We start from the raw sequence: 57,671 nt of genomic DNA on the forward strand, positions 1-57,671 counted from the left end.
GTCGCTTACTATTAATTTCCGCGTAATTACTTTGTTCATAATGATTCGCCAAAACCTTGCTCGATTCTGCACTGATCAGATGCTTGTCTAAATTGCTCATGTTAATTTTTTTTTAACAAATATAATTTTTAAAATGATACAAACATCAGGTGAAAACACCCAAAAGTAATATCTTTGTAGAAATAACCACTTTGCCGGACATTTTCACTTAATTTGGATGGGATACATCCGCATTTCGTTCGAGCTCAGAAAGAACCCTATCCTCCTTCATATGGAAAACACTAAAGAAATAGAACAAAATTATCAACACCTCGTGGAGTCTTTACCGCAAAACGTGGAACTCGTTGCGGTTTCCAAAACACATCCGGTGGAAATGATCCGCGCGGTTTATGATTTGGGGCAAAAAGTTTTTGCCGAAAACAAAGTGCAGGAAATCGTCGAAAAATATCCCCTACTCCCAAAGGACATCCGGTGGGATTTGATTGGGCATCTTCAAAGGAATAAGGTAAAACATATTATAGACTTTATAGGCACCATTCAAAGCGTAGATTCGGAAAAACTACTGATGGAAATTGACAGACAGGCCAAAAATTGCAACCGAAAGGTAAACGTGCTGCTTCAAATCAAAATTGCGGAAGAAGAATCCAAATACGGACTTGAACTTTATGAAGCCAAAGAAATTTTTGAAGACTGGCTTAATGGAAAATTTCCAAATATTGAAATTACAGGATTGATGGGAATGGCTACCTTCACCGAAAACGAAACCCAAATCAGAAAAGAGTTTACGTACCTGAAACAAATCTTTGACCAGCTATCGCTAAAGAAGAAGCTCACAACTTTATCCATGGGAATGAGCGGCGATTATCAGCTCGCCATAGAATGCGGCGCAACTTCTGTAAGGATAGGTTCGGCAATATTTGGTCACAGAGCCTACAATTTATAATGAAATTTAGGTATAATTATTGATACATGCTTTGCGATTAATATTCCACCATTTACTAATTCTATAAAATCTATTTGATGCAAAAAATTTTGATTGTCGAAGATGAAAAAGCCATTTCGGGAGTTCTTGTCAGTATTCTTTCAGACGAACTCTCCAACTACGAATTCATTGTCGCCGAAGATGGTTTGGAGGCTTATAAACTCTTGGAAAAAGAAGATTTCGCATTGGTAATTTCAGATATTAAGATGCCGAAACTTTCCGGCGCCGAACTCTTGAAACAGGCACTTCAGCTAAAACCGGACACTACTTTCGTGATGATTTCAGGACACGCAGACATCGACACTGCGGTGGATTGCCTTAAAAATGGAGCTTATGACTTTATCTCTAAACCGATCGATATCAACCGTTTGATTACCAGTGTGAGAAACGCGTTAGACAAAGGTAGTCTTCAGAAAACCAATCAGCATTTAAAAAGTGAGAATACGACTTTAAAAAAGAAAGTCAACAAAAAATACCAAATGATCGGCGAGTCGGCAGCTCTGAAAAAAATTCAGGAAATGATCGAAAAAGTAGCACCATCTGATGCCAGAGTTTTGATTACCGGTCCAAACGGAGCAGGCAAAGAATTGGTGGCACACGCCATCCATGCGCAAAGCGACCGCAGCAAAGGTCCGATGATTGAAGTCAACTGCGCCGCAATTCCTTCAGAACTAATTGAATCCGAATTATTTGGACACGTGAAAGGAAGTTTTACCGGTGCGATCAAAGATAAACAGGGAAAATTTGAATTGGCCAATAACGGCACCATTTTTCTGGATGAAATCGGCGACATGTCACTGATTGCCCAAGCAAAAGTTCTCCGCGCACTTCAGGAAAGCAAGGTTTCACCAGTTGGAAGTGACAAAGAAATTAAGGTAGATGTTCGTGTCTTGGCAGCAACAAACAAGGATATGGCGAAAGAAATCCAAGCTGGAAAATTCCGCGAAGACCTTTACCACAGGCTTTCTGTGATTGAAATTTACGTTCCGCCACTGGATGAACGAAAAGAAGACATTAAAATGCTGATCGACCATTTCGCGAAAACCATTGCCGACGAACATGGAACAGCGCCAAAACAGTTTGACGACAAAGCAGTAAAAGCGCTTGAAGATTTTAGCTGGACCGGAAATATCCGCGAACTTAGAAATGTGGTGGAGCGGTTGGTCATCTTGGGCGCAAATCCGGTAACTGCGGAAGATGTTGCAAGTTTCGTGAGAAAATAATTATCATTAAAATCAATAAACTAGGAAAAGTTTGCAGTATTTTTGCTGCAAATTTTTTTATTTGAATTCATGGCATTTCTAAACGCTCAATACACCAAATCCTGTTTAAAATTGGCACTTCCGGTAATGCTCACGCAAGTCGGGCAAGTTTCTGTCAACCTGTTCGATAATATCATCGTGGGGAAATTACTTGGTGCGCAGGCTTTAGCATCTGTTTCATTGGGAAACGCTGTGTTCTTCTCAATTTTCGTGTTTGCTTTGGGATTTTCCTTTGCGATTCCACCTTTGGTTTCTGAAGCACATTCGCAGCAAAAGCATGAAACCATCAATGCTGTATTCCGTCATGGTTTTGTCATCAATCTTGGAATAGGATTATTGCTGATGCTGGTTCTTTATATGGCTCTTCCTCTGCTTTACCACATGGATCAGCCAAAAGAAATAATACCCGATACCATTGGTTTTTTGGGAATCATGACCTTGAGTATTCTTCCGTTCATGGTTTTTCAGACCTTTCGTGAAGTTTCAGAAGGCCTTTCCTACACCATTGGTGTTACAAAAGCTACAATCATCGCCAATGTGATCAACGTGGTCTTAAATTACGTGTTCATCAAGGGAATGTTTGGGATTGATCCCATGGGTGTTCGCGGCTCCGCTTTGGCAAGTTTGATCGCTAGAATTGTCATGATGGTTTTCCTGTATTTTGTATTGCTAAAGGAAGCAAAGACCAGAAGATATCTAAAAGATTTTTCGCTTAAAATCTCTGAGTTCTCAAAATCGATGTTTGACAAAATGTTGAAACTTGGTTTTCCCACTGCTCTGCAAATGTTTTTCGAAGTCACCGCTTTTGCCGGAGCTGCATTTATTTGCGGACTGGTTTCGTCTCGCGACATTGCATCTCACCAGATTGCGCTTTCCATGGCGTCTTTCACCTTTAACCTCTGCATCGGTTTCAGTGTGGCATCCACGGTGATGATCGGCCGAAAACTTGGCGAGCAAAATTATGTGGGACTTAAGGAAGTAGGAATCAATAATCTGAAAATTGTACTGATATTTATGCTGTTTTGCGGTGCTTTGTTCATTTTCGGGCGACATATTTTGCCTACTTTCTTCACCAAAAAAGAAGATGTTGACGTGATCGTCTTGGCATCAAAACTATTGATCATTGCGGCTCTCTTTCAGCTTTCAGATGGAATCCAGGTGGTCACTTTGGGCAGCCTCCGTGGAATCCAAGACGTGAAAATCCCTTCTATCATCACCTTTGTCGCATATTGGCTGATATCGATTCCTTTAGGTTATTTTCTGACCGTACCTTTGAAAATGGGGGCTTTCGGGATGTGGATTGCACTTGGATTGGGATTGACGGTTTCGGCCATTTTGCTAGTTAACCGATTCCTGAAACTTTCTCAAAAGAAAATTGAAATTGCAGACCGGATTTAAATACATTAGAATTGAAGCTGGTCAATCTTTAAAAAAAAGATTTAAGCATTGCTAAAGTGCGAACTGCACTATAAAATTCCTTTCCTGAAGATTAATTGACAAAGTAGTAGAAAGTTCTCTTTAGCCAATCATATAGCCCTCAGATTGCTTTTAGGAGCATGCCTACTTTTATTATAACTAAAAATCCCTGAAAGAAAACTTTCAGGGATTTATTAAATTAAAATTTCTAATCTAAGCTTCCGGTTCCGGATGATCCAAATGGAACTGCTCCGGATAAAGTGCTTTCAATCTCTCAATTTCTGCCGCTTCATCTTCGGCATCGTGCTCGTGGCGTTTCACATATTTTCTTCTGGCGTTGATTTTTCGTTTCGAAACAATGTAGAACATTACTGGAACAATAATCAAGGTGAGGAAAGTAGCGAATGAAAGACCAAAAATAATCGTCCATGCGAGTGGTCCCCAAAACGCTACGTTGTCACCGCCAAGCGAAAAATGCGGATTGAGCTCGGTCAGGAACGATGCCACATCGAAATTCAGTCCGATCGCCAATGGAATCAGTCCTAAAATCGCAGTGGTCGCAGTGAGAAGAACCGGTCTCAAACGTTCTTTTCCGGATTGCACGATGATTTCTTTCACTTCTTCAAGTTCCAGATCGTCATGGGTTTCCACACCTTTCTCGTGAACTTTTTCATCAAGTTTCAAGACGAAGAAGTCCATCAACACGATTCCGTTTTTCACTACCACACCCGCAAGTGAGATAATTCCCATCATGGTCATCAAGATTACGAAATCCATTCCGAAAATCGACAATCCTAGAAAAACTCCAGCAAAACTCAGCAAAATAGTGGTCATGATAATCAGCGTTTTCGAAAGCGAGTTGAACTGGAACACGATAATCGAAGTCACCAATGCCATCGCCAAAAACAACGCGAACAGTAGAAAGTTCATGTTTTTTCCCTGCTCTTCCTGTTCACCACCGAACCGGTAGGTAATATCTTGCGGAGTCTGGTAATTCTTCAGTGAGGTCTGAATTTTCTGTACGATTTCGTTGGCATTATATCCTTTTAAGACTCCGGAATAAATCATGATGGTTCTGGTATTGTCTTTCCTTTTAATCTTGTTAAAGGTATTTTCTTCTTTGGTTTTCGCAAAAGTAGAAATCGGCACCTGAACCACTCCATGAGGACCCGTCAACACGATTGGCTGACTGAAAAGAAGATTAAGGTTTCTTCTTTGATCCTCCTGCATTCTTACCGCGATGTCATAATCTTCTTTCAAGTCTTTGAAAGTTGAAATATTTTGACCAAAAAGAGCCCTCCTGATGGAAATTCCGGTATAAGCTGTGGAGATACCGAGGTTTCCTGCAGTTTCACGGTCGATGTCGATGATCATTTCAGGGCTTTCCTTGTTGATATCTGATTGTAACTTTTCAATTCCAGAAATCCCCTGTTCATTGATAAACTTGATCATTTTTTTGGATTCACCCAGAAGTTCGTCATAATCATCACCTTTCAGTTCAATCGAAATCGGGAATCCTACTGGAGGACCGTTCGCATCTTTTTCCACGGTATAGATAAATCCAGGAATGTTTGGAATCGCCTTCCGGATTTGCTCCATTACATCTGCGGTGTTCACCCCTCTTCTTTTTGCAAATTCCACATAAGTCACCACAATCTTTGATTTAAAAGGCGTATCTGCTTGTGAACCGGCATCTACTTGCGGATTGATCGCTCCTTTTCCTACAGTGGTCACCATGGATTCCACCAGATAATTCTTACCCGTATTCTCGTCTTTATATTGATTTAAGACATTCAGAATCTTTCCTTCTACCTGTTTTGTGGCGTGATTTGTTTTTCCGATATCCGTTCCTTGCGGATATTCCATATAAACTATGGTTTGTCTTGGAATATTTTCCGGAAAGAACAAGACTTTCGAGCGACCGATTCCCATCATCGCTCCATAAAGCAGAAAAGAGAAAATCAGTATTCCCACCACCAGGAAGAACGCATTTCTTGGTTTTTTGCCGACCAAAAGTTTTTCGATAAACTTCTGATATTTCTCTGCCAGTCTCGGGAAAAAGGTGAATTGAAAATGTTCGATTTTATCGTGGAAGAAACCTTTGTATAACCAAATCGCCAGAATTCCCAGCACCGAAACGGTCACAACTCCCAAAAAGTATTTTATTCCCGTAACCAGTCTTAATATTCCAAAAACAACGATCAAAATCCCGAAGATCATCGTGTATTTTTTCGCCTGTTTACTGGTAATGTTCCTATTTTCCAAACTCATGGATCCGGCCGTCATGGAAGCATTGATGACCAATGCCACAAAAAGTGAAGCCATCAAAGTGACCGAAATGGTAATTGGGAAATACTTCATAAACTGTCCCATAATTCCAGGCCACAATAGCATTGGAAGAAAGGCAAAAACCGTTGTCAAAGTAGAGGTAATTACCGGGAAGGCAATTTCACCGATCCCAAATTTCGAGGCCAATCTTCTCGGAAGTCCCTTCTCCATATTGGCGTAGACATTGTCCACCACCACGATTCCATCATCCACCAACATTCCGAGTCCCATTACCATTGCAAAAAGCACCATCGTATTTAATGTGATTCCCGCATTTTGAAGGATTGCGAACGCGATCAACATGGATAATGGAATGGCAGTACCTACAAAGAGGGCGTTTTTCATTCCCATCGAAAAACTCAAAACTCCCATTACCAAAAGAATCCCGATCAAAATGTGGTTTGCCAATTCATTTACCTGGTGTTCCACCGCCGAAGATTGGTCGGAAGTAAGCGTGATTTCCACATCTTTTGGGAGATAGGTTTCCTTCGCTTTTTCAATTTTCTCTTTCGCTTGGTCAATCGCAGAAATCATGTTGGTTCCCGCCCTTTTTTTCAGGTTGATCATCACCACATCTTTTCCGGATTCCCTGGCGTAAGTTGTTTTTTCTTTTTCCTGGAAACTTACTTTCGCGATATCCCTGATTCTCACTCCGGGTTTCACCATAAACGACTCAATATCCGAAGGTTTTGAGATCTGCCCTTTGATACGGACATTTTCCCGGTTACCGACGGTAATCAGGTTTCCTCCGGAAATGGTGATATTTTCATTCTTAATGGCGTTAATGACCTGGTCAAAGCTCACGCCGGCCGCATTCATTTTAAAAATATCTACCGCTATTTCCACTTCATTATTATCAACACCTAGAATCGTGGCTTCCTTCACTTCAGGGATATTTTCAAGATCATCTTTAATCAATCTCGCAAATTGCCTTAAATTGTATTTTGGGTAATCTCCTTTCACATTGATGTTCAGAATCGGGAACTCCTCAGAAATATTCAGGTCGAAAACGCTCGGTTCCACTTTAGACCCATTATCCAGATTCGGCCATTCCTGGTCGCCTTTAGCTTCGTCGGTTTTGTCCTTGATTCTTTGTTTTGCTTCTGCAATCTTTACTTTTGGATCAAATTCCACGGTGATCAAACTGTAATCCTGAAAAGAGTTGGAAGTTACCTTCGTAATTCCCGAAACGTTTTTGTACTTGTCTTCCAGTTTCTTGGTGATCATTTTTTCCACATCTTCCGCAGAATTCCCGGGATAGATTGAAGAAATGTAAATATTGTTTTGAACCACCTCCGGAAAACTTTCGCGCGGCATGGAAAAAAACGAATAAATTCCCAGAATCACGATGATAAAAGTCAATACATAAACCGTAGTTCTGTTATCTACCGCCCAACTCGAAATAAACGATTCCTTATGATGGTGTGTATTTTCGCTCATAATTTTGCTTTAATTCAAATTAATGTTTAATGATTATTGGGCAAGTTTAACTTTTTGGCCGTTGGTCAGGTTTTTGGAACCGTCTGTGATGAGTTGGTCTCCCCCATTTAATCCGCTGGTTACTTCAACCATATTCGATGATTTTTCACCCAGATTCACATAAACTTTTTTTGCCACCGCATTATTACCGTTAATGTTGGTCGCCACGAAAACATAACTTTTGTAGGCAGCGTCGTCATAAACATAATTTTGAGGAATCTGGATGGCGCTCGGATTTACATAAGATTCAATGCTTACTTGCGCTAAAAGATTCGGTTTCACGATTCCGCCGTAACTTGAAACAGGAATCTCGATTTTGAAAGTTCTGGTTGCAGGATCAATGTAGTTTCCTACCAATCTGATTTTAGAAGTGATCTTCTGGTTAATGGTCGGCAAGAAAACCTTCACCGGCGTTCCCACTCTGATTTTTGCCAAATAATTTTCCGGAACATTCGCTTCAATCCTCATCATACCGAGTGAAATCAACTTCACGATATTTGATCCCGGAGAAACAACCTGTCCGTTTTGAGTCACCACTTCATCAATCACACCGCTGAAAGGTGCAACAATTGCCGTTTTCGCGAGGTTTGCTTTGATGGCATCCGCCGCTTTTTGAGTGGCAGAAACTTGATTCTGTGCCGCCGCAATCTGGCTTTGAATAGCTTCATAATTGGTCTTTGCCTGCAAATATTGGAACTCTGAACCGATTTTTTGCTTCCAAAGGGCTTCTTGTTTTTCGTAAGCTATTTTTGCCAAATTGGCGTTCGCTTTGATTTGTTGCAGCTGCGCATTTGCCGCCGAAACCTGGATTAATGCCTGTTTGTGTTGGTCGTTCAAACCACCGTCTGCAACTCTACCAATCACTTGACCTTTGCTCACGTTTTGTCCTTTTTTCACGTACAGACTCAGCAATCCCGAAAAGTTTGGCTGCACCATGACATCCTGATCAGTGGTCACACTTCCTTGGATATCAAAATGCTGCACGAAATTCGTCAGTTCCAATTTTTGAAGAGAAACTACTCCATTCGCAGTTGGCGTGGCACCCAATGATGTAAGTTTGGTATCAATGTTTGCCATCACTTGATTGATACTATCGAGTTTGAATTTTTGTCTTTCCTTGTATTTTTGAAGACCTTCCACATCTTTGTTTTTAATCAATGCTTCAAGTTTGGCATCCTTCACGGTGGTTTCCTTTTTACAGGCTACAAAAGTGGAAAGTACTACTATTGGGAGTAAGAATTTTTTCATAATGTTTATTTTTTGTATCAGTTTTTTGATTATAATTTTCCTAGAGCCTCGTCAAGTTTTGTTTTGGCTTGAATCAGATTTAAGGCAGATTGGTAGTACTGCGCTTGCGAATTATACAGCTGTGTCTCTGCCTGCTGCAGATCGAAACTAGAGCCCATTCCTTCTTTGAACTTAATTTGCTGCTTATTGTAGATGCTGGAAGAAAGCGCGATTAACTCCTGCGCATTTTTGTAAGAATTATAAGCGTTGTCATAATCCACAGAAGCTGAATAGGCTTTGTTTTTCAATGTTTTTTCCATGTCTTCCAAATCCAACTGGGATTTTTTCAAGTCAAGTTTGGCTTGCTCCGTCTGCCAATGGCGCTGAAGTCCACTAAAAATAGGGACGTCAAGCTGCAATCCCAAAATCGTGGAATTGAACCATCTGTTGTTGGTTTCAAAAATTTTGAACTGATTACTCCCGGTGTTATAGGCGGTATTCGCAAATCCGGAAAGACTTGGCAACGCGTAGGATTTCTGCAATTTGAGTTTCAACTCATTAATTTTCAGCTGATTTTGTTTTAAGCGATAATCCACATGATTATTCAAGTCCAATTGATTATTAAGATCAACCAGTCCTTCATTTTTCTGAATTAATTCATCCAGGGACGAACTCAGCGAAATATTTTGATCCAGCGGATATCCCATCAAATATTTCAATGCCATTACCAATTTTTCTCGGTCCCGCTTCAAATTTTGTTGATTGGCTAAAAGACTTTTGTAGCTGTATTCCTGCTGTTCCACGTTTTGAAACTCGACAAGACCTAATTTGTAGGTTTCTCTAGTATCATTCAGTGCTTTTTCCGCAACTTTTCTGTTTTCTTCAAGAGTTTTCAAGTTTTCATCTACCACCAAAACCGCAGTGTAAGACATCAAAATTCCTTCTTTTATTGAAATCTGCGTCTTTTCTTCCGCTAAAGCCATCGTTTCTTTATATGCTTTTGAAGATTGCAATCCAACCAAATAGGAACCGTTGAAAATCAATTGCGTCAAAGTCAAACCCGCATTGGCATTGTGTTTCAATCCCATGGGAAACTCTGTCACCGTTCCCGGAGCAGCCTCACTACCCGGAAACTGACTCGCATCGATGAGCGTCACCGGAATTTTGAGGTAATAATTATATTTTGCCTGACCACTAATTTGGGGTAAACCAATTCCAATAGTTTCCTTTACCTTTTGGTCCGCAATCGTTCGGTCAATTTTTGCCTTTTGCACCGAAACATTATGGTCAATTGCATATTGCCAAGATTCGTCAATGGTAAAAGACTGCTGTCCGAAAGCCAGCGACGAAATTGCCGTGACTGCGAAGAATTGAATAACTTTCTTCATTGTTAACTGTTTATTTTTTTTAATATTTCTTTTCCTTTTTCGGTGGTAATGGCGTGCATATACATCATTAAAGCTTCCTCCTGGAATTCATTGTATTCTACCTCCTCTTCCGTAAAAAATGGCGTGCTGTCATATGAAAGCATCGTTTGGAAAATGATTTTTGCGTAAAGCTCCGCATTAAAGCCTTCGCGATAAAAACCCTGTTTTCTACCCTTCTCAATATTACCGACCAACATTTGAGAGAATTTTGCCGAGAAATCCAACATATGTTTGTTAAAAATTGCCGGATAATATTTCGCCAGTTGTCTGATAAAAACAGAATTATTGGAATTGATGGCGTCTTCAATCTCTTTGTCCCTGCAAAACATTCGCTCCACTGCATTGTCCACTTTTTGGTCCTGCACCTTCATCCTTCTTACAATTTCTTCAAGTTTGAATGCCAAGACATCCTCAATCAATTCTTCTTTATTTCTGTACATTTGATAAAGCGTCTTTTTGGAAATACCAAATTCGCCCGCCACATCGTCCATTGTCACTGTTTTCGCACTATTCTCCAAAAACAATCTTGTGGCCTTTTGTAAAAAAACTTGATCTGCCATGATAATTATTACGGGTGCAAATATACGAACGGAAACTAAAAAACCAAAAAAGTCTCCAAGTTTTTCTGTTAAGTTTCGTTCACTTTTAAATTGAATAACGATTCTATTTGCATTTTACTTTAATGACTTAACATGTTCTTTAGAAAAGCATTAACTTTGAAGAAACCGAATAAATAATCCCATGAAATTATCACTATCACAAATCTTGTATGTGTTTTTGGTCTTTGTGGCATCTTCATGTGCAACCCAAAAAAATGAGTCCGAACAAAAGAATTTCCAGCAAGCAGTCGCCAAAGCGCATTCCAGATTGGAAGCTTTGGTCAAAAAAGATGTCCCTTCTGTAAATGTATTGATGAAAACGCCAAAAGGCGAATTTTTCTACAGTTCAGTGGGGAAAAGCGGCAAACAGGTAGGCAAAAATGACTGGTTCAGAATTGCAAGCAACACCAAAAATTTCACCGCAACCGCCATTGTAAAAATGATGCAAGATGGCTGGCTCAACATCGACGATAAAATCACGCAAAACATTCCCGGAACGAACATCCCCTATACTTCTGATGAACCTGAACTGCAGTTCCCCCATCGTGACCTGATTACCATCAAAGAATTGCTGCAGCATAATGCGGGAGTTTATGACCTTTCGAATGACACCTCGCAATTTAATGTTGACGGTAAAACTTATACGGACGATATTTTAGAGAAAGATCCGCTTCACAGGATTACTACGGAAGAATGCCTGAAGGTTTTAAAGGAAAAAAATCTAACTTACGGCCTCCCAAATACGGTTTACCATTATTCTAATGTGGGTTACTATATTTTGGGCGACATTATTTCAAAAGTGTATTCCGTGAAATCAGGTACCAAAAAATCCTATGCCGATTACCTCCATGATTACATTACCGGTCCCAACTCGAAAGTTCCATTGAAAGTGAGATTTGTGGATTCCCCAATTGAACAAACCTTACCCGATCCGCAAGTCGTAGGAAATATCCACTTCAATGGTGAATCCTATCCGGTAGAAAAAGAAAATATTTCCGGAAATGTAGCCGGAGGAAACGGAATTGGCAGCATGGAGGATCTTTCAAAATATGTGAGCACGCTGTTTTCCGGAAAGAATGTGCTGAATCAAAAATCCATCGAATTGCTGACTAAGAGTTACGGCGCGAAACAGGACAAAGAAAAATATGCATTGGGAACGGTAACTTTTCCAGGATTGGGTTATGGTCATCACGGAACGCTCGCAGGCTGTATGTCGGAAATGATGTATGATCCAGAAACCGATATCTCCGTCGTCATTTTGATTCCGTTTTATGATATCAGCAATATGGATATTTTGATCCAAAGCCACGATATGATGAAAACTGTGGCTATGGAAGCAAGAAAATCCGTGGGATATTAAAAAAAAGCCGTCTTTCACAAGTTGCAAGACGGCTTCTTAGTATTCTATTCAAAAGTTTTTTAGAAAATTTCTCTTCCGGAAAAATGGAATTGAGCTTCGATCAAAGCATTTTCATCAGAATCAGATCCGTGAACCGCATTTTCTCCCACACTTCTTGCAAACATTTTTCTAATGGTTCCCTCCGCTGCATCAGCTGGATTGGTAGCACCAATCAAGGTTCTGAAATCTTCCACCGCATTGTCTTTTTCCAGCACTGCAGCCACGATTGGTCCAGAACTCATGAACTCCACCAATTCCCCGTAAAAAGGTCTTGCCGCGTGAACTTCGTAGAATTTCTTGGCATCGGCAACGGTAAGTTGAGTTAATTTTAATGCTTTGAATTTGAAACCTGCTTCAGCAATTTTCCCCAAAATAGCACCAATGTGACCATCTGCAACCGCATCCGGCTTGATCATGGTGAATGTAATTTTTCCTGACATATATCTTGTTTTATTTGGTTGCAAAATTAAGAAAAAGATTCCTATATTTGCAGAGGAAATTCTATTCAAGAGAGCCAATTTTTTTTGGCACGAAAATTGTAATTTAATTTTCGATTCTCATGTTTAATTTGAGTTTTCATGGTTATTAGTTTTTACCCAGCTTCGGCTGGGTTTTTTATTTGGCTGAATTTTCTTCTGCCTCTTCCATGAGTTTTAGATAAGTAAAGTAACGAGATTCCTCTATTTCGCCGGATTCCAGGCTTTCCAGAACCGCACATTTAGGTTCGTTGATGTGCATACAATTATGGAATTTGCAGTTTCTCCCGATGTTGAAAATTTCTGGAAAATAATGTTGGATTTCCTCCTTTTCCACATCGATCATTGCAAATTCGCGAACTCCCGGTGTATCGATCACACTTCCGCCGAAATTCCAAAAATGCATCTGCGCAAAAGTGGTGGTGTGTTTTCCCTTAAGATGGGTTTCTGAAATTTCTGAAGTCTTTAGATTCAATTCTGGTTGTAAGGCATTGACCAAAGTAGATTTGCCACTGCCGGAATGACCGAAAAAAACCGAAACTTTATTTTTGAGAATATCTTGCATCAAATCCAGATTCAGCCGGGAATAGGAAGAAATCTCCATAGTTTCGTAGCCAATTTCCTGGTAAAGCGATTCAATGTTTCCAACAATTTCCTTTTCTTCAGCACTTAAAACATCCATCTTGTTGAACAAAATCAGAGGTTTGATGCTATAAGCTTCGCAACACGCAAGAAAACGGTCCAAGAATCCAAGTGAAGTTTCAGGATGTTTCAGGGTAAATAGAAAACACGCAACATCAATATTGGACGCAATGATGTGAGATTCCTTTGAAAGATTCACCGACTTGCGGATCAGGTAATTTTTCCTAGGCTCGATCTTGGTAATCCACGCGACATCGTCTTGTTCTAAAGAAAATTCCACATGATCACCCACTGCGAGCGGATTGGTAAGTCGGGTTTTAATCAGTTTAAATTTCCCACGGATTCTGGCCTCAAAAAACCTTCCGGTTTCAGATTCCAAAACCTGGTACCAACTGCCGGTGGATTTTGTGATAAGACCTTTCAAAGATTCAAATTATTAATTAATGTTGATGACAGATCATTTTTCAATAGGTCGCTAAACTTTATTTTGAACCTCCACAGACTCTTCGTGAATAGCTTTGAAAACTTTCTCGATAAACTCTGCTGATAATCCTATCTCTCCCGCTTTTTGCACGGCATATTCCGTAATGATTTTCCATCTTTCCGGTTGGAAGATCGCAATATTGTTGGCTTTTTTTAAGGTTCCAATCTTTTCTGAAAGCTTCATTCTCTGGGCCAAAATATCAATCAGTTGCGAATCCAGATCAGAAATCAAAGTTCTATGCCTTCCCATTTCATCATCAAAACCTGAAATATCAAGATTTCTAAGCTTCAGGTTTTTAATCAGTGCTGCAAGAACTTCTGGTGTGATTTGCTGCGATGCATCGCTCCAAGCTTCATCCGGATTACAGTGGGTTTCAATCATTGCGCCGTCATACCCCACATTCAGCGCTTCCTGGGCAATACCCGCCAATCCCGTCCTGTTTCCGCAGATATGGGATGGATCCACAATCAGTGGGATTTTTGGAAATTGGTTCTTAAAGTCCAAGGCAATCTGCCAGTTCGGAACATTCCGGTATTTTGTTTTCTGATAAGTTGAAAAACCACGATGAATCACCCCAAGATTTTTCACCTCTTGTCCCACCAATCTTTCCAAAGCACCGATCCACAAAGCCAGATCCGGATTTACAGGATTTTTGACCAGAACCGTTTTATCGGTACCTTTCAGCGCTTCGGCAATTTCCTGAACCGTAAAGGGATTCACGGTTGATCGTGCACCAATCCACAAAATATCCACGTCCGCTTTCAGCGCGGCTTCCACATGATGTGCGTTTGCAACTTCGGTGGCAATTTTGAATCCGTATTCTTCTCTGACTTTCTTCAGCCAGTTCAAACCGATCACTCCTACTCCTTCAAAACCGTTGGGTTTGGTTCTGGGTTTCCAGATTCCTGCACGAAAAATCGGCACATTGGCTCCACTTCTTCTTATTCTTTCGGCAGTTTCCAACATCTGCATTTCGCTTTCGGCACTGCATGGACCGGCGATTATTAATGGTTTCTGGAATTCCTTGATCCAGCTGTTTTCTAATTCTTGTAAATTCATTTATCTCAAAGTCAAAAAAATCGTTTTTGACCACCATTTAATTAAGGTCAAATTTTAAAAGGTCATCCAAATCACGCAAAACAGGATTTATCGCCGCAAATTTATCAAAAATCATTCTCTTGGTGACAACTTCCTTTTTCATGGAAACATCTTTAGTGAACTCCAGTTTGATATTGAAATGATTCACCTTCCGCATAAATTTTCCAAAAAAATCTTCCCGGATCTTTTCGAATTCACTCTTAGCGGATCCAGACGGATAAATGATTTCTACCGTGTTTTCATCCAATTTCTTCAGTTGGAAGGAGTTGATCGCATTGTAGATAATCACTTCTTTTTCCCTCAGTTCCTGCAAAAAGTTCCCCCAGGAATCTTTCAAATCCGTTTCTGTGAAATGATTGCTCGGCAATACCACTTTTTCGGCCTCCTCCGTATCTTCTTCTTCCACATTGGAACGTTGCAATGTTGCTTCAATACTGAATTTTGAAAGTGATTTTTCTTTCGCAATGGGTTTGGAAACAGTTTTTGAAATGGGGTTTTCCGGTAGATTTTTTACCGCAATCTCCGGACGGGGTTCTTCCGAAACAACTGATTTTTGAACAGTTCCGGAAAAGCTGCTAAGAAGCGGTGCTAATATCAGGAATTTTTTTTTTTAGCATCTGCGCCGTTCGCCGTCAATGAACAAAGTTGCATCAAGGCAATTTCCACCGTCAATCGAGGATTTTTGGAGTTTTTATAATTAATGTCGGCGTGATTGCAAATCTCAATCGCATCAATCAGTTGCTGCGGATTCCACTTCTTTGCTTGTTCAGCGTATTTTGTCTTGGTCTTATCACCAACTTCGATCAAACTCAATGTGTTTGGATTTTGAGCCATCATCAAATCCCGGAAATGGCTACCCAAACCGGCAATGAATTGATGCGGATCGAAACCCTTTTTCACGATTTCATTAAATGCAAAAAGGGAGTCTGAAATTTTGTCTTCCTGAGCCAAATCCACCATATTCAGATACTGGTCATAATCCAGAATATTCAGCACTTCCGCTGCTTTTGCCAGTGTAATATTTTTTTGGGTGAAGGTGGAAAGCCGGTCAAAAATCGAGAGTGCATCCCGAAGTGCACCATCGGCTTTTTGGGCAATCAGATACAGCGCGTCATCTTCATATTTCACACCTTCTTTTTCGGCAATCCTTCGCAGATGTTCCTGGATATCTTCAATCGTGATTCTTTTGAAATCATAGATTTGACAACGGGACAAAATTGTCGGTATAATCTTGTGTTTTTCCGTGGTAGCCAAAATGAAAATCGCGTGGGAAGGCGGTTCTTCCAGTGTCTTCAGAAATGCGTTAAATGCTGAAGGAGACAACATGTGAACCTCATCGATAATATAGATTTTATATTTCCCGACTTGAGGCGCAAAACGAACCTGGTCAGTCAATTCGCGAATATCATCTACTGAATTGTTGGAAGCGGCATCGAGCTCAAAAATATTGTAGGCAAAACCATCTTCGGAAGTGGACCCGTCTCGCTCATTGATTTTTCTGGCGAGAATTCTGGCGCACGTAGTTTTACCGACTCCTCTTGGTCCGCAGAAAAGTAGTGCCTGAGCGAGCTGGTTTTCGGCAATCGCATGTTCTAGCGTGTCTGTAATGTGTGACTGACCCACCACAGTTTCAAACTCTTGCGGACGGTATTTTCTTGCTGAAACCACGAAATTTTCCATTGGTCAAAAGTAGGGAAATATTTATGAAAATAAAAGGGAGGGATTTGTTTTTGGAATGATTTTTTCAAAGGTACCTATCATCAACTTTTTTCCATTTTTTTCAGGGCAAAGTACTAAGGAAATATTTTACATAAAGCCCGATACTTTTCTGCAACGATGCGATTCATGTCGAGATATTCCAAACGCTTTTTCTTGCAAAAACACTATCGTGCACTACTACATTTTCCCTTCTTCCAATATCTCCTTATTCTGATATTCTTGCACCAAATCAATCGCATTGGAAACCACATCGGAAAGCGCTGTGATGAAGGTTCCTTCTTCCGCCATGCTGATCGCGTGTTTCAATGCCTCGATTTCTTTCGGGATGATTTCGTAATTTACAGGACTGCCCGATTCCTGGAGCCCGGAAATAATTAGTCCGTTGATTTCCTCTTCCGTTCTTCCCCGCAGATGTTTTTCGTTTCTGATGATGATATGGTCAAACATTCTTCCTGCGATTTTTCCACATTCAAAAATGTCCTCGTCTCTTCGGTCTCCCACTCCGGCAATGATGCCGATTTTTTTGGTGGCTTCCACATTTTTCAGATAATCTTCAATCGCCTCATAACCAGCAGGATTATGTGCGAAATCAATTAAAACCTTGAAATTCTTAAATTTAAAAATATTCAACCTGCCCGGTGTCAGTTGTGCACTGGGAATGAAAGTTCGAAGCGAGTTAGCGATATCCTCTATTTCAAAACCGTGGAGATAAGTTGCCAAACTCGCCGCCAAAACATTGGCAATCATAAACTTCGCTTTACCTTCCATCGTAATGGGAATGCTGGTCGCTTTCGCGATGCGGATTTTCCAATCTCCCTTTTTAATGGTGATAAAACCTTCTTCATAAACGCAGGTGATTTTTCCTTCTTTCGCAAATTTTTTGATATGCGGATTATTCTCGTCTAAACTGAAGATGGCCACTTTCGAATCGATTTCCGGCATCAGTCGCATTGAATATTCGTCATCGGCGTTCATCACGCTCCAACCGTCTTTCTTCACCGAATCCAAAACCACCCGTTTTACCCGGGTCAAATCTTTCAAATTATGGATGTCATTTAATCCCAAATGGTCTTCCTTGATATTGGTCAAAACACCGATGTCACAATAAGAGAACCCTAATCCTGAACGAAGAATCCCGCCTCTCGCGGTTTCCAAAACGGCAAATTCCACGGTAGGATCTTTAAGGATAAACTCCGCCGAAATGGGTCCGGTTGTGTCCCCTTTCGTGAGCATGGTATTTTGGATGTAAATTCCGTCTGAAGTGGTGAAACCCACTCTATAACCGTTGTTCTTAACGATATGTGCAATCAGTCTGGTCGTAGTAGTTTTTCCGTTGGTTCCGGTAACCGCTATGATCGGAATCCGCACCGGTTTTCCCGGCGGATAAAGCATATCGACGACGGGTGCGGCAACGTTTCTTGGCAATCCTTCGCTTGGTGCGAGATGCATTCGGAAACCCGGAGCTGCGTTTACTTCCAGAATGGCTCCGCCACTTTCTTTTAAAGGCTGGGTAAGATTTTCCGCCATGATATCGACTCCGCAAACATCAAGTCCGATGATTTTTGAGATTCTTTCACACATCGTCACATTTTCCGGGTGCACCATATCGGTCACGTCGATGGATGTTCCTCCGGTAGAAAGGTTGGCCGTAGATTTCAGGTAAACAATCTCTCCTTTTTGCGGAATGGTTTCAAGGGTGTATCCCAATTTTTCTAAAAGTTCGTTCGTATCTTTATCGACAAGGATTTCCGTCAAAACATTTTCGTGGCCGTATCCCCTTCTTGGGTCAAGATTTTCTTTGTCGATGAGTTGCCGGATGTTATTTTCACCATCGCCCACCACATTTGCCGGAACTCTTCTTGCAGCGGCAACCATTTTGTGGTTAATGACCAAAACCCGGAAATCATAACCGGTGATATACCTTTCCACAATCACTTTTCTGGAAACGGTTTGCGCATGTTGAAGTCCGATCCTTGCTGTTTCCCAATCATTTACATTGATGGTTTGTCCGCGACCATGATTTCCATCCAGAGGTTTCAAGACAATCGGATAACCAATTCGCCTGATCACCCGTTCCAAATCTTCTTCGTCCACCACCAGATCTCCTATTGGAACGGGAATTGCGGCATCGTCCAGCATTTTTTTGGTGAGTTCTTTATTACAAGCAATATCCACGGCGATTGAACTCGTGTTGCCGGTGATGGTCGCTTGAAATCGCTGCTGATTTTTGCCATAACCCAATTGAACCAAGGAATTTTTACCCAAACGAATCCACGGAATATTTCTGGCAACCGCTTCTTCCACAATACTTCCGGTAGAGGGACCCAACCTTACCTCTTCTCTGATTTCCCTTAACTTTTGAATACAATTTTCTAAATCGTATTTTTTATTTTCCACCAAACAGCGGGCGATCTCCACAGCTTGTTCAGCGGTGTAAATCCCACAGTTTTCTTCGATATAGGAAAAGACCACATTATAAATTCCCGGCGATTTCGTTTCGCGGGTTCTTCCAAAACCAGTGTCCATTCCAGCCAAAGTTTGAATTTCGAGTGCAATATGTTCGATCACATGTCCCATCCAGGTTCCCATATCCACACGCTGAAAGAATCCGCCCTCAACTCCTTCCGAACAGCGATGGCTGTATAATGACGGAATCAAATCTTCCAGCCTTTCCCTGAATCCCGGGATTTTGTTGGTCGGCAATTCTTCCAGTTCTTCTAAATCCAAACGCATTTGGATCAATTTCTTTCTTCTGATGCTCCAGATATTTGGACCTCTCAATACTTGTATTTTTTCGATTTTCATGGGGAAACTGGTCTTTATTTAAAAGTTTATTTTTCGAACATAATTCCAAAGATAATGGAAAAGCTTAAAAATTAGAAATAAATAATCAAAAAAAATCACCATTAATTCAATCGAATTGAAAATCAGATGAATTTTCTCTAAACTCAACATATTCACCAATGCGGGTTTTCTGAGTGGATAATTTTTTTAAATTTGCAAGATATGACACCTTCAGGAAAATTAGTAATCATCGGTGGTGCCGTGAACAAGGGCAGTTTTACGGAAACCGATTACGACAGCAATATCGAAAAGAATCTCAATTTTTTTGAGAAGGGAATTCTCAGAAAAATCATCAACGAGTCCCGTTTCAAAGAGGATTCTGTTTTCGAAATCATTACCACGGCATCTCAGATTCCTCAAATCGTGGGTCCGGAATACAAAAAAGCGTTTGAGTTTCTGGGAGCAAAAAATGTAAACATTCTCGATATTCAAAACCGTGAACAGGCGAATTCGGATCCCATCGTAGCCAGGGCAAATGCAGCAGATGTGGTGTTGCTAACTGGAGGCGACCAACTTCGGTTAACCTCAATTCTGGGTGGAACACGTTTTCATGACGCTATTTTATTGAAATATCAAGAGCAAGATTTCATATATGCCGGAACTTCAGCAGGCGCTGCAGCCTCATCGGAAAACATGATTTATCAAGGTTCCAGCAGCGAAGCACTTTTAAAAGGTGAAATCAAAACCACACAAGGTTTGGGATTCATTGAAAATGTGATTGTGGATACCCATTTTGTTCAAAGAGGAAGAATTGGACGACTGTTTCAGGCGGTAGTCAACAATCCGCGTACATTGGGAATCGGTTTGGGTGAGGATACGGGACTTTTTATCAAAGATGAAACGATGACCGCAATCGGATCCGGACTGGTTATTTTGGTGGACGGAAGATTTATTAAAGACACCAATCTTACCAAGATTGAATTAGGACAACCGATTTCCATCGATAATCTGACGGTTCACGTGATGTCCCAAAATGATGAATTTAACCTGAAAACCAAGGAACTCAAAATTATGAATTCCCAGTATCACCCGATGGTTTGATGAAGTACATTTCTTCGAGTGAATCGCGTCGCAGTGAATTTTCCTTCGCGATGCAATTTAACAAGATTCTACCTGCCGACAGACAGGCCTCAAACAAATTCAAACAACACGAAACCTTAAACCAAAATGAGCTGTCTCCTTATCCACGGTGGATTTTTTTCCGAAAGTGACCAAAGTCACGATACGAAAATCGCCAAGCAAAATGCATTGAAAGAAATCGCCAAAAAGTCCTTTGAATTTTTGAAAAACAATTCCGCGGAAGAAACGGTGGTATTTGCTGTTTCCCTTTTGGAAGACGACGAACTGTTCAATGCCGGAACCGGTTCTCAAATTCAAAGCGACGGAAAAATCAGGATGAGCGCGTCTTTGATGAATGGCGAAACCCAGAAATTTTCGGGCGTGATCAATATTGAAAATGTGCGGCACCCCATTGAAGTCGCCCAAATTTTAATGAAAGAAGACGACCGGGTTTTAGGTGGAAATGGCGCAAAAAAATACGCAACAGAAAACGGTTTCGAAGATTTCTCCACTGAAATTCCTCAAAGAAGGAAAGAGTACGAAGAAAAACTGAAAAATGGAGGAAAAGGAACAGTGGGCTGCGTTGCGTTGGACAAAGACGGAAATCTAGCAGCTGCAACTTCTACCGGCGGAAAAGGTTTTGAATTGGCAGGGAGAATTTCCGATTCCGCTACGGTTGCCGGAAATTATGCCAATTCTTTTTGTGCCGTAAGCTGTACCGGAGTTGGTGAAGATATTGTGAGCAATGCCACTGCCGCAAAAATCGTGACCCGAGTTACCGACGGAATGACCATAAAAAATGCTTTTGAAAAAACTTTTTCTGAATTAGCCGAAATCGACGGTTTTGCTGGTGCAATCGGTGTTGACAAAAACGGAAACATGTTTCACCAAGAATCTTACCCGAAAATGGTTTTTGCAAGTTTTGATGGGGAAAGGATGACGGTTTTCGAATAAATTTCGCGTACCATTTAAATTTCTCCTGATAAATAATTCTGTATGATTTTCGGAATCATGGGCCAAAATCTCACCGACCGATAAAATGTGCAATGCAGATTTTCATAAAAAAACAGCCACTCCAAAAGTAGCGGCTGTTTCATAATGACTACGAAAATTTACTTTTCTTCTATCGCTGCCTGTGCTGCAGCCAATCTCGCAATCGGAACCCGGAATGGCGAGCAACTCACGTAATTCAATCCGAGTTTGTGGCAGAATTTTACGGATTCCGGATCCCCGCCGTGTTCGCCGCAAATTCCCACTTTTAGTTTTGGTTTTACGGAACGTCCTTTTTCCACACCGATTTTCACCAATTCCCCAACTCCTGTTTGGTCGATGGAAACGAAAGGATCTTCCGGCAACAGTTTCAAGTCCAGATATTTTGGAAGGAAACCGCCGATATCGTCTCTTGAGAAACCGAACGACATCTGTGTCAAGTCATTAGTTCCGAAACTGAAGAAATCAGCAACCTGCGCCATGGAATCCCCTTTCAAAGCGGCTCTTGGAGTTTCGATCATTGTTCCATAGAGGTAAGGAATATTTTTCACACCCAATTTTTCAAGGACTTCACTATATACACTGTCCACGATATTTTTTTGGTGAGTTAACTCGTGGCGACCCATTACTACAGGAATCATGATTTCAGGATAGGCTTTTTTGCCTTCTTTTTGAAGTTCACCTGCTGCCTCCAATATCGCGCGAACCTGCATTTCTGTAATTTCAGGATAAGAAACTCCGAGTCGAACTCCGCGGTGTCCCAACATTGGGTTGTTTTCATGAAGCGCGAGAATTCTTCGATTCAGGACGCTCATCCTTACGCCTAATTCTTTCGCCAATTCCTGTAATTTCTCTTTATCGTGAGGAACAAATTCATGCAAAGGTGGGTCAAGCAAACGGATGGTTACTGGATTTCCATCCATCACCTCCAAAGTCGCCTTGATGTCTTTTTTCACAAATTTAAATAACTCATGCAGTGCTTCTTTTCTTTCATCCACGGTGGTACTCATGATCATTTTTCTGAGTAGGAATAAAGGCTTTTCGCTTCCTTCACCGTAGAACATGTGCTCGGTTCTGAATAAGCCGATTCCTTCTGCACCGAAATAAGTTGCCTGTTTGGCATCTTTTGGAGTGTCGGCATTGGTTCTTACCCCCAGTTTTTTGGCTTTGTCAACTAATTTCATGAGGGTTTTGTACGACTCATTTTTATTCAAATCAGAATTGGTAAGTTGCAAAACGCCTTCATAAACCACACCTTTTGTTCCGTTCATGGTCAACCATTCTCCCTCGTGAATTTTTTTGCCGGAATTGGTTACGAAATATTTTTCTTTTTCGTGAATTTCAATATCGGAGCAACCCACGATGCAGCATTTTCCCCAACCTCTGGCAACGAGTGCTGCGTGAGAAGTCATGCCCCCTTTTGTGGTAAGGATCGCTTGAGATCTATGCATTCCATCCACATCTTCCGGTGAAGTTTCTTCGCGGACCAAAATCACTTTTTCGCCTTTCAATCCCCATTCTACCGCATCTTCAGAAGAGAAAACCACTCTACCTACTGCTCCACCTGGACCTGCAGGAAGACCTTTGGCAACCGGTTTGTATTTCTTTTCTTCTTCAGGATCGATCATTGGCAAAAGCAGTTCTACCAATTGGTTTGGAGCAACCCTCATCACTGCGGTATCTGCATCGATGAGTTTTTCTTTGAACATGTCGGCCGCCATTTTCACAGCGGCAACACCGTTTCGTTTACCTACTCTGCATTGCAACATAAAGAGTTTTCCTTTCTCAATGGTGAACTCAATGTCCTGCATGTCTTTGTAGTGGGCTTCCAAGCGTTTTTGGTACTCATCCAGTTCTTTGAATTGTTTCGGCATGAATTTTTCCAAAGTCAACAGATTTTTCGAATGGTCGTTTTTTGAAGTTTCATTGATAGGAGCCGGTGTTCTGATTCCAGCTACCACGTCTTCTCCCTGTGCATTAATCAGGTATTCGCCATAGAAATGGTTGTCTCCGTTACCGGGATTCCTGGTGAAGGCAACTCCGGTACAGGAATCTTCACCCATATTTCCGAACACCATTGCCTGAACATTTACTGCGGTTCCCCATTCATCTGGAATTCTTTCAATTCTTCGGTATTCGATCGCACGCTTCCCGTTCCAGGATGCGAACACGGCACCGATTCCGCCCATCAGCTGATCCCAAGGATTTTCCGGGAATTCTACTTTCAGATGTTTTTTGGTCAAAGCCTTAAATTCTTTCACCAACTTTTTCAGGTCATCCGCAGAAAGTTCGGTATCCAGATGTACTCCTTTCTCTTTTTTTACTTCCTCCAAGCGTTCATCCATCAATTTACGGATTCCTTTTCCTTTTGCAGGTTCCATTCCGCCTGCTTTTTCGATCACCACATCGGCATACATCATTACCAATCTTCTGTAGGCATCATAAGCAAATCTCTCGTCGCCGGATTTCGCGATGAGTCCTTTTACTGTTTCATCGTTCAAACCAATATTCAAAACGGTATCCATCATTCCCGGCATGGATCTTCTGGCGCCGGAACGAACTGACATCAGCAACGGATCCTTAACGTCACCGAATTTTTTGCCCATCAGCTGCTCCACTTCAGCAAGAGCGGATTTTATTTGTTTTTCTAAATCTTTCGGATAAGTCTTTTTGTGGTCATAGAAATAAGTACACACTTCCGTGGTTACCGTAAATCCAGGAGGAACCGGAAGTTTCAGGTCTTTGTGTCCCGCCATTTCTGCGAGATTTGCTCCTTTTCCACCGAGCAGGTTCTTCATTGATTCATTACCCTCTGCTTTTCCTCCACCGAAGGAATAGACATACTTTTCTGTTTTTTTTGCAGCTGCTCTCGCTGCAGCAGGTTTCGCTTTTAACATTGTAGTCATTATAGATAATTTTAATTATTTCGTATCAAATCACATGTAAATTTACGGTGATTTGAATGAATCCACGCTTATTTTGAAAATGACAATTGTCAATATTGAGAAAAGTCAGTTGGAACTTAAAATAGCGATCAGAAAGTTCCTAGATATCGACTGCGGATTCTGCGAAGAACTATTTTGTTTACAATCTGCATCCGCTTTAGAAAATATCTCTTTAGAATATACCGGAGAAAAAACTGAAGTAAGAACTGACCACAAATATTGGACTGAAAATTTTTCCGACGGAAGCTATTCAAAATTGTTTTATCACTGGATTGACAAAACCAAGTTCGAATTGGAATTCATTGAATGCAATAATCATGCGAGGAAAAATTTCAGCAAGAAGGGGGATAAGTATATTTATGAAATAATAAATAAGGAAGGGGATTTTTATTGGATACTATGTGAGATTCCGGGACAATCCGAAATTCTAAAATTCAAATTATTTATAGATCAATGGATTTCTAGTCGCAACCGTTTCCCGACCCTATAGTCTGCCCACTTCAAAGGAAGTCGATAAAATTCAACCTCTGTCATTATTTGATTTCGCCCAGACGGCAGACTTTAATGCGTATTTTGTCATCTGTGATCATATCGACGACAAAAATTGTTCGATTCAATCTAAATCATGGAATGAAATATTCGTAACTTAGTTTTTCGAAATTGCATAATTGAGTATTAATAATTTGAAAAATTATGGACACCAATCAAATCAAATCGTTTAATAAAAACACAGAAAGCTTTGTAGAGGCCATGCTGCCGGAATTGGAGAACATTTACAAAGACATCCATCAAAATCCCGAACTATCCATGCAGGAAGTTCGCACCGCGAAAATAGCCGCGGATTACCTGGAGAAATATCATTTTGAAGTAACCACCAACGTCGGAGCACACGGTGTGGTAGGTGTGATGAAAAATGGCGAAGGTCCCGTGGTAATGCTTCGTGCGGATATGGATGCACTTCCCGTAACTGAAAATACCGGACTGCCCTATGCAAGCACCAAAGTGGGCAGAGATGAAGACGGAGTTGAAGTGGGCATTTCACATGTTTGCGGGCACGATATCCATGTGACCTGGCTCATGGGTCTTTCGAGGCTGTTTTCAGAATACAAGGACCAATGGAAAGGAACTTTGATGGTCGTTTTCCAGCCCGGTGAAGAAGTCGGCAGAGGTGCGCAGAGTATGATTGATGACGGAATGATGGAGCGATTTCCAAAACCCGACATTATTCTGGGACAACACGTCATGGTGGGTGAAGCCGGTACGGTGGGCTACAGAAGCGGGGCGATACTTTCGGCGGGCAACAGCATTAAGGTAAAACTATTTGGAAAAGGTGCTCACGGATCTTCTCCCCAAACCTCAGTAGATCCTGTGATTATGGCGGCATCTACAGCAATTCGTCTCCAGACCATTATTTCAAGAGAGATCGCACCAAGTGAAAATGCGGTATTGACCATTGGCGCATTGCAAGCCGGAACGAAAGAAAACATTATCCCAGATGACGCGACCCTCAAGTTAAATATCCGAACCTTTAACGATGGGGTGAAAGACCATATCCTTTCTGCAGTAAAACGAATCTGCTGTGCCGAATGCAGCGCCTCGAACGCTCCACAGGATCCGGAATTTACAGAGCTGGACAGCTACCCACTCACTGAAAACGATGCGGCCGCAACCGAAAAAGTTGCAGAAGCTTTCCATGCGCAATTCGGAGAGAATGCCCATGAAACCATGCCTGCATCCGCCAGCGAGGATTTTAGCATATTTGGAAGAAACTGGAAAGTTCCTTATGTATTTTGGTTTGTGGGCGGTACCGATCCGAAAACATTTCGAGATGCTGTGGAAAAAAATCAGCTGAATTCCATTCCAAGTAATCACTCCCCAAAATTTGCACCCGTTATTCACCCTACTCTAAAAACCGGATTACAGGCGATGGCGACCGCGGCTTTGGCTTGGCTCGAATGATTGCCGAGAAATAGAAAAACTTACAATTAAATTAAAAAAACAATACCATGCATCCTTACCTTCCAGTCTTAATTGACGACATCAAAGCGGCACAACTACACGAATCGAATATTCCGCAAAAAATTACCATTGCCACATTCGCGGAAGAAATGGAACGGTTTGCTAATAGTGAAGTTGAAAAGCCCCTTTCCTACTACACCGGACTGCAGATCGAGAATTTTCCTCCGCCGGAAATTTTTTCGGAGGAAGACATGAAAATTACGCTAGAGGCGTTCGATGAAATGTTGGAAACTTGGAATGCCGGAATTGATTATCCCGAAAGTATGCCAGTGGAAAAAAGGTATGCGTTTTTAAGGAAAAACGTTCTGGAAAATGATTTCACACCCATGAATGCTGGATTTGTAATTTATGATTTTTGCGCTGGTTGTGCACCAGAATGTGAGTGGGAAGAATACTGCAACTGCTTGAAATAATGTAATATGGTTAAAAACAAGCATGATGGCTTAGATGAGGTTCAGGCTGAAGATTTGCCGTTTTGAAATCGTTTGTTAAAATTTTTAAAGCAGATTCTCGGTTCTACTTTAAATCGATAAAAGCGTAACGTGTAATACAATTAATGTTCACAAAAAAATGCACTTTTTGAAGTGCATTTTTTAATATTTATCTACATATAGTTAATATTCAAACAAAACACTTCCCCAAGTAAATCCACTGCCAAAAGCAGATAGCAAAACCAAATCTCCGCGATTTACTTTTCCTTGCTGAATTGCCTCACTCAACGCAATTGGGATGGAAGCGGCGGTAGTATTTCCATATTTTTGGATATTGTTGAACACTTTTTCATCAGGAAGCCCGAATCGTTGCTGAACGAATTGCGCAATCCTCAAATTCGCCTGGTGTGGAATGAAAAGGTCTAAATCTTCGGTGGTTTTTCCGGCTGATTTTAAGGCTTCCATCATGGTTTCGGGGAATCTGGTTACTGCGTGCTTGAAAACAAAGTTTCCGTTCATGATCGGGTAAACTTCGGCATCGGTCACGTTTTCCGGTTCCAGTCGCATTCTGTCGCTCCAACCATATTTTGAACCGGGGAATTTGGTGCAGAGTTCGTCCGCATATTTCCCTTCTGAGTGCATATTTACCGCGAGGATGTCACCCGCGTTTTCAACTTCGGTTGCGGAAAGAACCACCGCTCCTGCTCCATCACCGAAAATCACAGAAACACCTCTTCCAGCATCAGAAAAATCAAGTCCGAAAGAATGAACTTCAGCTCCGATGACCAGGATGTTTTTGTACATATTTGACTTAATGAAAGCATTCGCTACACTCATCGCATAAACAAATCCCGAACATTGATTTCTGACATCCAATGCGCCGATTGTTTCGCAACCGAGCATTTCCTGAACCAAAACGCCGCATCCCGGGAAAAAATAATCGGGAGAAAGGGTGGCGAAGACAATATAGTCAATATCTTTAGCGGTTAATCCTGCATTTTTAATGGCGATTTCTGCTGCCTTAAAACCAAGGTAAGCTGTGGTTTCCTCAGAATCATTTCTATTTTTTCGGTGGTGACGCTCCTTAATCCCTGTCCTTTCGGTAATCCATTCGTCATTGGTCGTCATGAGCTTTGATAAATCGTCATTAGTAACCACATTTTCAGGCACATAATGTCCGATTCCCTTTATAATGCTTTTAGTCATAATAAATTTAAAAATTTGCGCAAAGATACTTCATATTTGAAACATAGAAAAAATAGCGGATTCCAACGGAAAATATTATTTAAATTTGCTTTATGGCAATAGAAATCATTTTCCGAAACCCACACTGCGAATGGATCGACGTGGAAGCTCCCACTGAAGACGATCTGAATTTCCTGCATGAAAGGTATGAAATCAACCAGTTGATTCTGGAGGATACCATTGATCCAAATCACCTCCCGAAATTTGAAGAGGACGGAAATGTGAAGTTTTTCCTGATGCGTGAAAATACCGAACTGGAAAGGCAAAATCTAAACACGATCAGTGATATCAGTACCAAATTGGGCATTTTCCTAATGAACGGACTGATCATCACCACACATCGGATGAAGAACCGCAGCATTTACGAGATGAAAAAGGAAATTTTTCTTCCCGAAAACAAGGATTCCCATCCGGAAGAAATCGCCCTGAAATTGGCTTTAAAGGTGATGAAATCGTTTGACGACGAGTCCCAAAACCTTCTGGAAACCATGGACAATATGGAAAATGAAATCTTCCTGAAAAAAACGAATGACTCTGTGCAAATCCGGCGACTTTACAAATTAAAACGAAAATCCGGTCTCAATACCAGAATTCTGAATATTTCCTCAGCTTGGGTCGATAAATTCAGGGTTTTGAATTTAAAGGAAGCAGAAATAACTGACCTGATTGACAAACACAAGGACGTAATCGCCGATTTCGAACACCTCAATGCGCAAATCACCAACTTGATTTCCATGTTCCTTGCCATGAGCGACCAACGTGCAAACCAAGTGATGAAGGTACTTTCGATTTATGCCATGTACTTTTTTCCATTGACATTCATTGCGGGAATCTATGGAATGAATTTCGACAATATGCCCGAACTGCATCATCCTCTCGCCTATTTCACGATTCTTGGTGTAATGGGGCTGATTGCCATTTTGACTTTCTTTTATGTGAGGAAGAAAAAATGGTGATTTCAAAGTAAAAGCGGCCTCAGAAAATTTCCTCAAACCGCTTTTATGAAAACTAACCTTTGCAATTCGTTAATGCATCGCCTCACCTACATCGATGACTTCCCTTCCTTTCCTTTCCTTCACAAACAATACAAAAGGAATACAGATGAGAAACAAAATTCCCAAATAAAGGAAAACATCCATATAAGAAAGAACGGTTGCCTGTTTCAGCACTGATAAATCCAATAATTTGTAGGCGGATTGCAGCGCCGCATCCGGTGTCAAACCTTTCGCCTGAAAACTTGCTGTCAATCCGGCGATCCTTTGCTGAACATTAAAATCGTTCATATTAAGGTGGGCGTCTAAAGTCGCACGGTGAAGAACAGTTCGATTTGCAATAAAAGTGGTGATCGCCGCAATTCCGAACGAACCTCCCAATTGCCGCATCATTCCCGTGAACGCCGCTCCCTGACCAATTTCCTGGCCTTTCAAAGTGGAAAGAGCCAATGATGTAATCGGGATGAAAAGCAGTCCTAATCCGGCTCCGCGAACAATCAGCATCCAAAAGAAATCTGATTTTCCGGTATCCGGCGTGAGAATCTTATAGCCCCAAAAGCTATAAATAAAAAAGATCAAAAGTCCGAGCGAAACCAAAATCTGCTGTTTTGCACCACGTGTCAGTAATCTTCCGATAATCGGCATCATAAACGCGGTAGTCAACGCTGCAGGAATCATCAATGCTCCGGCTTGCAATGCGGTCCATCCCAAAATACTTTGCGTATAAAGCGGAATGATGAAAGTGGATCCATACAATCCGAAACCGAGAATGAAGGACATCACCGTTCCGATCCTTAAGTTTCCATTTTTCAAAACCCTCAATTCCACGATGGGATATCTGAATGTGAGTTCCCGCCAAAGGAAAAGAATAAATCCGATGATTGCTGTGGCGGTAAGGAAAATAATCACGTTGCTATCGAACCAGTCTTCTTCGTGACCTTTTTCCAGGATATATTGCAGTGAACCCACAAAAATAGCCAGCAAACCGATTCCGAGCCAATCCACGTCTTTCACTTTCCGTTTTTCGGAGAATTTTGGACTTCTCACAAATTGCAAAGTCATCAAAGTGGCCGCAATTCCAATCGGAATATTGATGTAAAAAATATAAGGCCAGGAATAATTATCCACAATGTAGCCTCCTAAAGGCGGACCTAAAGTCGGGCCAATAATTACACCGAGTCCGTAAATCGCTTGCGCCATACTTCTTTTCTCAATGGGGTAAGATTCGGTGATAATGGTTTGCGAAGTCACCAAAAGTGCTCCACCACCGATTCCCTGCATCAATCTGAAGAAAACGAGTTCCCAGATATTGGTCGCGTTTCCGCAGAGAAAAGAAAATATCGTAAAAATAATAATCGAAGCCGCGAAGTAATTTCTCCTTCCAAATTGCTGGGAAAGCCAGCTCGTCATGGGAACGATAATCACGTTTCCAATGGCATATGCCGTGATCACCCAACCCACTTCCGAAAGTGTGGCCCCGAGATTTCCCTTCATTTCATTGAGCGCAACATTCACAATCGTGGAGTCCACGATTTCGAGCAACGCACAAAGAATGGCAGTGATGGTGATGATGACGCGTCTTGCGCCGTATTCGACTAAAGAATCCTGCATGGATTGAATTAGAATTAAAAATTAATAATGAAATAATGATTTTCCGGACTTTCCGCTATTCTAATTCCACAGTGGTCTGCACATTCATTCCCGCCCGTAGTTTTTTCGAAATTTCAGGATTCAGTTTCACGAAATCAATTCTTACCGGAAGTCTTTGAACCACTTTCACGAAGTTTCCGGAGGCATTGTCTGGTGGCAAAATCGAAAAAGAGGAACCAGTTGCCGGGGAAAAAGAAGTCACCACACCATGGAAGATCTGCCCCGGAAAGGCGTCTATTTTAATTTCCACTTTTTGCCCTTCCACCATTTTTGAAAGCTGGGTTTCCTTGAAATTGGCGATAACCCATTTATCGTTATCGCGAACCAAACTGAACAATTGAGAGCCTTCCTGCAAAAATTGCCCTTTCTGGATCGGAACTTTGGAAACAAAACCATCCGCCGGAGCTAGAATCACCGTGTAAGATAAATTGAGTTTTGCGTTCTCCACATCCACTTCTCTTTGTTTCACCACCGCATTGGCAACGCCAATTTGTTCGGAACTTGCAGCGGTTTGGGACTGCACGATTCCTGTTTGCTGGGAAACCTGATTTTTTTGGTCAATCAACACCTGCAATTGTCGGTCGGCAGATTGTTTAGCAGCCAAAGCGGTTTCATACTGTTGTTGGGTGATTGTGTGGTCTTTCACCAGGTTTGCATATCTGTTCAAATCCTGGGTTGTTCTCCATACGTTTACTTTTGCGGCTTCAATTTGTGCGTTGGCTGTCGCAATCGCCGCATTGGTGGTGTTGATATTTTGAGCGGCCGCATTCGTTGATGCAGTTGCCGTTCTTACATTGCTTCTTGCTGTTCCCAAAGCCGCAATCGCCGATTCCAAATTCATTTTCTGGTCGCGATTATCCAGGACGATTAGCGTGTCGCCTTTCTTCACGAATTGGTGGTCTTTCACTTTCACCTCGCTCACATACCCTGAAATTTTAGAAATAACGGGAGACATATTGGACGCAATTTGCGCATCGTCTGTTTCCTCATGAGTTTTTCCATAGGAATAAGTTCGGTATCCAAAAAATCCGCCAATCAGCAAAACCGCTGCAAGCACAATTGGGAAAATAGGTGATTTTTTCTTTTTAGTTTCTGGAAAAAGTTCTGGTTCAGTATTCATTTTGAATTTTTGTTTAAATGTTGAAGGTTGCCTTTTTCGGCAAATGGATCTCAATTTCGCGATGGATTGGAGGCGGTCTGAAAGTGTCAGAAAATTTAGTTTTTATTTTCTGCACCATCATTCCACTCCATCATTTTAGTCACAATCCTACCGTTTGCAATAATTTTCTATAGGCTAAAGCTGCATCCGCTTTTGCATTAATGACATTCACGTTGGCCGAAACTTGCGCGGCATCTGCATCCAAAAGTTCGGTGATGGTCGCTAAACCGTTTTCATATTTGTTTTTGGTCACTCTGTAATTTTCGTTGGCTTGCGCAGCAGCTTTTTCATAAACAGCAATTTTCTTTTTCGCATACTCGGAATTTTGATAGTCGCGATTGATATCGAGTTTTATCTGGTCATTCAACAAATCGTTGGTCGCTTCCAATTGTTTTTCTCTGGATTGTGCCTTCAATAATGCTGAGTTTTTTTTCCACAGATTGTCGAGGTTGTACTGAATTCCCAATCCAATATTTGCAGCATTGGTTACAGTCAAAATTTTCGGCACCTCTGCCGCGATATATCCTCCGGTCAAAGCAATTGTGGGTAAATTTTCTGCTTTTGCGGCTTTCGTCACCAGTTCGGCGGCTTTTCTTTGATAAGCCAAAGCCTGCAAATCCTTTCTGTTGGAAATTGCCTGATTCATATAATATGAAACGGGCTGATTTTCTGTAAGTTCCGAGATGTAATTTTGATCGATTTCAATTTCGGTAGTTTCGGGAAGGCCCAAAAGCAAATCCATATTGACCGTCGCAATGTTGAAATTATTGTGCGCTTCAAGCAATTGCAATTCGATATTGGAAGTCTGAAGATTGGCTTTCAAGCGGTCGTTTCTTGCAATGATTCCGTTGTTTTCTAGTTTCTGGAATGATTCGTCCCGTTTTTGAGAGGCAGTGAGATTTTCTTCCAAAACCTTAATGGCCTGATTCGCTTTGAACAGGTTGTTATAAGCTTGCGACACATTAAAAGCGATCGCGACTTTATCGTTTTCAGCGCTTAGTTTTGATGCTTCCACCAAATATTCCGCGGATTGGATTCCGTATTTGATTTTTCCTCCCGCATAAAGCGGCATAGAAGCAGAAATCTGACCCAGAAAGGCCGAGTTTGCTTTTGGTCCGTTTCCACCATTTTGTGATGGTGGCAAAATCTTCAAATCTACATTCGCATTTGCTAAAGCCAAAGCACTTGCCGATGCTTTTAAAGAAGGAAGCCTGTTATTTTTCGCCTCCAGATAATTGGCGGTGGCTTCCTCAATTTTTGCCCGGTCTATTTTCAGGTTTTTGGAGTTCTGGATTCCCAAGGAAACCGCTTCGTCCAAAGTGAGCAATCTTTTTTCCTGCGCCTGAAGTAATGCAGTTGCAAAAAGAAATAACGCGGTGATCTTATTTTTCGTCATAACCTAAAAGGTCTTTTAATAATTGTTTAATGTGTTTCCTTAAATTTTCAAAATAGGTTTTCTTATATTCTTCTGGACTTAAATTTTTATCATTGAATTCTCGGTAAAGATTCATTCCATTGAACGCATAAAACACGGTTCCGATAATGGTTGCATGTAGAAATTCCACGTGAGGTATCGTGGTGAACACACCGTTTGCACTCCCATTTTGCAATAGTTCCTCATACACTTTCAGAAACCCAAGCTTTGAAACCTTCATGAAATCGTTAATTTGGGGATTCTTGTTGGTGATTTGTTCGGTTTGCATTATTCTGTAGAAATCTTTCAGCCTCTCCACACGTCCGATGTAGGAATTCACCACCATCATTAGTTTTTCCCATTCATTAAGGTCTTCGCGGTGCAAAATTGTTTTCGTGAAATCTGTGCTTTCCTTCATTCTGTACTCAAAAAGTTTCTCGAGCATTTGTTCCTTTGAACCAAAATAATAGGAAATCATCGAGACATTCACATTGGCGGCAGCAGAGATTTCGCGGGTCGAAGTTGCATCGAAACCCTTTTCTGCAAAGAGTTTTTCAGCGGCGAGCAAAATATTTTCTTCTTTTGAAATCATGAATTCTTGATTTTTTGCGGGTGCAAATTTAAACAACAATTTGAAATAATCAAACGATTGATTGATACTTTTTATTAAAAATAAATTAAAGTGAAAAAACGGTTAATTCGTTTCGAAAATATTTTTAACTTCGCACCGACTAACGAAATAAAAATCAATTCGATATGAAAAAAATAATTTCTATTTTGGCGATCGCGGCCTTCACGGCGTCGTTCGCTCAAGAAGCTCCTAAGAAAGACTGCTGTGCAGGAAAAGACAAAAAGGAATGTAAGATGGATTCCAAAAAGAATGCTAAAGCTTGCGACATGAAGGACCACAAGAATTGTGATATGAAAGACCACAAGGATTGCAAGATGAACGCTTCCAAAGAGAAAAAAGAAGAAGCCAAAAAAGCGGCCTAGAAAAAATGAAACCACCGAACAGGTGGTTTTTTTATGCCGATTTATGGATGTACCTCGAAAGTTTAATCCCCAAATCTGTCCAGACAATTTTGGCGTTCGCATTTCTTTCCAGATGGTAATCCGCATCGGAAATTTCTTCTAAAATTGCTTCGATATTGGCACCGTGTATAAATTTTGAAAAGCTTTCCCACTTGAATCCGCCGGAATCTATTTTTTTATAGACCAAATTCTCGTTTCCGTAATTCTGCAGTAAGGCAAGACGAAACATTTCGCCGCAATAATTCAGGAAATTCTTTTGTTTTTCCCGGTTCCAGCCGGCGATGTTTCTTCCCCAGAAAACGATGTTCTTCAGGAATTCCGGCTTTTTTTTCACCTGAAAAGCTTCGCGAACCCAGGTGATAAATAGTTCTTCAAATTCGGAATCGGATTCGTCGGAATGCAGAAGTCTTTTGGCTGCATTTAGATTTCCTTGCGACTGGAAGACGATTTCCTGGATTTTTTCTTCAGCTAAATCAAAATTTTCCCTCAAATAGGCATTCACATCTTCATCTGCAATTCGGGGGATTTCCACGAGCTGGGTTCTGGAAAAGATCGTTGGCAGAATATTGTCGGTATTTTCAGCAATCAAGATAATCAAGGTTCCTTCAGGTGGTTCTTCCAAAAACTTCAGGAATTTATTAGCTGCCGAAATATTCATTTTATCGGCTTGCCAAACGATGAGGATTTTGCTTCCGCCTTCAAAACTTTTTAATGCAAATTTGCTGACCAGCTCATCCACTTCTTCCGCATAAATCGTGAGCTGCTTATTTTCTGATTCCAGACTTCCACTCCAGTCTTCATTGTCTGCATAAGGGTTTTCCAGAATCATTTCGCGGAACTGGCTATAAAATTCCGAAGATCTTCCTTCAATTTTTTCGGTCTTATTCTTATAAACCGGAAAGCTGAAATGGAGGTCAAGATGATTTAAGGTCTCAATTTTAGAAGCCGAATGTTCGTTTTCTTTGCGGAAAACTTCTTTGGCGAAAGCCAGCGCAAGCGGCAATGATCCATATCCACTTTTGCCCACGAAAAGCTGGGCATGACTCACCCGATTGTCGCGAATACTTTCTCTTAAAAGGTTTTTGAGTTTTTCCTGACCTGCGATTTGTTCCCAATTCATGCCGTAAAAATAGTGAAAAATATGGTTGGAACTGGAGTTCATGATCATAAAGCTTGAACTTTTTTCCACCAAAATGCTGATTTGGCGAAACTCGCATCCCATCACACAACCGTCAAACCCACTTAACAAACTTTAACCCGCATAAATTTTCTCAATTCAGTAATATTTAAGATATTTGCGCATTATTTTTAAAAATAAAGAATGAAAAAATTTCTTGTCTTACCACTCGTCGCTGCTGGTTTTTTTGCACAGGCTCAATCGATTGGTAATTCGCCCTATGCCGCCTTTGGAATCGGTGACGTAAAATATGACAATACCGTGGATATTAATGCGATGGGCGGTATTTCCACCGCGTATATTTGGGATTTCAACAACAATTTCAATTTTAGCAATCCCGCAGCGAATAAAAACATGGAACTTTCCACGCTGAAATTCGAGGCAACCAATGAGAATAATTTCTTCAAATCGGATTTTGACAACTCCAGTGTGACCAAACATTCGAGCTATCTATCGAACATCACCATTGCTTTCCCGATTTCCAACAAAGTGAAATTTGGGATGGGTTATCAACCGTTCAGCTCAAAAAGATATAATATCCTGACCAGTTCCACACTTTCAAATGGAACTGTGGAAGCCAAAAGTTTTATCGGCGAAGGAACTTTAAGCACTGTTCAAGCTGCACTTTCCTATCAGCTTTCACCGGAGTTGGGATTGGGTTTCAGAACCAATTTTTATTTCGGAAACCTTTATGATATCAACGAGCTTACCTTCTCAGACGCTCCTCTGATCAACGGATATTCCACAAAAAATAAGGTGAAGTCTTTCAACTTCACGTTGGGTGGAGCTTACCAGAAGAAACTTGAAAAAGACCGCAAACTTACTTTGGGTGCGACTTACACGTTTGGGAATACCGGACAAATGGAAACCTATTACAAAAACAGCACCTACTATTATATTGCTGACCAAAAAGCAAATGAGCAGATCATTGACGAAAAATGGAGCAAAGACAAACAGCTTATTCCAATGGAATTCTCTCTGGGAGCTGGTTTGGGAAAAGACGCAAAATGGTTTGTAGGATCGCAGCTCGACTTCAAAAAAGGGGAAACCATCCAGTTCTTGGGACAGCCATTTGAATATCAGAATTCTTACAGAATTGCTTTGGGTGGATGGTATTTGCCCAACTACAACAACTTCAGAAATTATTTTTCCAGGGTAACCTATCGATACGGTGCGTATTATGAAAAAGGAAACCTTCAATTTGGTGGAACAAATATCAATCAGTTTGCGATTACCGGTGGAATGACTCTGCCATTCGAAAACCGCAGTGCAAACAGAATGAGCGGAATCGATCTTGGCATTGAGCTGGGACAAAGAGGGACTTTGAGCAACAATATGATCCGCCAGAATTTCATCAACTTGAAAATCGGTATCAATTTTGCCGATAAATGGTTCCAAAAACGTCTTTACGATTAAGATGCCGCGGTGAGAATCGGAAAAAGAAAAAATCCGCTCTCAAAAGACCTTTCCGGAGCAATGAATTCCATCCTAAAAATATTAAAAATCAATATAGCCGCCGTTTTTGGTTGTGCTATATTTTTTGTGCTGAATTCCTGTGAAGAGGACCTCACCCAAATCAATAAGAACAAGAACACCAATTTCGCATCCCAAATCATCAACAACGCCAATATTGTGCAGCGGGATTCCGGAATGGTGAAACTTCGCGCAACCGCTCCCTTGATCGAGAAGTTCGAGTTTATCGATTCGCCCTATATTGTGGCCAGAAAAGGAATCAATATCTTATTTTACGACAAAAAGAAACCTGATGTGCCCGGGAAAATCAATGCAAAATATGCGAAATTCAACGAGAAGAAAAAGTTCTACGAGGCAAAAGGAAACGTGAAAATAATCACCAGTGAAAACCAGATGTTCGCCATGCAATCGGTTTACTGGGATCAGGTGAAGAAAATCATCTATACTTCAGACACCGTTTATGTGACGGATAAAGACGGTTCCACACTTGTAGGTGCAAATGGAATGCGGGCAAAAGACGATTTTTCTGAATATACTTTCTACAACAATTCCGGGAATATTAACGCCAAAAAGATTCCGGAAAAAGGACGTTGACAGAATGTTTGAATGAACGAGTGGTTGAATGGTTTGGTGTTGAAATGAGCATTTATCCATGATCCGTAATTCTAATTTCGCAATTCGTATTTCCGAATTCTTTTCCTTAAATTTAGGGTAAATTTTATTCCAATGATTTTTCACGCAATTGGTTTGATGTCGGGAACCAGCGTTGACGGACTTGATATTTGTTACGCATCCTTTGAAAAAAATTCAGTCGGAAAATGGAATCACCATATTCTGCATGCGGAAACGCTCCCCTATTCTGATGTGTGGGAAGGAAAACTGCGAAATTCGATTCAGCTAAATCCCGAAGAACTTTTGGCACTTCATTCCGAATATGGATTTTATTTGGGTGAAAAAGTGAAAGATTTTATCGACAAATATTCGTTAGAAAAAATAGATTTAATCGCATCACACGGACACACGGTTTTTCACCAACCGAAACGGAAGTTCACTTTGCAGATTGGCGACGGAAGAGCCATCAAGATACTCAATCCAATTCCGGTGGTCTATGATTTTCGGAGCCAGGATGTTCTGATGGGCGGAAACGGGGCTCCATTAGTTCCCATCGGGGACGAGCTGCTTTTTTCGGAGTATGATGCCTGTTTAAATCTCGGCGGGTTTTCTAATATTTCCTTTAAAAAAGAACATGAAAGAGTGGCGTTCGATATTTGTCCGGTGAATAGCGTTTTGAACAAATTCGCCCGGGAATTGGGGAAAAACTTCGATGAAAACGGAGCTTCAGCACGGATTGGAAAAGTGAATTCCGAAATATTGTCCGCCCTGAATTCACTAAAATTCTATGCAGAAAATCCCCCGAAATCCTTAGGAATTGAATGGGTGAATCAAAATGTTTCACCATTGTTAATCGGTGAAAAACCTGAAAACATTTTGGCGACTTTCACGGAACATGCTGCTTTTCAGATTGCGGAAACCTTCCGGCAAAACCAGCTAAAAAAAATACTATTTACCGGTGGAGGAACTTATAATTCGTTTCTCATCGAGAAGATCAGATCCAAAACAACCGCAGAAATTATAGTCCCTGATAAAAATCTGATTGATTACAAAGAAGCATTAATCTTTGCATTGATGGGCGTTTTAAGGATGAATCATGAAACCAACGTTCTTTCTTCCGCAACAGGAAGTTCGCGTGATCATTCTTCGGGAATCGTGGTTTGATGGATTTTGAAACCATTAACGGTGAATTACTTTAACCTAAATCAGAAATTATGGAAATTGAAATAAGAGCATTGAAAATCGAAGATTACGATGGCTTAAAAGAAACAATGCAGAAAGCATATCCTGCAATGTCGGAAAATATTTGGTCAAAAAAGAGCATTCAAAAGCTCATCAAAATTTTTCCGGAGGGACAAATCTGTATCACGGTGGACGAAAAAATCGCCGCGGTTTGTCTTTCATTAATCGTGCAATATGAACTGTTTGGAGACGACCATACTTACCGGGAAATCACTGGGAATTATACCTTCGACACCCATTCTGAAACAGGAAATGTACTTTATGGCATCGAGATTTTCGTGGATCCGGAATATCGGGAGCTTCGTCTGGCGAGAAGGCTTTATGATGCGAGAAAAGAGTTGTGCGAGAAACTTAACCTAAAGTCAATCATCGTTGGTGGCAGGATTCCAAATTACCATTTGCACAGTCACGAGCTTTCGCCAAGACAATACATCAGTCAGGTTCGGAAAAAGGAGATTTATGATCCGGTGCTGAGTTTCCAACTGGCGAATAATTTCCTTCCCCTAAAAGTCCTTAAACATTACCTTCCCGAAGACTCCCACTCTGAAGAAAATGCCGTTTTGTTGCAATGGAACAATATCTACTACAGCAAAAAACCAAATACAATGCAGGATTCGGTAATTCGGTTGGGTTTGGTTCAGTGGCAGATGCGGCATTTCAAAGATATCGATGCGTTTTATGAGCAAGTGGAATTCTTCGTCAATGCAATGGCGGATTACAAATCAGACTTCATCATGTTTCCCGAATTTTTCAACACGCCGCTTCTTGCTCCTTTCAACCATTTGACAGAGCGGGAATCCATGTTTAAATTAGCGGAAATGACCGAGGAAATCCGAAAGAAGCTTTCGGAATTTGCAATTGGTTACAACATCAACATCATCGCCGGAAGCATGCCCATTGAAGAAAACGGCGAACTCTACAATGCAAGTTATCTGCTCCACAGAAATGGAAAAATGGATGAGTACCGGAAAGTCCATATCACGCCAAATGAAAAAAAACTTTACGGGATGAAAGGTGGAAACGAGATAAAGGTCATCAACACCGATTGCGGAAAAGTAGGTTTGATGATTTGCTACGATGTGGAATTCCCTGAATTACCAAGGATTTTGGCAGATCAGGGCATGAAGATTCTCTTCGTTCCTTTCCTTACAGACACCCAGAATGCGTACACCAGAGTTCGTCATTGCGCTGCAGCTAGAGCGATTGAAAATGAGTGCTATGTGGCGATTGCAGGCTGTGTTGGGAATTTGCCGGGCGTGAACAATATGGATATTCAATATGGTCAAGCCGCCGTTTTCACCCCATCTGATTTTGCGTTTCCTTCCAATGCGATCAAAGGTGAAGCAACACCCAATACAGAAACCACACTGATTGTGGATGTGGATCTGAATCTTTTGAAAGAACTCCATCATTATGGTGCGGTGCGGACTTTAAGTGACCGGAGAACCGATCTGTATGACGTGGTTTCGTTTAGGGATATAGAGTAAAAACTCAAGAATCGACAAAACACGCTTGTCTTTAGCGACGCCGTATTTCAAAAAAAAATCCCGAAACGTTCAATTTCGGGATTTTCTATTTTTAAAGTTTAAAATCAAGTTTCACGTTGAAGAATCTGCCGGTCAAACGAACCGGAACGGGATAACTGTAACCGGTCTGAACATCGGTAACCCATTGATTTGCTACTGTATTTAAGATGTTGAATGCATTGAAAATCTGAACACCCAAAGTCAGCTCCTTGAAATTGCTCCAGAAACCGCCTGCAACCTTGTTGTCCTTTTGGTCAATGAAAACTTTAGACAAACCAATATCAACTCTTTTGTAAGAAGGCAATGTGCTTTGGAATTGATATGGTGCCGAGAAATCCGGTTTTCCATTGGCGTCCACCGCAATCGGTGTTCCGGTAGGAAGTCCGCTTGCATAAACCAATGTCAGGTTTACGCGCATCGACGGAAATTTCGGCATATAATCCTGGTAAAACATTGAAAATCTGAATCGCGGATCTGTTGGTCTAGGAATATAACCCTGTCCTTCGATGTTTTCATAAACTCTCGCATAACTCGCAGAAACCCAGGAATCTACACCCGGAACAAACTCCCCGAATAACCTGGTGTCAATTCCATAAGCATATCCATCGGCATTATTCTGCCCGGAATAGCGGATTCTCACGTTGTCCAGATAATACGGAATCAGGTGATCCAGTTTCTTATAATAGACTTCGGTAGTGAGTTTAAAAGGTCGCTCCACCATTTTGAATTCAAAATCATTTGACAGTATTGCCTGGATTGATCTTTGGGATTTTATGTTGGGATTAAAGTTGCCATCCAAGTCCTTAATCTCTTTATAGAAAGGGGATTGATAATAGATTCCTCCTGAAAGTTTAAAGAGCATGTCCAAATCCCAATTCGGTTTGACGGCGAATTGTGCCCTCGGCGAAAAAATCGTCTCATTATTGAAATCCCAATGCGAAGCACGAACACCGGCATTCACAAAAACCCTATTTTCTCCCCAGAAAAACTTCTTCGAATATTGGGCATAGCCGGACATTCTGGTTGGTTGGATATGGTTTGCTCCCGCAATGTGGAAACGAAGTTTCAGTTGAGAAGGGTCAAGTGTTCCCGGATTGGTCCAGTCTCTGGGAGTGCTGTAACCGATCGAATCCACCAATTGCCATTCGTTCGTGAAATCTTTTAGGTTTTCTTTTTCAAATTTGAATCCGATCTCGTAATCGGTATTTACATCCGGGGAAAATCGCGTTTTAAACTGGGTGCCGTAAGTTCTTACCAATAAGTCATTTCGGGCATGGTCAATCTGTCCGCCAATATCATAGGAAACCATCGGTTCCTGGGTTTTGGGATCGAAAGCCTGCAACATATAGCCCGAAGCAATTGAATAATATTCCCTTTCGCGATTTTGGTAGGCAAAATTATCGAGGGTAAAAAGCCATTTTTTATTCGGTTTGAAATTCACCGAAGCGGTTCCCATCATGTTTTTGTACTGGTCGTCTTCTTGGCCGTTGTAATACACATTCAATTTCATCGGCATTAAAATCGAACCGAATTCCACCTCCTTCATTTTTGGCACCATTTGGTAGTCGTTTTTGCTGAAGTATCCAATGAAAGAAACATCCCATTTCTCATTGATCTTATAATTTAAATAGGATTGAAAATCAATGTACAAAGGATTGAAGTCGCTATCTTCGTTTAAAGTCTTCAGAACCAGATTCGTGTTTCGGTATCGTCCTGAAAAAAGTGCAGTGAATTTTTTGTCTTTCGATGCCATACCGGCTGTAAGCCTTCCCCCGATCAAACTTGCTTCCCCGGAAAGTTCCAATTTGGTGGGTTGTCTGTAATAGATATTTAAGGACGAGGACATTTTATCGCCATATTTTGCCTCAAAACCACCGGCAGAAAAGTTGATCGCCTGAACCATATCCGGATTGATGATGCTCATACCTTCCTGCAAAGAATTACGGATCAGGAACGGGCGATAGATTTCGATATCATTAATGTAAATGAGGTTTTCATCGTAGTTTCCGCCTCTTACCATATACTGTGAAGAAAGTTCAGTATTGGAATTCACAGAGGGCAATGTCTTCAAAAGTCCCTCCACACCACCGGAAAGCGATGCAACCTGTTGCGCTTCCTTGGTAGAAATCTCAATTGAGGTCAAATCCGTCATTTTCGGTTTTCCTTTTTTCTGAAAAACCACCTCCTGGATTACCGATTCTCTCTGCGATTTCACAAACAAAACGTTGATGGATTGGTATTTCGGAGTGGGTTTGATCGTTTTGGAAAAGCCGCGGAAAGATTCTTTTTCAACCGTCAGCTGCTGTTCTGTACCGGCGATCGGAATCTTCACGAAACCGTTGCTATCGGTGCTAAAAGTTTGATTATTGTAGGAAACATTGGCTTCGGAAACCGGAACCCCGTTTTCATCGAGGACTTTCAGGTTGATTTGCGCGAAGGCAAAGAAGGGAAGCAATAAAAATAATAAGGCGTAGTTTTTCAATGCGGAAAATTTAGGATTTAAAGATAACAAAAAATTACAGAATCGCTTCTCTCACCCTGGTTAATTTTTGCAGCAGATCTTCTAGCTTGTCCAGCTTCAACATATTTGCACCATCGGATAAAGCTACGCTTGGATCGGGATGTGTTTCGATGAAAAGTCCGTCTGCACCTACTGCGATTCCCGCTTTGGCAATGGTTTCTATGAGTTCAGGCCTTCCTCCGGTGACGCCTGAATTTTGATTGGGTTGCTGCAAAGAATGCGTCACATCCAGAATTACCGGAGCAAACTGCTGCATAGTGGGAATTCCGCGAAAATCTACCACCAAATCAGTGTAACCGAAAGAATTTCCCCTTTCGATGATTGCGGTTTTTTCATTTCCTGAATCTTTCACTTTTTCTACCGCAAATTTCATGGATTCTGGCGAAAGGAACTGGCCTTTTTTCAAAGTAACACATTTTCCGGTTTTTGCAGCGGCAACCAACAAATCGGTTTGTCTCACCAAGAAAGCCGGAATCTGTAAAACATCTACATATTGGGCGGCCAATGCGGCGTGTTCATTTTCATGAATATCCGTCGTAGTTGGAATATGGAAGGTCTCCCCAACTTTTTTTAGGATTTCTAGTGATTTTTCCTCACCGATTGTAGTGAAGGAATCCACACGGCTCCGATTGGCTTTTTTGAAGCTTCCTTTGAAGATGTATGGAATTTCGTATTTGTTGGTGATTTCGATAACTTTTTCGGCAATTCTCAATGCCATATCTTCACCTTCGATGATGCAAGGACCGGCGATCAGGAAAAAGTTTTTAGAATTTTTGTGGTGGATGTTTTCGAGGTATTGGATCATAAGGGTTCGGAGTTACTTGATTTCAGATTTCTATGCAAAAATAATGATTTTCAAATCTTTTTCAGGATCTTTTCAAAAGTATTGATATTGCGCGAAGTCATTTGAGCCTTCAAGGATTTTTTGCCCAGAATTTTTCCGAAACTTGAACCTAGCGTATTTCCCTTCGGGATTTTCCAATAGAAAGTGTTGCCAACGATTTTGCCATTTTCGTTTTCAGCAGCATCTGATTTTTGGAACTCTTCCCATAAAACATTTTCAATATTTTCAACGCCCAGAAAAACGTAAATATGATTATCGGGCGATGGTTCAAAAGGGTTTTGGTCAAAGATTTTTTCCAGCTCTTCTTTGGTTTTAATGAAAAGAAATGCTTCGTATTTAAAATGTTCAGACATTGACTTTTCAAGAATTCCTTTCAGTTCAAGTGCATTTTTGGGGGAATAAAAAAGAATATTTCCTGTCGCCAAAACAAAAGTCACCTCTTCCATTCCTGCGTCAGAAAAAACTTTACAGACTTCTGCCATTTTCATGGAAGTACCATTCACATTGACTCCGCGAAGGAATGCACAAAAACGATTCGCCATATTGGTTTCAGCATTTCGGGTAAAAAGTCCATTTTAATACTCAAAACTATTGGGTCGCCTTCATCATCGCGTCAGTCATCTGAGCTTGTTTTTCTTTGGCATAAGTGGAATCATAAGGATTCATCACGTCAAAAAGGTAAGTATAGAAAGGGCTGATCAACTGTACTTTATCTGCATTTTTATAAGCTTTTTCTTTACCCATGATTTGCAGATCCTTAATGAAATTATCAAAACGCTTGTCAATGATTTCAAGCGATTTCACCAAATAACTGTAACCCTTGTCTTTTTGCCCAATTTTGTTGTAGGCATCGGAAACGGCAGCGACTACCAGTGAATATTCGACAGGTTTTGTACGCATTGCGCGACCAACGAATTTTTGCTGTCTATTGGAAAGCCCGGTATAGTAGTCGTATTCTGTAAAGATATCTTTTTTCAGCTGTTCTGCAAGTTGCAGGCCTTTTTGCTCCTGGCCGGAAACTATGTAGGCGTACACAATCGCACTCAAGGATCGGGGATCATTGTATTTTGAAACCGGAATCTCTTTCGATGCCAAATCCAAAAGCTCAACCGCCTTATTTTTTTGTCCGGAAAGCGCGAGTGCTTCTGCGGCTCTGCTTGCCGAGCTTCGGTAACTCACGATATTCTGGGTACAAGTTTCGTCGAAATGCACCTTCAGGTCTTTGAAATTTCCCCAACGGAAATTTTTCACGGTTTGGTAGAGCGAGTTTGCATCTACTCTTCCCATTTCGCCATCCTCTTTTTCCGGGGTATGAATTGGAACCAGACGATAGCTGAATCCGTCAAACTGCAGATAATCTCCAAGGAAGAAAATATTTTCGGGATCATAAATTCCTCCTGTTGAGAAATTTATCGGTCTTTTCCAATCGAAATTGGCCAAAATATCCATCAACAGCAAATTATTTTTGAACATGCTGCGTCCTTTGTAGGAAATAGAAATTTGATCAACTGTTTTTGAAAGATCTTTTGCTTCGATGGTTCCCGACTTCACTGCATTCCCTTTATTTACCGGCAGTACAAATTTGGTAACGGGTAAAAAGTTGAACTTTTCAAATCTTTCCTCACCATATAGCATTTTCAGGATTTCGTCTTTTCCGGGAGATTTGTGTTTGATGAAGTTCACCGCCTCTTTCAGCGTCATGGAATCCTGAGTGAGATACTTTCTGAATTCGGCGAATGCTTCATCAGATGCGCCAGAATCTTTTAGGTTGGCAAAAACATTTTCCCAATCCGTTTTATCCATCAGATAAATCTGGTCATTGCTTCCGTCCCGGTAATCTTCGTGCTCAAAAATGGAAGGAACCGGCATGGAATTATAGGTTCTCCTTTTGACCTGATCGATGTTCCAAGGGGTGGATAGCAAAGTAAAATTAACCACTTTCACATCATCTCTCAATCCCGAAGTTTCCTGCATGCCCCAAATTGGGTAGGTGTCATTGTCACCATAAACAAAGAGAATGTCATTTTTCGGAAGTGATTTGAGGGTGGAATAGGCGTAATCATAAGCAGCATATCGGTTGCTTCGATCGTGCACATTATAATTTTGGAAACCCATCATCAAAGGAATTCCGCAAAGAACTGCTCCGGCAAGTAAATTGACGGTTTTGGCTTTCACCCTCTCCTGAATAAACCAAAGAATCGCTGCCGCTCCAAGTCCGATCCAGATTGCAAAAGCATAGAAAGAACCGACCATGGCGTAATCTCTTTCCCTCACTTCAAAAGGTTTCACTCCGGTATAGAAAATGATTCCGACACTGGTGATCACAAACAGGGACAAAATCGCGTAAAACCTTCCAAAATCCCTATTGAGTTGGAAGAAAAACCCAATTAGTCCCAATAAAAGCGGTAAAAAGAAAAATGCAACAGTAGATTCGTTTTTATATTTCGCCGGCATTTTGCTTTGGTCGCCATACATCATATTGTCAATAAACGAAATCCCGGAAATCCAGTTTCCTTTGGTGTTTTCCATGTTTCCTTCCAGATCATTTTGTCTTCCTACATAGTTCCACAACAAGTAGCGGACGAAATAATATCCATTCTGGAAAGTAAAGAAATAATCTAAGTTTTGAGCCAGTGAAGGCTTTTGCACATTAATGAGGTTATAGGGTCTTACCTTTAAGTAATCCGATGCCTTGATGGAACCGTCTTCATATTTTGCCCGCAGTTCCTCAAATAACTGCTTGGCTTCCGGACTGTCTGCAATGTCTTCATTGGCATAATTAAATGAAAAATCCGGTGCTCCGTACATTGAAATGTAGTTTTGCATCACATCTTTGTCTTCGCTGAACATTCTTGGGAAAAAGCTCACATGATCTTTGCTGAACACATAATTAAATCGCTCACCAACTTTTCGGTAGGTTCCGGTGCTTTCATCCTTTTCATAAACGTCGCCAGTTTTTTGTGTTTTGAAACTGCCGTCCTCATTTTTCTGGATTCCGTTGGCATCGAGATAAGCCGTATAATTCTGTCCGTAAGAAGTGGGCCAATCACCGTATTGTTCCCGGTTGTAATAATCCAACATTCCAATGGCATTGTCCGGATTGTTCAGGTTCATGGGAGGATTTGCAGTAGCTCTGATTGGAATCACCATCCAGCATGCAAAACCAATGATCATATAAACCGCCGATAAAACAGCAGTTTGGTAGATTCCTTTCCCTGATTTTCTGGCGAAATTAATGGCGAAATAGCACACCGCAATGAGAATGATAAAGGCGATCACTGTTCCGGAGTGGAACGGCAGTCCAATTCCGTTGACCGCAAAAATTTCCACTTTGCCGAAGAAAGTCATGATCAATGGGAAAATCCCTTTAAATACAATACTTAAAATCAGTAAGGTAATCAAGTTGGCCCACAGAAAACCCTTCCAGGTGAAGGTGTAATTTCGGGCATAATACATTAAACAAACTGCTGGAATCGCAAGCATACACATCATGTGCACCCCAACCGACAAACCGGTTACAAAAAAAATCAAGATGAGCCATCTTTCGTTATCCACTTCATGGTATTCATTTTCCCATTTGGTGATGAGCCAAACCAGAAGCGCTATGAACATGGAAGCCATCGCATAAACTTCACCTTCCACGGCAGAAAACCAAAAGGTATCCGAAAAAGTGAAACAAAGTGCTCCCACCGCACCGGCAAACAAAACCGCAATTTCCTGATTTTTTGAAATTTCTTCAAAATCTTTATCAAAAAGTCTTCGGACCAAATGCGTGATGGTCCAAAACAGGAACAAAATCGTAAATGCACTGAAAAGCGCAGACATGGCATTAATCACCACCGAATAATTCGCTCCGTTCCCAAACGCAAACATCGCAGCAACTGCACCCACCAATTGAAAAAGTGCGGCTCCGGGAGCGTGCGTCACTTCAAGCTTTACCGCCGAGGAGATGTACTCGCCGCAGTCCCAAAAACTAAAATTGGGTTCAATCGTTGAAAGATAGGTGAAAAAGGCAATTACAAACATTACCCATCCCAAAACGGTATTCCACTTTTTAAAGGTCCAGTTCTTCATAAATAGATTTCAATCATGCGAAAATAAGGTTTTTCCTTTATTCTATCCGGATTTTAACAAAAAATTAAGTTGTGGCGTGATTTTTGCCTTCCGAAACTTTAGAATGTTGCCCACCATGGCTTCATTATTATGTTTAGGATAGCAAATACCACGTTCTATTGTTGAGTTACTATTTTTTTAGTATTTTTGCAAATGGATTTATTGAGAAAAATGACGAAAAATGACTAATGTTTACGAAAACATTCTAGGCTTAATCGGCAATACTCCAATGGTTAAACTGAATACGGTGACCAAGGATATTCCGGCAACTGTTTATGCCAAATTAGAATCTTATAATCCAGGACATTCCACCAAAGACAGAATCGCAATACACATCATTGAGGCTGCCGAAGAAAAAGGCATACTGAAACCCGGCTCCACTGTGGTAGAAACTACCTCTGGAAACACCGGTTTTTCCCTCGCAATGGTCTGCATCATCAAAGGATACCAATGTATTTTGGCGGTAAGCGACAAAACAAAAGCCGAGAAAATTGCCTATTTAAAGGCACTTGGAGCTACAGTTTACATTTGTCCCGCAAATGTTCCTGCAGATGATCCCCGATCTTACTATGAAGTTGCGAAGAGAATCCACGAAGAAACTCCGGGATCGATCTACATCAACCAATATTTCAACGAACTCAATGTTGATGCTCATTACAGAACAACAGGCCCGGAAATCTGGGAACAGACTCAGGGAAAAATCACTCACCTGATTGCCTGCACCGGAACCGGCGGCACTCTTTCCGGCTCAGCAAAATATTTAAAAGAAAAAAATCCAGATATTAAAGTAATCGGCGTTGATGCTTCCGGATCAATCCTCAAAGGATTTCACGAAACCGGAGAAATCAACAAAGACGAAATCCACCCTTACCAGATAGAGGGAATGGGAAAAAATCTGATTCCTTCTGCGCTTCATTTTGAACTTGTAGATGAATTTGTGAGGGTGAATGACGAGATGTCTGCGTACCGGACCAGAGAAATCGCCCTAAAAGAAGCTATCATGGGAGGTTATACCACAGGCGCCGTCGTTCAAGGTTTGATTCAATACGGCATTTCACACGAACTTTCCACCGAAGACGTGGTGGTGGCCATATTTCCGGATCACGGTTCCAGATACATCACGAAAGTTTACAGTGATCAATGGATGGCAGAACAAGGATTCCTAAACAATTGTGTACACAATTACGAAGAAGTTTTCAAAACAGAATTCGTTAAATAACAAAATAAGAACTTATCCTAAAGCCTTTTGTTTAAACGCAAAAGGTTTTTATTTGATTTCAGATTTCGCTAACTTTGTTAATTACTTTTAAAACTAAAATTACTTATTATAATGATAGATATTTTTGACCGGCTAAAAGAAAACCCCGGTCCATTGGGACAATTTGCAGATTATGGTGAAGGTTATTTTGTTTTTCCAAAATTGGAAGGTAAGATTGGCCCCAGAATGATGTTCCAGGGAAAAGAGGTCATTTTTTGGAGCGCTAATGATTATCTGGGACTTTGCAACCACCCGGAAGTTTTGGAGGCAGATGCAAAAGCAGCCGCAGAATACGGAATGTTTTATCCCATGGGAGCACGGGCAATGTCCGGCGAAACCGAACAGCACCAACAGCTTGAAAGAGAACTGGCGGAATTCGTGGGAAAAGAAGCAGCCTATCTTTTGAATTTTGGTTACCAAGGAATGCTTTCCACCATAGATGCGCTGGTTTCCAGACATGATGTCATTGTTTACGATTCGGATGCGCATGCCTGCATCGTGGATGGTGTTCGGCTGCATATGGGCAAAAGCTTCATGTTCAGACATAATGATGTAGAAAGCCTGGAAAAAAACCTGGAAAGAGCCACCAAAGTCGCAGAAGAACAAGGCGGCGGAATTCTGGTAATTACCGAAGGTGTTTTCGGAATGCGTGGCGAACAGGGAAAACTGAAGGAAATTTGTGCCTTAAAAGACCGATTCCGGTTCAGACTTTTGGTTGATGATGCCCATGGATTCGGAACTTTAGGTAAAACCGGAGCCGGAGCAGGTGAAGAACAAGGTTGCCAAGAACAAATCGACGTCTATTTCTCGACATTTGCGAAATCAATGGCGGGATTTGGAGCGTTTATCGCTGGTGAAAAAGATATTATCAGAATTTTAAAATATAATTTGCGGTCGCAAGTATTTGCAAAATCTTTGACGATGCCAATGGTCATCGGAGGTTTGAAAAGATTGGAACTCCTCCGATCAAGACCTGAAATCAAGGAAAAACTTTGGTACAACGTTCATAAACTGCAGGACGGATTGAGAGCAAGAGGATTCAATCTGGGAAATACCAATACCTGCGTCACCCCCGTCTATATGGAGGGAACCCCTGTAGAAGCAACCTTGCTTTCCAGGGATTTGAGAGAAAATTATGGAATCTTCACTTCGGTGGTGGTCTATCCGGTCATTCCCAAAGGCATGATTTTGTTACGTTTGATTCCTACTGCTTCACACACAGATTCAGAGATTGACGAAACCCTTGCCGCTTTTGAAAGCATCCACGAAAAATTAGTTGCCGGCGTTTATAAAGAACAGGCCAACAAACTTTTAGAGGAGCAAAATTTATCTTTTAAGGAGATTTAGAATTTTTCAAAACATTGATATCAACCGTTTGAAAAATTCAAACGGTTTTTTTAGCTTTAAAATCAACACAGAAAATTTATGAAACAAATTTTAATTACCAAAAACGATTACGCCAGAATTCATCAGGCCATAACGAATGCAAAACAAAGCAACTCCATCAAGAAAGAGGAAGCGGAGAAACTGCTGACCGAGCTCCATTCGGCAAAAGTGGTGAAATCTGAGGAAATTCCGGCAGATGTGGTAACCATGAACTCCATTGTGAAATTCCATTTTGAAAATAACAAGAAGGAGATGCAGTTTCAAATCGTTTATCCCAACCAGGCGGATTTCAAAAACGGAAAAGTTTCGATTTTTTCCCCGGTAGCAGCGGCCTTGATTGGGTATGGAGTTGATGATGAAATCGATTGGCTTGTGCCGTCGGGTGCCACGAAAATCATCATCGACGAAATTATTTATCAACCCGAAGCAGCCGGTGACCTGGATTTATGACGGGTGAACACGGCACAGAGCAATACAACCCATTTCAGTTTTTCTGGATGGGATTTTTTTGTGCTTCCGGCGATTTGGTTTGCGCCTCTCCAATTTCCAGTTTAGAGAGCCGTGGCTGCAGAAGTTTTGCAATAATTCCGGTCCAGCCGGTTTGATGGGAAGCGCCAACTCCCCTTCCACTGTCTCCATGAAAATATTCGTAAAACAGAATATAATCCTTGAAGTTCACGTCTTCCTGAAATCTCGGGTATTGTCCGTTGAAAGGGCGTTTTCCGTTTTCATCCTTTAAGAATAAACTCGCCAAACGCTTGCTCAGAAAATCGGCAATCTCGTCGAGATTCAAATAATTTCCGCTTCCGGTCGGACATTCCACTTTAAAGTCGGGGCTGTAATAAAAGAAAAATCGCTGTAAACTTTCGATGATCAGTGAATTTACCGGAAACCAGATAGGTCCTCGCCAGTTGCTGTTCCCGCCAAACATTCCCGAATCGCTTTCTGCCGGGAGATACTTTACGGAATAATCAATATTGTTCAGCTTCAAGGTGAATGGATTTGCCTCATATTCTTTGGATAAAGCACGAATTCCGAAATCGCTCAAAAACGCTTTTTCATCGAGCATCCTTTCCAACAACTTTTTCAAACGATGCCCCCGCAAAAGCGATAGCAAATGCTTGGACTCGCTTCCTTTCACCTGCCAATGAGAAACCAGTGCGGCAAGTTCCGGCTTGTTTTCCAGGACCCAGTCCATTCTTTCCTTAAACCGCGGTAATTTCTCCACGATTTCATCCTCGATCACTTCTACCGCAAACATTGGAATCAATCCGACTATCGTTCTTATTCTCAAAAATATGTTCGTTCCATCCTCCGCAGAAAGTGCGTCGTAGAAAAATTCATCTTCGTCATCCCAGAGCGAAAAATTGCTTTCCCCCATATTGTCTAAAGCATCTGCAATACTCAGAAAGTGTTCAAAGAATTTGGTAGCCAGTTCTTCATAAACCTTATTATAGAGCGCTAATTCCATCGCGATTCTCATCATATTGAGTGCAAATATCGCCATCCAGCTTGTTCCATCCGCCTGTTCTAATCGTTCTCCGTTTGGTAAATCCATATTTCTATCGAAAACACCTATATTGTCGAGTCCCAGAAATCCGCCTTCGAAAATATTGTTTCCATTGCTGTCTTTTTTATTAACCCACCAAGTGAAAGTCATCAACAGTTTTTGATAGACGCCTTCCAGAAATTCAAGGTCCGGTTTTCCATTTAATTTTTCGTCAATTTTAAAAACCCGAAATGCCGCCCATGCGTGAACCGGCGGATTCACATCAGAAAAATTCCATTCATAGGCAGGAAGCTGCCCATTCGGATGCATGAACCATTCCAAAGTCAGTAATTTCAGCTGTTGTTTTGCAAAATCCGGGTCCATCAATGAAAAACTGATCGTGTGAAAAGCCAAATCCCAAGTCGCAAACCAAGGATACTCCCATTTGTCTGGCATAGAGATAATGTCGAACGCATTAAAATTCTTCCAATCGAAATTTCGGATTTCTTCCCTCGATTTTGGTGGCCGGATTTCTGCGGGATCTCCCTTCAACCATTTTTCCACATTGTAGTGATAAAATTGTTTACTCCACAACATTCCTGCAAACGCCTGTCTTTGAACCAATTTTTCATCATCAGATGAAATCCCCTTTTGAATATCTGCATAAAAGTCGTCTGCTTCTTTTTGCCTTAAATTAAAGATTTCATCAAAATCCCTGAAAGGTTCATCAAAGCTTTGGTCACTTAATCTGAATTCAAAAACCCGGGTGGAATTTCCGGAAATCGTTTCATCAATGATAAAACTTGCTTTCGTTCCCTTTTCTTCTGCATTAATGGCCGACGAATTCCCATTCACCACAAAATCATTGATACCATCTTTGCAGAATTTCGCTAAATTAGGCTGCAAATAAAGTTTCTTAACATTGGTTTCGTTTTCGCAAAAAGCTTTTGTGGAGGAATTTTTAGCGTAAAAGTTTTTAATTCCTACTTCCCGATGGTCGATCATCATCCCATTTTCCGATCCGGATGAAAGTTGCGGTTTATAGCCATCATAACCCCAACTCCACGTATTTCTGAACCAAATCGTGGGCAGCAAAATAAGTGGTGCGTCATTTGAAGATCTGTTCACCACGGTAATTTTTACCAGAATATCTTCTTGAGAAGCTTTGGCGTATTCAATGAAAATGTCGAAATATTCATTTTGGTCAAAAATGCCCGTATCAATCAGCTCAAACTCCGGATTCTGTTTTCCGGCTTCCGCATTTTTTTGTAAAAGTTCTTCGTATGGAAAAGCATTTTGAGGATATTTATACAACATCTTCATATAAGAATGGGTCGGGACATTGTCTAAATAATAGTAATATTCCTTGACATCTTCGCCGTGATTTCCTTGACCATTGGTTAACCCGAAAAACCTTTCCTTCACCATTTTGTCCTTTTTATTCCACACACCGAGGGAAAAAACGAGCAACTGCTTATCATCGCAAATTCCGCAAATTCCTTCTTCGCCCCATCTGTAGGTTTTTGCTTCCGCAGAATCGTGTGTGGTATAATTCCATGCGTCGCCATTTGCACTGTAATCTTCGCGAACGAGCCCCCATTCTCGGTTGCTTACATAGGGACCCCATTTTTTCCAGGAGATATCGGGAATTCTTGATTTTTCTACCATTTGATTTTCAGTTTGAGATGATTTGCAATGGTTTGATTTGGTTTGGATTTTTTGACCACCCAGTCTTCTCCGCAGGCTACAATAAAGACACTCCTTCAAAGAAATCCGATAAAAATTATCCTCCGGTTGAGAATGATTCAAAAGTGGTCATGGCGCCATCAATAAAAACAGATGTTCCGGAAATATAGTCGGCTTTGTCGCTTGCCAGGAAAACGGCGAGGTTTCCAATATCTTCCGGTTGCCCGATTCGGTCATAAGGAATCAGTTTTAATAAGGAATCTAATGCTTCCGCGGTGTTCCATGCATTCGTATTGATAGGTGTTTGGATTGCTCCCGGACAAATGGAGTTCACCCGGATTTTTTGTCTGCCATATTCCTGTGCTAAAGTCTGCATCAACATTCTGATCGCACCTTTGCTCGATGCGTAATTGGCGTGTCCCGACCAAGGAATGATTTCATGAACGGATGAAATATGGATGATTTTGCCACAGGCGATGGAACGCGAGGTATCAATTCCTCTTCGCAAAAATTCCTTAATGGCTTCTCTTGCGCATAGAAAGTTCCCGGTGAGGTTTACTCCGATTACGGCATTCCATTGGTCAAAGGTCATTTCTGTGAATGGGGCATCTTTCTGGATTCCAGCATTATTGACCAAAATATCCACCGTTCCAAATTGTGAAACCACATCCTGAAACATCTTTATCACTTGGTCTTCTTTGGATACATCGCACATATAGACGATTCCGTTTCCGCCATGGTCGGTGATTTCTTTCAAAACTGCGTTGGCTTGCTCAAGTGCTCCAGCAAAAGGATAATTCACGATTACAGTAGCTCCCGATTCCGCCATTGATTTAGCGATTCCGGCACCGATTCCACTGGATGAACCTGTGATGATTGCGACTTGATTTTTCAGGGAAACTTCCATTTTAATTAAAGATTTAGAATTGAATATTTTCTCCATTCACTCAAAGTTAATAGAAAGTTTCGAGCCAAAACGGCAATGCGGAATTAAAGTTTTGTTAAAACTTAGTTTTGCTCCCCATTTTTATTGGATATTCATAAAAAAGGGACAAAAAAATTCCCGAAAAACTAATTTCGGGAATCTTTATCCTGTTCAAGGGGAAAATTACTCAGCTAGAATAATTCCTTTATTATTGCTAAATTCGATCACTCCACTTTTTACCGGAAACGAATAGACGCTGTCTTTTTCATTTTCCTTGGTGAAATGTTTTGCAAAATTTTCGGCAATCTCATTGGTGTAAATCCTTACCTTTCCACCATTCAGGGAAGCCACAATTGCTGCGTGATCTCTCTTGATATGGAAATCGCCATTTTTTCCGGGAAGAAGAACTGAATCCACTTCGCCTTCAAAAACCACAAATTCCGGAGTTAATATCTTAATATTCATTATTTCAGACTTAAAGAGTAAAGAGCAAAGAAAAAAGGCAAAATTTATGTTCTTTTTTCTTTCTTCTATTTTCTAATTATGCGTTTTCTGCCAACATTTTCTGGCCGTGCTCAATCGCTTCCTCGATGGTTCCTTTCAGGTTGAAAGCAGCTTCCGGAAGGTGATCCAACTCACCGTCGATGATCATGTTGAAACCTTTGATGGTATCTTTGATGTCCACCAATGCTCCTTTCAAACCGGTAAACTGTTCTGCAACGTGGAACGGCTGGGAAAGGAATCTCTGCACTTTTCTTGCACGGTACACTGCAAGCTTATCTTCTTCTGAAAGTTCTTCCATCCCAAGAATCGCGATGATATCTTGCAATGCTTTGTATTTCTGAAGGATTTCTTTTACTCTTTGTGCACAATCGTAATGTTCGTTACCCAAAATTTCAGGGGTCAAGATTCTTGAAGTTGAAGCCAATGGATCCACCGCCGGATAAATACCCAATGAAGCAATTTTTCTGTCCAATACGGTAGTTGCATCCAAGTGGGCAAAAGTTGTTGCCGGAGCCGGGTCAGTCAAGTCATCCGCAGGAACGTAGATCGCCTGAACGGAAGTAATGGAACCGTTCTTGGTGGAAGTTATTCTTTCCTGCATCGCACCCATTTCGGAAGCCAGAGTTGGTTGGTAACCTACTGCAGACGGCATCCTTCCCAAAAGTGCAGATACCTCTGAACCAGCCTGTGTAAAACGGAAAATGTTGTCAACGAAGAACAAAACGTCTCTTCCCTGTCCTTGTCCGTCACCGTCACGGAAATATTCTGCGATGGTCAAACCGGAAAGTGCAACTCTCGCTCTTGCTCCAGGTGGCTCGTTCATCTGTCCGAAAACGAAAGTACATTTAGAGTCTTTCATCTCTTCAAGATTCACTTTAGACAAATCCCAACCTCCTTGTTCCATGGAGTGCATGAACTCGTCACCATATTTAATAATGCCTGATTCCAGCATTTCTCTCAAAAGGTCGTTTCCTTCTCTCGTTCTTTCACCAACACCTGCGAAAACGGAAAGTCCACCGTGTCCTTTAGCGATATTGTTGATCAATTCCTGGATCAATACGGTTTTACCAACTCCTGCTCCACCGAACAAACCGATTTTACCACCTTTTGCATAAGGTTCAATCAGGTCGATTACTTTAATTCCTGTAAAAAGGACTTCCGCAGAAGTGGAAAGTTGGTCAAATTTTGGTGCTTCTCTGTGGATAGGCAGACCTGTATTTTTAGAAACCTGCTGAATTCCGTCGATCGCATCACCCACTACGTTGAATAGACGCCCGTAAACACCGTCACCAGTGGGCATCGTGATTTGGTTTCCGGAACCGATCACTTCCTGACCTCTTTGAAGTCCGTCTGTAGCATCCATCGCGATACATCTTACAGAATCTTCACCGATATGTTGTTCTACTTCAAGTACAAGTTTAGTCCCATCGTGCTTTGTGATTTCCAAAGCGTCATAAATCTTTGGAAGTGCTTCTGCATCTGCAAAAACCACGTCGATAACCGGACCGATAATTTGAGAAATTTTTCCTTTAATCTGGTTTGCCATTACTAAATTTTTTCGTGTGTGCAAATATAGTGATATTTGGCAAATCTGCAATTTTGGGTCAAGAAGATTTTTGTCATATTATTTGTTGGAAGTTTGCAGATTGATGGTCCTAGTTATTTAACCATTTAATTAATTTAAAAATAGATATTTTTGCAAATCAAAATTTCTTGGTTTGAACATCACTAAAGACTTAAGCACCTATTCTTCAACTACCCCACTTTCTCTTTCCATCGGGATGTTCGACGGCGTTCACAAAGGCCATCAAAGCATTATCAAAAAACTTAACGCCATTGCAGAAAAGAAAAATCTGGAATCCGCGGTGTTTACTTTCTGGCCGCATCCGCGAAAGGTTTTCAATCCTGACGAGGAACTTCATCTTTTGAACACCATCGACGAAAAAACTTACCTTCTGGAAAAAAACGGTGTACAAAACTTGATCTTAAAAGAATTCGACGAACCGTTCCGAAACTTGACCGGAGCGGAATTCGTGGAACAGATTCTGGTAGAAAAACTGAACGTGAAACACCTGATCATCGGTTATGACCACACTTTCGGGAAAAATAAAAGCGGCGACTTCAACCTCTTGAAAAAGATGGCCGCAGAATTTGGTTTTGAAGTGGAACAAGTGGAGGCAGTGGATTATAAAAGCAGGCACATCAGTTCCACGCAAATCAGAAATGCTTTAAGGGATGGAAATGTGAAAGATGCCGCAGAAATGTTGGGTTACGTGTATTCCGTTTCCGGAAAAGTGATTCACGGCAAGAAAATCGGCAGAACCATCGGTTATCCCACGGCAAATATTTCCGTGCATCCCATGAAACTTTTGCCGAAAAAAGGCGCCTACATCGTGGACGTTTTCGTGAAGAACCAACAACTCAAAGGAATGTTGAGCATCGGGACCAATCCCACCGTTGACGGGAATTCACTTTCCACAGAAGTTTATATTCTGGATTTTGAGACTGACATTTATGGGGAGGAAATCTCCGTGAATTTCAGGGAATTCCTGCATGACGAAATCAAGTTTGAAAGCATAGAAAAACTCATTGAAAGA

General features: G+C 41.2%; 45 protein-coding genes (2 of these 45 cut by a window edge). 19 read left to right on the top strand and 26 right to left on the bottom strand.

What is annotated here, in order from left to right; translation table 11 throughout:
• A protein-coding gene (locus tag ACM44_RS06615) for a hypothetical protein (protein ID WP_048499243.1) crosses the window boundary here: on the bottom strand, positions 1 to 100 show its 5' end (the start). 335 nt of this gene lie to the left of the window's left edge; only the first 100 of its 435 coding nucleotides appear in the window; its start codon is at positions 98 to 100; its stop codon lies off the left edge, out of view.
• Between the two features lie 171 nt (positions 101 to 271).
• On the opposite strand from ACM44_RS06615, the gene ACM44_RS06620 reads away from it, so the two are divergent.
• The 3 genes from ACM44_RS06620 to ACM44_RS06630 all read left to right on the top strand — a co-directional run bounded on the left by ACM44_RS06620 (position 272) and on the right by ACM44_RS06630 (position 3,642).
• A complete protein-coding gene (locus ACM44_RS06620) occupies positions 272 to 943 on the top strand; it encodes a YggS family pyridoxal phosphate-dependent enzyme (RefSeq protein WP_048499300.1) in 672 nt (223 codons plus the stop codon).
• Positions 944 to 1,020: 77 nt separating this feature from the next.
• Positions 1,021 to 2,205: a sigma-54-dependent transcriptional regulator gene (locus tag ACM44_RS06625; protein ID WP_048499244.1), complete on the top strand. Its 1,185-nt coding sequence runs from the start codon at positions 1,021 to 1,023 to the stop codon at positions 2,203 to 2,205.
• 69 nt (positions 2,206 to 2,274) lie between these two features.
• Positions 2,275 to 3,642 carry an MATE family efflux transporter gene (locus ACM44_RS06630; protein ID WP_048499245.1) on the top strand — a complete coding sequence of 456 codons (1,368 nt, stop codon included), beginning with the start codon at positions 2,275 to 2,277 and terminating at the stop codon, positions 3,640 to 3,642.
• A 231-nt stretch (positions 3,643 to 3,873) separates the two neighbouring features.
• On the opposite strand, the gene ACM44_RS06635 is transcribed toward ACM44_RS06630, so the two are convergent.
• From ACM44_RS06635 to ACM44_RS06650, 4 genes are read right to left on the bottom strand one after another with little or no spacing between them, the layout of a single operon-like run.
• Entirely contained in the window at positions 3,874 to 7,428 is a 3,555-nt protein-coding gene (locus tag ACM44_RS06635; RefSeq protein WP_048499246.1) for an efflux RND transporter permease subunit, read from the bottom strand.
• A 33-nt stretch (positions 7,429 to 7,461) separates the two neighbouring features.
• Positions 7,462 to 8,715: an efflux RND transporter periplasmic adaptor subunit gene (locus tag ACM44_RS06640; RefSeq protein ID WP_048499247.1), complete on the bottom strand. Its 1,254-nt coding sequence runs from the start codon at positions 8,713 to 8,715 to the stop codon at positions 7,462 to 7,464.
• 29 nt (positions 8,716 to 8,744) lie between these two features.
• A complete protein-coding gene (locus ACM44_RS06645; protein WP_048499248.1) occupies positions 8,745 to 10,082 on the bottom strand; it encodes a TolC family protein in 1,338 nt (445 codons plus the stop codon).
• Between the two features lie 2 nt (positions 10,083 to 10,084).
• Positions 10,085 to 10,681 carry a TetR/AcrR family transcriptional regulator gene (locus ACM44_RS06650; protein WP_048499249.1) on the bottom strand — a complete coding sequence of 199 codons (597 nt, stop codon included), beginning with the start codon at positions 10,679 to 10,681 and terminating at the stop codon, positions 10,085 to 10,087.
• 181 nt (positions 10,682 to 10,862) lie between these two features.
• Between ACM44_RS06650 and ACM44_RS06655 the strand changes: the two genes are divergently transcribed.
• Entirely contained in the window at positions 10,863 to 12,080 is a 1,218-nt protein-coding gene (locus ACM44_RS06655; RefSeq protein ID WP_048499250.1) for a serine hydrolase domain-containing protein, read from the top strand.
• A 59-nt stretch (positions 12,081 to 12,139) separates the two neighbouring features.
• Here the strand turns inward: ACM44_RS06655 and ACM44_RS06660 are convergent, their stop codons facing one another.
• The 6 genes from ACM44_RS06660 to cphA all read right to left on the bottom strand — a co-directional run bounded on the left by ACM44_RS06660 (position 12,140) and on the right by cphA (position 19,343).
• Positions 12,140 to 12,559: a nucleoside-diphosphate kinase gene (locus ACM44_RS06660; protein ID WP_048499251.1), complete on the bottom strand. Its 420-nt coding sequence runs from the start codon at positions 12,557 to 12,559 to the stop codon at positions 12,140 to 12,142.
• 175 nt (positions 12,560 to 12,734) lie between these two features.
• Entirely contained in the window at positions 12,735 to 13,661 is a 927-nt protein-coding gene (rsgA, locus tag ACM44_RS06665) for a ribosome small subunit-dependent GTPase A (RefSeq protein WP_048499252.1), read from the bottom strand.
• 51 nt (positions 13,662 to 13,712) lie between these two features.
• Complete coding sequence (locus ACM44_RS06670; protein ID WP_048499253.1) at positions 13,713 to 14,780, bottom strand: chorismate mutase; 1,068 nt, start codon at positions 14,778 to 14,780, stop codon at positions 13,713 to 13,715.
• Between the two features lie 37 nt (positions 14,781 to 14,817).
• Complete coding sequence (locus ACM44_RS06675) at positions 14,818 to 15,225, bottom strand: hypothetical protein (RefSeq protein ID WP_048499254.1); 408 nt, start codon at positions 15,223 to 15,225, stop codon at positions 14,818 to 14,820.
• Positions 15,226 to 15,413: 188 nt separating this feature from the next.
• Complete coding sequence (gene dnaX / locus ACM44_RS06680; protein ID WP_048499255.1) at positions 15,414 to 16,499, bottom strand: DNA polymerase III subunit gamma/tau; 1,086 nt, start codon at positions 16,497 to 16,499, stop codon at positions 15,414 to 15,416.
• A 216-nt stretch (positions 16,500 to 16,715) separates the two neighbouring features.
• Positions 16,716 to 19,343, bottom strand: coding sequence for a cyanophycin synthetase (cphA, locus tag ACM44_RS06685; RefSeq protein ID WP_048499256.1), 2,628 nt, complete (start codon positions 19,341 to 19,343; stop codon positions 16,716 to 16,718).
• A 201-nt stretch (positions 19,344 to 19,544) separates the two neighbouring features.
• Between cphA and ACM44_RS06690 the strand changes: the two genes are divergently transcribed.
• Entirely contained in the window at positions 19,545 to 20,423 is an 879-nt protein-coding gene (locus tag ACM44_RS06690) for a cyanophycinase (RefSeq protein WP_048499257.1), read from the top strand.
• Between the two features lie 126 nt (positions 20,424 to 20,549).
• On the top strand, positions 20,550 to 21,395 hold the full coding sequence (locus ACM44_RS06695) for an isoaspartyl peptidase/L-asparaginase (protein WP_048499258.1): 846 nt from the start codon (positions 20,550 to 20,552) through the stop codon (positions 21,393 to 21,395).
• 158 nt (positions 21,396 to 21,553) lie between these two features.
• On the opposite strand, the gene ppdK is transcribed toward ACM44_RS06695, so the two are convergent.
• The gene (gene ppdK / locus ACM44_RS06700) at positions 21,554 to 24,337 is read right to left on the bottom strand and encodes a pyruvate, phosphate dikinase (protein ID WP_316932549.1); all 2,784 of its coding nucleotides are present in this window, start codon (positions 24,335 to 24,337) and stop codon (positions 21,554 to 21,556) included.
• Positions 24,338 to 24,416: 79 nt separating this feature from the next.
• On the opposite strand from ppdK, the gene ACM44_RS06705 reads away from it, so the two are divergent.
• The 3 genes from ACM44_RS06705 to ACM44_RS06715 all read left to right on the top strand — a co-directional run bounded on the left by ACM44_RS06705 (position 24,417) and on the right by ACM44_RS06715 (position 26,808).
• Positions 24,417 to 24,866, top strand: coding sequence for a hypothetical protein (locus tag ACM44_RS06705; protein WP_048499260.1), 450 nt, complete (start codon positions 24,417 to 24,419; stop codon positions 24,864 to 24,866).
• A gap of 203 nt (positions 24,867 to 25,069) precedes the next feature.
• Complete coding sequence (locus tag ACM44_RS06710) at positions 25,070 to 26,335, top strand: M20 family metallopeptidase (RefSeq protein WP_048499261.1); 1,266 nt, start codon at positions 25,070 to 25,072, stop codon at positions 26,333 to 26,335.
• A gap of 47 nt (positions 26,336 to 26,382) precedes the next feature.
• Positions 26,383 to 26,808, top strand: coding sequence for a hypothetical protein (locus ACM44_RS06715; RefSeq protein WP_048499262.1), 426 nt, complete (start codon positions 26,383 to 26,385; stop codon positions 26,806 to 26,808).
• 201 nt (positions 26,809 to 27,009) lie between these two features.
• On the opposite strand, the gene ACM44_RS06720 is transcribed toward ACM44_RS06715, so the two are convergent.
• On the bottom strand, positions 27,010 to 28,032 hold the full coding sequence (locus ACM44_RS06720) for a 3-oxoacyl-ACP synthase III family protein (RefSeq protein WP_048499263.1): 1,023 nt from the start codon (positions 28,030 to 28,032) through the stop codon (positions 27,010 to 27,012).
• A 92-nt stretch (positions 28,033 to 28,124) separates the two neighbouring features.
• On the opposite strand from ACM44_RS06720, the gene ACM44_RS06725 reads away from it, so the two are divergent.
• Positions 28,125 to 29,027: a CorA family divalent cation transporter gene (locus ACM44_RS06725; RefSeq protein WP_048499264.1), complete on the top strand. Its 903-nt coding sequence runs from the start codon at positions 28,125 to 28,127 to the stop codon at positions 29,025 to 29,027.
• 69 nt (positions 29,028 to 29,096) lie between these two features.
• On the opposite strand, the gene ACM44_RS06730 is transcribed toward ACM44_RS06725, so the two are convergent.
• From ACM44_RS06730 to ACM44_RS06745, 4 genes are all read right to left on the bottom strand, one after another.
• Entirely contained in the window at positions 29,097 to 30,674 is a 1,578-nt protein-coding gene (locus tag ACM44_RS06730) for a DHA2 family efflux MFS transporter permease subunit (protein ID WP_048499265.1), read from the bottom strand.
• A gap of 55 nt (positions 30,675 to 30,729) precedes the next feature.
• Complete coding sequence (locus tag ACM44_RS06735; RefSeq protein ID WP_048499266.1) at positions 30,730 to 31,833, bottom strand: HlyD family secretion protein; 1,104 nt, start codon at positions 31,831 to 31,833, stop codon at positions 30,730 to 30,732.
• A 139-nt stretch (positions 31,834 to 31,972) separates the two neighbouring features.
• Positions 31,973 to 33,268 carry a TolC family protein gene (locus ACM44_RS06740; RefSeq protein ID WP_048499267.1) on the bottom strand — a complete coding sequence of 432 codons (1,296 nt, stop codon included), beginning with the start codon at positions 33,266 to 33,268 and terminating at the stop codon, positions 31,973 to 31,975.
• Entirely contained in the window at positions 33,255 to 33,878 is a 624-nt protein-coding gene (locus ACM44_RS06745) for a TetR/AcrR family transcriptional regulator (protein ID WP_048499268.1), read from the bottom strand. The genes ACM44_RS06740 and ACM44_RS06745 overlap by 14 nt, the downstream gene beginning before the upstream one ends.
• Positions 33,879 to 34,042: 164 nt before the next feature.
• Between ACM44_RS06745 and ACM44_RS06750 the strand changes: the two genes are divergently transcribed.
• Positions 34,043 to 34,279: a hypothetical protein gene (locus ACM44_RS06750; protein ID WP_048499269.1), complete on the top strand. Its 237-nt coding sequence runs from the start codon at positions 34,043 to 34,045 to the stop codon at positions 34,277 to 34,279.
• A gap of 31 nt (positions 34,280 to 34,310) precedes the next feature.
• On the opposite strand, the gene ACM44_RS06755 is transcribed toward ACM44_RS06750, so the two are convergent.
• The gene (locus tag ACM44_RS06755) at positions 34,311 to 35,438 is read right to left on the bottom strand and encodes a DNA polymerase III subunit (RefSeq protein ID WP_048499301.1); all 1,128 of its coding nucleotides are present in this window, start codon (positions 35,436 to 35,438) and stop codon (positions 34,311 to 34,313) included.
• 201 nt (positions 35,439 to 35,639) lie between these two features.
• Between ACM44_RS06755 and ACM44_RS06760 the strand changes: the two genes are divergently transcribed.
• The 4 genes from ACM44_RS06760 (at position 35,640) to ACM44_RS06775 (ending at position 40,309) form a co-directional block, all read left to right on the top strand.
• Complete coding sequence (locus tag ACM44_RS06760; RefSeq protein WP_048499270.1) at positions 35,640 to 36,911, top strand: membrane protein; 1,272 nt, start codon at positions 35,640 to 35,642, stop codon at positions 36,909 to 36,911.
• Between the two features lie 60 nt (positions 36,912 to 36,971).
• Positions 36,972 to 37,562, top strand: a complete 591-nt coding sequence (gene lptC, locus ACM44_RS06765; protein ID WP_048499302.1) for an LPS export ABC transporter periplasmic protein LptC — start codon at positions 36,972 to 36,974, stop codon at positions 37,560 to 37,562.
• A gap of 132 nt (positions 37,563 to 37,694) precedes the next feature.
• The gene (locus ACM44_RS06770; RefSeq protein ID WP_048499271.1) at positions 37,695 to 38,744 is read left to right on the top strand and encodes an anhydro-N-acetylmuramic acid kinase; all 1,050 of its coding nucleotides are present in this window, start codon (positions 37,695 to 37,697) and stop codon (positions 38,742 to 38,744) included.
• 50 nt (positions 38,745 to 38,794) lie between these two features.
• Complete coding sequence (locus ACM44_RS06775; protein WP_048499272.1) at positions 38,795 to 40,309, top strand: carbon-nitrogen hydrolase family protein; 1,515 nt, start codon at positions 38,795 to 38,797, stop codon at positions 40,307 to 40,309.
• A gap of 91 nt (positions 40,310 to 40,400) precedes the next feature.
• On the opposite strand, the gene ACM44_RS06780 is transcribed toward ACM44_RS06775, so the two are convergent.
• The 4 genes from ACM44_RS06780 to ACM44_RS06795 all read right to left on the bottom strand — a co-directional run bounded on the left by ACM44_RS06780 (position 40,401) and on the right by ACM44_RS06795 (position 47,787).
• Complete coding sequence (locus ACM44_RS06780) at positions 40,401 to 42,563, bottom strand: TonB-dependent receptor plug domain-containing protein (RefSeq protein WP_241477151.1); 2,163 nt, start codon at positions 42,561 to 42,563, stop codon at positions 40,401 to 40,403.
• A 301-nt stretch (positions 42,564 to 42,864) separates the two neighbouring features.
• Positions 42,865 to 43,674 (bottom strand): 3-deoxy-8-phosphooctulonate synthase, encoded by an 810-nt coding sequence (gene kdsA, locus ACM44_RS06785; protein ID WP_048499273.1) that lies wholly within the window; start codon positions 43,672 to 43,674, stop codon positions 42,865 to 42,867.
• Positions 43,675 to 43,724: 50 nt separating this feature from the next.
• Positions 43,725 to 44,255, bottom strand: coding sequence for a DUF1697 domain-containing protein (locus ACM44_RS06790; RefSeq protein ID WP_048499274.1), 531 nt, complete (start codon positions 44,253 to 44,255; stop codon positions 43,725 to 43,727).
• Positions 44,256 to 44,301: 46 nt separating this feature from the next.
• On the bottom strand, positions 44,302 to 47,787 hold the full coding sequence (locus tag ACM44_RS06795) for a glycosyltransferase family 117 protein (protein ID WP_048499275.1): 3,486 nt from the start codon (positions 47,785 to 47,787) through the stop codon (positions 44,302 to 44,304).
• Positions 47,788 to 48,007: 220 nt separating this feature from the next.
• On the opposite strand from ACM44_RS06795, the gene ACM44_RS06800 reads away from it, so the two are divergent.
• The 3 genes from ACM44_RS06800 to rnk all read left to right on the top strand — a co-directional run bounded on the left by ACM44_RS06800 (position 48,008) and on the right by rnk (position 50,920).
• A complete protein-coding gene (locus tag ACM44_RS06800) occupies positions 48,008 to 49,045 on the top strand; it encodes a PLP-dependent cysteine synthase family protein (protein WP_048499276.1) in 1,038 nt (345 codons plus the stop codon).
• Positions 49,046 to 49,159: 114 nt separating this feature from the next.
• Positions 49,160 to 50,431 carry an aminotransferase class I/II-fold pyridoxal phosphate-dependent enzyme gene (locus ACM44_RS06805; RefSeq protein WP_183325412.1) on the top strand — a complete coding sequence of 424 codons (1,272 nt, stop codon included), beginning with the start codon at positions 49,160 to 49,162 and terminating at the stop codon, positions 50,429 to 50,431.
• 78 nt (positions 50,432 to 50,509) lie between these two features.
• Positions 50,510 to 50,920: a nucleoside diphosphate kinase regulator gene (gene rnk / locus ACM44_RS06810; RefSeq protein ID WP_048499278.1), complete on the top strand. Its 411-nt coding sequence runs from the start codon at positions 50,510 to 50,512 to the stop codon at positions 50,918 to 50,920.
• A 34-nt stretch (positions 50,921 to 50,954) separates the two neighbouring features.
• On the opposite strand, the gene ACM44_RS06815 is transcribed toward rnk, so the two are convergent.
• From ACM44_RS06815 to atpD, 4 genes are all read right to left on the bottom strand, one after another.
• Positions 50,955 to 53,627 carry an MGH1-like glycoside hydrolase domain-containing protein gene (locus ACM44_RS06815; protein ID WP_048499279.1) on the bottom strand — a complete coding sequence of 891 codons (2,673 nt, stop codon included), beginning with the start codon at positions 53,625 to 53,627 and terminating at the stop codon, positions 50,955 to 50,957.
• A 115-nt stretch (positions 53,628 to 53,742) separates the two neighbouring features.
• Positions 53,743 to 54,552 (bottom strand): glucose 1-dehydrogenase, encoded by an 810-nt coding sequence (locus tag ACM44_RS06820; RefSeq protein ID WP_048499304.1) that lies wholly within the window; start codon positions 54,550 to 54,552, stop codon positions 53,743 to 53,745.
• A 201-nt stretch (positions 54,553 to 54,753) separates the two neighbouring features.
• Positions 54,754 to 55,035 carry a F0F1 ATP synthase subunit epsilon gene (locus tag ACM44_RS06825; protein WP_048499280.1) on the bottom strand — a complete coding sequence of 94 codons (282 nt, stop codon included), beginning with the start codon at positions 55,033 to 55,035 and terminating at the stop codon, positions 54,754 to 54,756.
• Positions 55,036 to 55,111: 76 nt separating this feature from the next.
• Positions 55,112 to 56,620: a F0F1 ATP synthase subunit beta gene (atpD, locus tag ACM44_RS06830; RefSeq protein WP_048499281.1), complete on the bottom strand. Its 1,509-nt coding sequence runs from the start codon at positions 56,618 to 56,620 to the stop codon at positions 55,112 to 55,114.
• Positions 56,621 to 56,792: 172 nt separating this feature from the next.
• Here atpD and ACM44_RS06835 point away from each other — a divergent pair, with 172 nt between their 5' ends.
• Positions 56,793 to 57,671: the 5' portion of a bifunctional riboflavin kinase/FAD synthetase gene (locus tag ACM44_RS06835; protein WP_048499282.1), read on the top strand. The gene runs 42 nt beyond the window's last position; only the first 879 of its 921 coding nucleotides appear in the window; it begins with the start codon at positions 56,793 to 56,795; its stop codon lies beyond the right edge, outside the window.

The organism is Chryseobacterium koreense CCUG 49689 (assembly GCF_001045435.1).
Lineage (GTDB): Bacteria > Bacteroidota > Bacteroidia > Flavobacteriales > Weeksellaceae > Kaistella > Kaistella koreensis.

Coding starts and splice junctions, on each gene's coding strand:
- ACM44_RS06620 (WP_048499300.1), top strand. CDS start 272: ATGGAAAACACTAAAGAAATAGAACAAAATTATCAACACCTCGTGGAG.
- ACM44_RS06625 (WP_048499244.1), top strand. CDS start 1,021: ATGCAAAAAATTTTGATTGTCGAAGATGAAAAAGCCATTTCGGGAGTT.
- ACM44_RS06630 (WP_048499245.1), top strand. CDS start 2,275: ATGGCATTTCTAAACGCTCAATACACCAAATCCTGTTTAAAATTGGCA.
- ACM44_RS06635 (WP_048499246.1), bottom strand. CDS start 7,428: ATGAGCGAAAATACACACCATCATAAGGAATCGTTTATTTCGAGTTGG.
- ACM44_RS06640 (WP_048499247.1), bottom strand. CDS start 8,715: ATGAAAAAATTCTTACTCCCAATAGTAGTACTTTCCACTTTTGTAGCC.
- ACM44_RS06645 (WP_048499248.1), bottom strand. CDS start 10,082: ATGAAGAAAGTTATTCAATTCTTCGCAGTCACGGCAATTTCGTCGCTG.
- ACM44_RS06650 (WP_048499249.1), bottom strand. CDS start 10,681: ATGGCAGATCAAGTTTTTTTACAAAAGGCCACAAGATTGTTTTTGGAG.
- ACM44_RS06655 (WP_048499250.1), top strand. CDS start 10,863: ATGAAATTATCACTATCACAAATCTTGTATGTGTTTTTGGTCTTTGTG.
- ACM44_RS06660 (WP_048499251.1), bottom strand. CDS start 12,559: ATGTCAGGAAAAATTACATTCACCATGATCAAGCCGGATGCGGTTGCA.
- ACM44_RS06670 (WP_048499253.1), bottom strand. CDS start 14,780: ATGAATTTACAAGAATTAGAAAACAGCTGGATCAAGGAATTCCAGAAA.
- dnaX (WP_048499255.1), bottom strand. CDS start 16,499: ATGGAAAATTTCGTGGTTTCAGCAAGAAAATACCGTCCGCAAGAGTTT.
- cphA (WP_048499256.1), bottom strand. CDS start 19,343: ATGAAAATCGAAAAAATACAAGTATTGAGAGGTCCAAATATCTGGAGC.
- ACM44_RS06690 (WP_048499257.1), top strand. CDS start 19,545: ATGACACCTTCAGGAAAATTAGTAATCATCGGTGGTGCCGTGAACAAG.
- ACM44_RS06695 (WP_048499258.1), top strand. CDS start 20,550: ATGAGCTGTCTCCTTATCCACGGTGGATTTTTTTCCGAAAGTGACCAA.
- ppdK (WP_316932549.1), bottom strand. CDS start 24,337: ATGACTACAATGTTAAAAGCGAAACCTGCTGCAGCGAGAGCAGCTGCA.
- ACM44_RS06705 (WP_048499260.1), top strand. CDS start 24,417: ATGACAATTGTCAATATTGAGAAAAGTCAGTTGGAACTTAAAATAGCG.
- ACM44_RS06710 (WP_048499261.1), top strand. CDS start 25,070: ATGGACACCAATCAAATCAAATCGTTTAATAAAAACACAGAAAGCTTT.
- ACM44_RS06715 (WP_048499262.1), top strand. CDS start 26,383: ATGCATCCTTACCTTCCAGTCTTAATTGACGACATCAAAGCGGCACAA.
- ACM44_RS06720 (WP_048499263.1), bottom strand. CDS start 28,032: ATGACTAAAAGCATTATAAAGGGAATCGGACATTATGTGCCTGAAAAT.
- ACM44_RS06725 (WP_048499264.1), top strand. CDS start 28,125: ATGGCAATAGAAATCATTTTCCGAAACCCACACTGCGAATGGATCGAC.
- ACM44_RS06730 (WP_048499265.1), bottom strand. CDS start 30,674: ATGCAGGATTCTTTAGTCGAATACGGCGCAAGACGCGTCATCATCACC.
- ACM44_RS06735 (WP_048499266.1), bottom strand. CDS start 31,833: ATGAATACTGAACCAGAACTTTTTCCAGAAACTAAAAAGAAAAAATCA.
- ACM44_RS06740 (WP_048499267.1), bottom strand. CDS start 33,268: ATGACGAAAAATAAGATCACCGCGTTATTTCTTTTTGCAACTGCATTA.
- ACM44_RS06745 (WP_048499268.1), bottom strand. CDS start 33,878: ATGATTTCAAAAGAAGAAAATATTTTGCTCGCCGCTGAAAAACTCTTT.
- ACM44_RS06750 (WP_048499269.1), top strand. CDS start 34,043: ATGAAAAAAATAATTTCTATTTTGGCGATCGCGGCCTTCACGGCGTCG.
- ACM44_RS06755 (WP_048499301.1), bottom strand. CDS start 35,438: ATGAATTGGGAACAAATCGCAGGTCAGGAAAAACTCAAAAACCTTTTA.
- ACM44_RS06760 (WP_048499270.1), top strand. CDS start 35,640: ATGAAAAAATTTCTTGTCTTACCACTCGTCGCTGCTGGTTTTTTTGCA.
- lptC (WP_048499302.1), top strand. CDS start 36,972: ATGAATTCCATCCTAAAAATATTAAAAATCAATATAGCCGCCGTTTTT.
- ACM44_RS06770 (WP_048499271.1), top strand. CDS start 37,695: ATGATTTTTCACGCAATTGGTTTGATGTCGGGAACCAGCGTTGACGGA.
- ACM44_RS06775 (WP_048499272.1), top strand. CDS start 38,795: ATGGAAATTGAAATAAGAGCATTGAAAATCGAAGATTACGATGGCTTA.
- kdsA (WP_048499273.1), bottom strand. CDS start 43,674: ATGATCCAATACCTCGAAAACATCCACCACAAAAATTCTAAAAACTTT.
- ACM44_RS06790 (WP_048499274.1), bottom strand. CDS start 44,255: ATGGCGAATCGTTTTTGTGCATTCCTTCGCGGAGTCAATGTGAATGGT.
- ACM44_RS06795 (WP_048499275.1), bottom strand. CDS start 47,787: ATGAAGAACTGGACCTTTAAAAAGTGGAATACCGTTTTGGGATGGGTA.
- ACM44_RS06800 (WP_048499276.1), top strand. CDS start 48,008: ATGACTAATGTTTACGAAAACATTCTAGGCTTAATCGGCAATACTCCA.
- rnk (WP_048499278.1), top strand. CDS start 50,510: ATGAAACAAATTTTAATTACCAAAAACGATTACGCCAGAATTCATCAG.
- ACM44_RS06815 (WP_048499279.1), bottom strand. CDS start 53,627: ATGGTAGAAAAATCAAGAATTCCCGATATCTCCTGGAAAAAATGGGGT.
- ACM44_RS06820 (WP_048499304.1), bottom strand. CDS start 54,552: ATGGAAGTTTCCCTGAAAAATCAAGTCGCAATCATCACAGGTTCATCC.
- ACM44_RS06825 (WP_048499280.1), bottom strand. CDS start 55,035: ATGAATATTAAGATATTAACTCCGGAATTTGTGGTTTTTGAAGGCGAA.
- atpD (WP_048499281.1), bottom strand. CDS start 56,620: ATGGCAAACCAGATTAAAGGAAAAATTTCTCAAATTATCGGTCCGGTT.